This window comes from Bradyrhizobium sp. 613_E4_N2_2 (genome assembly GCF_052075995.1).
Lineage (GTDB): Bacteria > Pseudomonadota > Alphaproteobacteria > Rhizobiales > Xanthobacteraceae > Bradyrhizobium > Bradyrhizobium barranii.
Genome location: NZ_CP197234.1, coordinates 455,970 through 512,221, shown reverse-complemented (window position 1 = coordinate 512,221; position 56,252 = coordinate 455,970). Strand labels below are relative to the sequence as shown.

The window sequence follows — 56,252 nt, the reverse complement described above, 5'->3', positions numbered from 1 at the left end:
GATGGCTAATCATAGGTGGCGATAGTCGCCGGAAACCAGGAGGGTTTCCATGTTCACCTATGAGACTGCGGATCAGAAAGAGGTCCGTCGCTTCCGCATCGCACAGTTCAACGGCAGGACCGCGACGGTGAAGGATGGCGAGGCGACGGTGACTGGTTTCGTTCGCTCGGTGCTGGAGCAGGAATCGAGCATGCCGCCGCGCTGGACCATCACGATCATTCCGAGCGCGCCGAAGGAAGAGCCCAAGTCGCTGCGGCCGCCGTCGCGGGTGCGCCCTTTCGCCGAGGATTATCTCTGAGCCCATCGGGTCCCTAGGCCATCCTCAGGCTTGATCGCCCGCCCGGCGGCGCAGGACAGAACCTCAATCGATCGAATGCAGCAGCGCCGCACGGACGAGGTCCGCGGTGTTGCGCGCGCCGAGCTTGCGCATCGCCTCGGCGCGATGGCTCTCGAACGTGCGCGGGCTGATCTGCATCCGCAGCGCGCCCTGCTTGTTCGAGTAGCCCTCGCTGATCAGCCTCAACACCTCGCGTTCGCGCTTGGTCAGCCGCTTCTGGCCCGACAGGCCCAGCAACTCGGTGCTCGGCACGCGCTGCGCTTGCTGTGCGCGGGCGGCGTTCAACTCGGCGCCCTCGGTCCTGGACGGGATCGGCAGGGCATCCCTGTGAGGACCGGCAAGCTGCTTGACCACGCCGCAGACACGTTCGGTCTGCGCCAGCGCATTCTCCACCACGCGCTGCAAATAGGCTCGATCGGCCGTAACCGGCGCGAGCTGGTCGCTGTGGTGCTTGATCTCGCCCATGTAGAGCAGGAGCGCGGTCAGGGGGCCGTTGAGCTCGCGGGCGATGGCGCTGGCCATCTCGTCGGCGGCCTTGGCGCGGACCGCGTTCAGGCGGGCGAAATCGAGCTCTTCGGTCGGAGCAGAGCTGCTTTCGAACCATTCCGACGGCCGCGAATCGGTGGCCGTATCGTTCTGTGACCCCATGTGACTCGTTTAGCGGAACCGAGGCCGGTCTGTGGTTAACTTTTTGCTCCGTAAGACTACGGTAATTTTGGCAGTTTTGTGCTGAAATGCCGGCGCAGGCACAATTTATGCTTGAGTACCCACGCAATCGACCACGCGTAGGTTGAGGTTTTCGCCCAAAACTTGAGCAGGCGACGAAATGCCTCCTTAACCAACGCTCCCCAGCGGGCGCCCGCGCCTCCCGGTTTTTACGGATAAATTAACAATAACTTGCTTCTCTTAGTCACGATTGAGAGCGCGCAAATGCCTCCACGCATGAGGCCGGTAGGCCTGCGGGAAACGCTGCGGAAGATTGCGTGCCATGAACGAGATCGATCGGCTGTCCGAGTTCTTGCAGAGGCTGACGCCGCTCTCGCGCAGCTGTCTGCTCAGCGAGCTCGAGCGGCTCGAACTGTGCGGCATCGACATGCCGGGCTCGTCCGACATCCAGGCGAAGTTGCGCGCCGAGTTCCGCAAGGACGGATCGACCCAGGCACGCGCCACCAGTCCCTCGCGCTATTTCTTCGCGCCGCTCGAACTGCTCCTGATCGACGGCGCACCCGAGCATGCCAATGCGGGGCGGATTTCACCCAACACGCTCACGCCCATCTGGGAGTGGATCTGCCGCGACCTGCTGCCGACCATGGCGCGCGACTACATCAAGGCGATCAACGACCAGGTCACCGCCAACAACCCGAAGGAAGTGCTGAAAACCGCGTCGATCTTCCAGACCAAGGTCCTCAAGGTCCTCGAGAACACCCTCGCATCGGCGGAGAGCACCGAGTTCGCACGCGCCAAGCTCACGCAATACACAGCCTCGCGCACCGCCTTCGACGACGTGAGGAAAATGCAGCAGGTGCTGCGCGCCGGCGACGCGCTGCCGAAGTTCAACGAAAAGCTGCCTGAGAAGATTGCGAAATTCGACGACGGCCAGGTTGCCCAGATCACCGCGCAACTCGATGCCTTCAGGAAGTCCCACCCGGACGCGCTGCCCTTTGCGCTGGCGCTGGTGGCGAGGCGGCTGAAGACGTCCTGGGAGCTGGTGCGCCTTGCCACCAGGATCGCCGCGAGCAAGAGCGTGGCCGACGTCGCCGCCACGCCCTATGCCTGCGTCGTTCCCATGGTGCTCGACCGGCTCGACGACAAGCGGCTCGCCCTGCGGGTCGCGCTCAAGCACAACCGCGTGCTGGTCGCGCGCGACCTGCTCGCCGACATCTACGACACCGAATATGCGCTCAAGGTCCGCATCGACGGCATCGAGGGTTGCCAATGGGGCGCCCGGCTCCAGCAATTGATGGATGCGATCGCGGCGCTGGTGTCCGCCGAGGTGAGCCGCTTCCCCTCCAATGTCGGCCACATTCTCGGCTCGCGCCGGCTGCGCAGCCACGACACGCTCGGCGGCAAGCTGTCCTATCTGGCCTGGAAGGGACGCGACGCCGTGCAGGACGGCGCGGCGGCGTTTCGCAAATTGATCGGGCAAACCTGATATTGCGGCGCGGCTACTCCGCCCGCGGCAGGCACAGGAAGCGATCGGTAAATCGCCCTGACAGAACGAATCTGAACCACCAATACATCAATCGCCGCGTCGTCATTGCTGTAATCCTCGACAGCCCACCACCGGCTGCGCACAGCAATAGCGCAGGTGCAGCAAGACACATGTGATGTGCTTCACATTTGCGCCGCCGCGGCCGGCCACGTTGTCGCAGAACTGTCACGCGTAAACCATGGAACATGCGCGCATCGCGTGAAAATGAACTCTCCCATCGCTGCCATCGCGTCGATCCTGCGATGCACCGCAAGAGCGACGGGAAGGAGGTTGCGATGAGATCGAACCGGCGGACATCGACGATGGCGGCATTGCACGCGCGCGCCAGCGCCGCGCGAAACGCGAGCGGTTCGTAGCGCGTTGAACGAGCTGAATGCGCAGCTCGACAAGCACGGATTCTACAGGGCGTTTCCCGTCCTGAGTCGCGGTCGCGAGCTGGTACTGCATGACCCAGCGCGCCACGGCCACAGGCAATTAAGGCGTCCATTATTCAATTGGGCGAAGTGCGCGCGACCTCGTCCGATTACAGGACAGCGCGCGTGTCCGCAGCCAAGCCGCGTCTTGCAAAAATTGCGCGGGATTGCCGCACGCCCGCGCGCGACGCGCGGGCAGACGTAAAAACTTCTGGAAGAAGATCCAGACAATTTTAGACGTGATGCGGGCTTTAACGTTACCCAGATAATTCAACAATCGACTGAAGCTCTCCATATTTGAAACTGCTCCCATCGCTAACACCTGTCGCGGAACGGGAGTGGTTTGCGATGAACGATGAACTTGTTGAGCTCGCCGGACGGAGGCCCAAAACCTTCGGACGGCGAAAGGTAACGCCGCGCGCATGCGTCGCCGACGGCAAGCGCCATCTGCGCGCATTCCTCGCCGAGGTGCTGGAGGATCTTGGTTTCGTCACCAGCGAATGCGCCAGCGCGGACGAGCTGCAGACCGTGCTGACCCGCGAGTTGCCGGACCTGATCCTGCTCGGCATCGCCGCCGACGGCATCGAGCCCGGCACGTTTCTGGAGACGCTGGTGCGCGAGGCCTTCGACGGCAAGGTTCTCGCCGTCGGCGCCCGCGAGTCCATCATCGTCAGGGCCGTGCAGCAGGTCGGCGAGGAGTATGGCCTCGCGATGCTGCCGCCACTGACCACGCCGTTTGCCGCGGAGACGCTGCGCGAGCGCGTCGCGATGCTGCTGCCGGACGAGCCGGCGCCGAGCCCGGCCGTCTATGTCGGCGAGGCCCTTCACGCCGGCTGGCTCGAGCTCTGGTACCAGCCCAAGATCGACGCGCGCACCTTGGTCCGCAGCGGCGCCGAGGCGCTGGTGCGGATGCGGCATCCGACCTGGGGCGTAGTGCCGCCCGCCTACTTCATCCCCGAAGAGCACGATCCGCATTTGCGCGAACTCTCGGAGTTCGTGATCGAGCGCGCCTTGCAGGACTGGCACTATCTCCTGGAGCAGCAGAGCCCGGTCGATCTCTCGATCAACCTGCCGACGTCATATCTGAAGGAGCCGCAGGCGGTGCGCGATCTCTGCCGCCGCATGCCGACGCATCCGGCCTTCGGCGGGCTGACGATCGAGATCGACAGCGAGGAGGCGATCCGCGATCTCGAATTCCTCGTCGAGGTCGCCCGCGAGGTGCGCCTGCATAATATCGGCCTGTCGATCGACAATCTCGGCGCCAACTGGCCGTCACTGATGGATCTGGACAAGATTCCCTTCATCAAGCTGAAGGCCGACCGGCACTTCGTCACCGGCAGCGGCAGCGATCGGCTGAAGCGCACGGTGTGCCGTCACATCGTCGAGCTCGCCCACGGCTACGGCGCGCGCACTGTGGCCGAAGGCGTCGAGAGCCGCGCCGACCTCGTCGCCGCCAACGAGCTCGGCTTCGACCTCGTACAGGGTTTTCTGTTCGGCAAGCCGATGCCGCTGAAGAAGTTTGCCCGGAGCGCGCTGACGCGGACGGTGATGGGGCAGGCGTGAGGCACAGGCCTCACGCCAACCGCCGCGCGAAGAAGAAGACGCACACGACCACGAGCGCGGTCGCTGCGATCACCCCATGAAGGACAGAGCTTTCCTAGCGACAGACCCAGGCGCCATTGACCAGCACGCGGGCGCACGTTGGTGCCGCGACAGCGGCGCCTACGGCCGCTCCACCGACTACGGCGCGGCGCGTCGTTCGCCGCGCGACGCCGGCGACACTCACTGGGGTCGCTGGTCGCCCTACGCGGGCCTGTGCGCTCTGAACCGAGAATGAAAGACCATCCTCCTCCGACCACTGCACCGAGCCCATGGCTGCGCAGGCAATAACGGCGCCGGCTAGCCAAAATTTGGTTCCGTGTCGCATGACGTGCTCCTTCCCTTGCTTTCTGCGGATTTCTGTCAGTCGCGTGAGGATGCCGATCACCGTCCCATCAGCGAAACGAGCAGACCAGCCAGGCGGATGCTGTCACTGTGATCGCGAAACAGGGCACGCGATGCACCGGGGAGATAACTCTCCCATCCAGTGCGGCACTGCGTGCAAGAACAGACGTTGATCTAGATCAACGTTGGCAGTCGCATAACGACCGCGCCAAGGTGTGGTCGCGAGCCAATGACCAGATGGAAGCGCGTTCGATCAAGGTCATCAACTTCAGACCCTGGTCGGGAACTGCGATCACCGCCTCAGGCATATCGCCGCGCGAAGAAGACGCAGACGACCACGAGTGCGGTCGCGGCGATCATGCTCCATGCGACCGGCTCGTGCAGCAGGAAGCCGGCGAGCGCGAGACCGAAGAACGGCTGGAGCTGCTGCAACTGACCGACGCGGGCAATGCCGCCGACCGCAAGGCCCCGGTACCAGAAGATGAAGCCGACGAACATGCTGAAGACCGAGACGTAGGCGAGCCCGATCCAGGCGGGCACGCCGACGCCGCTCCACGTCGGCGGCCATGTCAGGATCGCGACCGGCACCATCAGCGGCAGCGCGAGCAGCAGCGCCCAGGAGATCACCTGCCAGCCGCCGAGGCGGCGCGACAGCGCGGCGCCTTCGGCATAGCCGAGCCCGCACAGCACGATGGCCGCGACCATCAGGAGATCGCCGGTGACTGATGCCGAGCCGTCGTTGGACAAAGCAAAGCCTGCCACCGTGGTGCTGCCGAGGACAGCGAACAGCCAGAACAGCGGCTGCGGTCGCTCGCCACCGCGCAGCACCGCGAAGATCGCCGTCGACAGCGGCAAGAGCCCGATGAAGACGATCGAATGCGCGGAGGTGATGTGCTGGAGCGCGAGCGCTGTCAGCAGGGGGAAGCCGACTACGACGCCGATGGAGACGATGGCGAGCGAGACGAGATCCTTCCGCTGCGGCCGCGCCTGGCGGAGCAGGAAGAGCACGGCCACACCGATCAGGGCCGCGATGACCGCGCGGGCGGACGTCAGGAACAGCGCGGAGAAACCACCGACCGCCACGCGCGTCGCCGGCAACGAGCCGCTGAAGATGATGACGCCGAGAAGCCCGTTGCCCCAGCCACTGCCTGCAGATTGCATGTCCGTCTCGCCTTTTGGGTCACGATCATCGACCGTCGCCGGTGGCGAGACCAGCGACAATCCAGTACAATCCGGCAAAACTGTATGGATATGGAAGGTAATACACCTTGGGCGGCGAGGCGCAAACGAAGGGACGGGGCGGGACGCGGACCAGCGACGTGATGGGCGCGATCCGCGCCAAGGTCGCGACCCGCGCACTCGGTACCGGCGACCGCCTGCCGTCGATTCGCAGCCTTGCCGCGACAATGGGTGTTTCGCCGTCCACCGTCGTCGAAGCGTATGATCGGCTGGCCGCCGACGGCCTGATCCGCGCCCGTCGCGGCTCGGGCTTCTATGTCTCATCGGCCGTCACCCCGCCGCTGGCGCTGACCGAAGTCGAGCCCCGCCGCGACCGGGCCGTGGACCCGTTCTGGGTGTCGCGGCAATCGCTCGACACGGACGATGCCGTGCCAAAACCCGGCTGCGGCTGGCTGCCGCCGGAGTGGATGCCGGAGGCGGCCTTGCGCCGCGCCACCCGTGCGCTTGCCCGCACCGACGCGAGCGTTTTGACCAATTACGGCAGCACGAGCGGCTCTCCTGCCCTGCGCCGGCTACTGCTCGCGCGCCTCGCCGAAGACGCGATCGAGGCATCGATCAACCAGTTGATGTTGACCGGTTCAGGCACGCAGGCGACCGACCTGATCTGCCGCTTCCTGCTCCGTCCCGGTGACACCGTGCTGGTCGACGATCCCTGCTACTTCAATTTTCGCGCGCTGCTGCGGGCGCATCAGGCGAAGATCGTCAGCGTGCCCTACACGCCGTCGGGCCCCGATGTCGCGCGCTTCGAGCAGATCCTCGCGACTGAGCGGCCGCGGCTCTACATCACCAATTCAGCGCTGCACAATCCGACCGGCGCGACGATCTCGCTCCAGACCGCGCACCGGCTTCTGACTGCGGCCGCGACGCACGACCTCACCATCGTCGAGGACGACATCTTCGGCGACTTCGAGCCGGAGCGCTCGCCGCGCCTTGCCGCGCTCGACGGATTGAACCGCGTGATCCGCATCGGCAGCTTCTCCAAGACGTTGTCGGCCTCGGTGCGCTGCGGCTACATCGCAGGGCGGGCCGACTGGATCGAGCACCTCGTCGACCTCCAGGTCGCGACCAGTTTTGGCGGCCCGAGCCCGGTGGCGACCGAGATCATCGCCAAGGTCCTGGCCGGCGGCAGCTATCGCAAGCACATGGACGAGCTCAGGCAAAAGCTCACGCGGACGCGCCGCGACGTCGCGCGAAAACTTCAGGCGCTGGGCATCGAGCCCTGGCTGATGCCGCGCGGCGGCTTCTTCCTCTGGTGCCGCCTCGCGGGTGGACAGGATGCCACCGCCGTTGCGCGCGCCGCGCTCGAGGAGGATGTGGTGCTCGCGCCGGGCAACGTCTTCAGCGTGTCGCAAACGGCATCGGACTTCCTGCGCTTCAACGTGGCGCATATGAGCGATCCGCGAATGTGGGACGTGCTGCGGCTGGCGCTGAAGGCCAAATGATCAGCGCCTAGTATAACGGCTCCTCATAGACCGGCTCGCCGTCGAGCAGCAGCCGCTTGATGGCGGCGCGGCCTGAGGGGAGTACGGCGGCGACGACCCGGAGTTTCTGCTGGTTGCGGGCCTGCTCGAGCTTCTTGCCCTCGCCTTCGGGCACGAAATAGCTTTCGAGACCGTATTTGATCGCCAGTTTCTCGCAGAAGACGCGCGGTCCCGAGCCGCAGGTTCCGCCGTAATAGGAGACGCGGCCGCGGATCAGCACTTCGGGAGCCGTGACCGTGACGGGCTCGGCATGCACCGAGACGGCCTCGTAGAGACCATTGGCATTCGGCGCGAGCTTGACGAACACGGCGGGCTTGCGCTCGGCCGCCGGCTGGCCGGCGAGCGTGCCCGCCGGCAGTTGCGAGATGTCGTAGCGGAGCACGACATAGTCGCCGCGCAGGAGATCGCGGGGATCGACCGGCTGCGTCTGCAACGTCACCTCACGGCCTTCGCGCAGGATCTGCATTCGATCGGCGACCATCAGCACCAGCAGCACGCATTGAAGCAGGACGGCGACACCGAACAGCACGGCTTTCGGGATGCGTTGCCAGAGTTTTGTCACGAACGCGGTCAACTCCATCATCGCTGGGCCCTCGGCAGCGCGCGATTGAGCGCGGTGGCAAATACCACGGCAATCACACCGGCCGCGGCAAGGAAGGCCGATCGGCGCAGCAGCGAGCCCTTCACCGCCCAGGTGATGCCCGCGATGACGCCGGCAATCCCGAGCCAGCCGGCAACGATCCGCGGACGCACATCATCGAGCACACCGGAGACAACAAGGCACAGCATGGCGCAGAGCAGCGCGGCATAGGCGAACCAGGGCTCGCCGGCCGTGGATGCCGGCCAGATCGGCGCCGCGAGCAGGACCAGCCCGATCGAACATGCCGCAAGGATTTCACCCGCACGCCTGGTGATCCCGGCGGACGCAAGCGCGAGGATCACGCCCGCGGCCCCGCACAGGATCGCCCAAAGCGGCTGGGCCGGCACCGTGCTGTTCCGGAAGCGGATGATGTCGTCGACCGTTGTCACCTCCAGGCAAGCGACGGCGGCCAGCGAAAACGCTCTGTAGATCGACAGGACCGTTCCGAGGCGCAGCGCCCTCGGCGTCGGCACAGCGGCGATTGCGAGTCCGGCGCCGAACAGCAGGGCGGCGCCGTTCGCGAGCACGAACGACGGCTGGGCACCGTCGAGTTCGAAGCGGAGCGATGTCGCGATCCACCACGGAAGCAGCGCGACCGCGACGAGATGGGCCGCCACGCGGGAATTCCATGCAAGCGCGAGCGCGGCGGCGATCAGCCAGACCGCCACGAACGGAAGATGCAGGACATCAGGCGCATCATAGTTGCGCATGCAGGTCCAGATGCAGGCCGCGACGAGGGCGACCGCAAGCGCGCCGCGCGATCCGGTCAGCAGGGCGGCGGCAAATGCTCCGATCGACCACAGCAGCATGCCGCCGGCGAAATCCTCGCCGAGATGATACATCTGGCCGACCAGCGCGATGCCCGCGCCGAAGATGATCGCACCGATGCTCGCACAGAGATCGGCGAGAACATTGCGGCCCGTCGCGGCAAACCACGCCCCGAGGCCGCCGGCGACGACCATGCCGGCGATCAGGATCGCGAACCGCAGCAGCCGCGCGATCTCCGTCCAGTGCGCCGCGACGAAGGCGAGGAAGGCGGCTGCGATCAAGAGACCGCCGACGATGGCAACGACGACGGCGATGTTGATGCCGGGCGAGAGCGGCGGCAGCGCGCTGCGGATGGAGGTGGCCGTCGCCGGCGCGATCACGCCGTCGGCTTCCCATTGCGCAAGATCAGCCTCGAGGCGCTGCCGGTAGGTTTTGTCGAACATCGTCGTGAAACACCTCGCTCCCTGCCGGCTGGCGGGATGCTGTTGGTCGGGCCGCGACGGTAGCAGGTTCAACCCGTCACCGCTCTGGTCGCGGGGGCGCCGGGCGCGCGCCCCCGCGCGACAGCGGCTTCGCGTTCACGGTCGAACCGAGTAAGTCACCGGCCGTCATGATGATGACCCGCCATGCAGAAACTGACGAACTCGAGGCAGGACGAGATCGACCGCACTCAGTTCGGCTTCATGGTTCAGGCCGTCCAGGATCACGAGCTGTACTTTGGTCGACTGCAATGCAGTCCCGATGGTCTGCGCGTTCCCGAGCGCGGGAACTTCCATTTCTCGGGCCACGCCCAGCGTCGCCGCCTCGATATCCAGCGTGCGTAGAATATGACATCCGGCGATTCATTGGTCAGATCATTCAAGCGTAACCGCGCGCGAATTTTGATTTCACGCAACAATTCATCGCACGTGCTTGGGAATTCGAGCATCGCAGCGCCCGACGAGAATACGGTGTTCATGACAACCCCAATGAGGCGTCCGACACTCCCGCTATTGCCGAACAAAGAGCTCGTCATCGTTAGCCTTCCCGGATGCCGATCGAAGGATCGTATCGCCGGAAGAAAACGGACAACCTCTCGAAGGGTGAGAGCCTCTTGTGCGGGAAGGCGCCCCTTCGGCACCTCCGCGAGGTTATAAGGTCGTCTTCAAAAGGACGCAAGCTGGTCGGGACGGCGGGCCGTGACGACTTTGAACCTTCCGTCCCCAAGTATCGACACTCTACCGCAAAAGGATTCGCATGACGCCAACTCACGCACTGACGTCCATCCTTCCCTGCAACGACCTCGACGCCTCGGAGAAATTCTACGCCCGGCTCGGTTTTACGCGCGCGGACAGCGACAAGCCGGAGGACGGTGAGGACAGCTATCGCATCCTCTCCGATGGAAAGGGCGGCCATCTCCATCTCACCGATGCCGTCGAAGGCTGGCTGATCAGAGGCCGCAACCCGTTCGGCCTCTATCTCTACACCGAGGCCGTCGACGAACTCGCGCGAGAGTTTTCGGGCGAGCTGGCCAACGGACAGGGGCCGGAGGACACGCTGTGGGGAATGTACGAGTTTGCGCTGTCGGACCCGGACGAGACCCTGGTCAGGATCGGTTGGCCGTCACGGCTCCGTCAGAAAAAGCAAGCTTGATCGGCGGAGAGGAAGGCCTAGGACGTGGACTCATTAGCGCCGAGCCATAGCCTGATTGAAGCGAGTTGGACGAAGGCGAGATAGTTGGCGGCAAGCTTGTCATAACGCGTCGCCACCCGACGGCATTACTTGATCCTGTTGAAGAAGCGCTCAGTGCTGATGCACGCGGACAATCGACGTGTCGCAGACGCTCTTCTTACGTGGAGTAGCAAGCACCCAGCGTGTCGATGATGCGGCCCCAGAGACCAGCCCGCCACCAACGGATGATTCTCCTCTTCTGCGCCCGGATTTATTCCGACTTCGTCGTTGCCCTCTTCATAGTGCTGTCGCGAAGCGATCGGTGGCGCGCACCAGTTGATCGAGGATACCTGGCTCCGACCAGGCATGACCTGCACCCTCGACCAGATGGAATGCGGCATCAGGCCACGCCCTATGCAGCGCGTACGCATATCGGGCTGGACAGGGCATGTCGTAGCGGCCGTGAACAATGGCTCCCGGGATACCGCGGAGGCGGTGAGCGTTGCGCAGAAGTTGCCCATCCTCCAGCCAGCAATCGTGAACGAAATAGTGGTTCTCCAATCGCGCAAACGCGAGCGCAAATTGGTCGTCGCCAAACGATGTCGAGAATGCTGGATTAGGCAGCAGCGTGATCGTTTCGCCCTCCCAAATAGCCCAAGCCTTGGCTGCCTCGAGCTGGGTGGCTCGATCGTCGCCCGTCAGCCGGCTGCGATACGCCGCAATCATGTCGCCTCGCTCGCTCAGGGGTATCGGTGCCTGGAACTTTTCCCACTTCTCCGGAAAGATCTCTGAGACGCCGAACTGATAGTACCATTGCAGCTCCGCCTTGGTGACGGTGTAGACGCCACGGAGAACAAGCTCGCTGACGCGGTCGGGATGCGTTTCTGCATAAGCTAACGCGAGAGTCGATCCCCACGAGCCACCGAACACGAGCCATTTGTCGACGCCTGCAAGTTCACGCAAGCGCTCGATGTCCGATACCAAATGCCAAGTCGTATTCGCTTCGAGCCCCGCATACGGAGTTGATTGCCCACATCCTCGCTGATCGAAGAGCATGACATCATATCGATTGGGATCAAACAGACGCCTATGTTCAGGAGACAAACCTCCGCCCGGTCCGCCGTGCAGGAAGACCGCCGGCTTCGCGCCCGGCGTCCCCACCCGTTCGTAATAAACCCGGTGACCTTCTCCAACGTCGAGGGTGCCAGCGCTATAGGGCTCGATGGGTGGGTGCATGGACCTCAACTGACTCATACGGCCTCCGTTTGGCACCACGAGGTTCGATTAGCACGCCGCGATCATGGTGGTTTCGGTTATAGGAGCAAAGCGGACGAAGCCACCAGTCACATGTCGCGCCGGGTTTATAGGTACACGGCCTAGTTCGCCTTGATGCCGGCCTCGCTGATGAGCTTGCCCCATTTCGTGCTCTCGCTCTGAATGAAGCGGCCGAACTGCTCCGGCGAGGTCGGCGCGGGCTCTGCGCCGAGGGTCCGGATCTTCTCGGCCACCACCGGGTCTTTCAGGGCTTTTGTGAAAGCCTCGTTCAGCCTGCTGATGACGTCCGCGGGTGTGCCTGAGGGAGCAACGAGCCCGAACCAGCCCACGGATTCGAAGCCCGCGATGCCACTCTCGGCAAGCGTCGGCACATCGGGCAAGGATGGAAGCCGGCGCGCCGACGAAACGCCGACGGCGTTGAGCTTGCCTTCGAGGATCAATTGCCTCGATGCGGGGATATCCAGCACCGCGAAGGGGACATGTCCCGCAAGGACATCAACCGCTGCCGGCGCCGTCCCGCGATACGGAACGAGCTCCATGCTGATCCCCGCCTTCTGCGTGAACAGCGCGGCCGTCAGATGCATCGCGGTCGAATTGCCGCCATGCCCGATCGACAGCGCGCCCGGCTTCGCCTTGGCGAGCGCGATCGTCTCTGCTGCATTGTGCGCGGGCACGTTCGCGGACGCGACCAGCACAAAGGGAATTTCCGCCAGCAGCGTGATCGGCGCGAGATCCTTTGGGTCGAACGGCATCGACGAATTGAGGTGCGGGTTCACCGTCAGCGCGCCCGCCGGCGCAACGCCGAGCGTGTAGCCGTCGGGCCTGGCCTGGGCCACCGCGGCCATGCCGATATTGCCCCCTGCCCCGGCGCGGTTCTCGATCACCAGGCTCTGCTTGAGCTCGGCGGTGACCAGCGGCTCGAGCGCACGGATGACGGTGTCGGCGCTGCCGCCGGGCGGGAAGGTCACGATGATCTTGATCAATTGCTCCGGATAGGCCGCGCGGCCGGCTTCCAGCGGCAGCACGGCAAAAGTCGCGGCCGTCAGGACGGCCAGAATGCGGCGCCTTGCAACGTGAAACAATTTCTCCTCCCCCATTACGTATTCTTGTTTGTAGGCTCGACCAGGCTGCCGTGCCGTTGGCAGGCAGCCTGCTATTCGATCACGCCGCGGCACCAGTGATGCGCGCCAGCAGGCCTTGCGGATTTTCGGGCGCGGCCTGCCCGCGCCAGGCGATGTGCTGGTCGGGTCGTGCCAACACGAGCTTCTCGGCATAGGCCCCGTTCGCCTCGTCCGGCGCGATGTCGACCAGCGCGAGCGGCATGCCGCGCTGTTCTGCGGCAGAGAGCAGCCGCGCCACATCGATCGCCGAGTCAAGCCGCAGCAACGTATAACCCGATCCGAAGGCATCGTAGAGCGATCGTCCGTCGCGCAGGAAGACATGCGGCGCCCGGGCGCCCGGCACGGTGGAGGGCGTAAAGCTCCCCATCGCGTAGGCCGGCGGGGTTTCGCCGTCATAGGCGATGATCGGCGAGGCATCGTAATAGTAGCCGAAGTTGAGGCCTGCGCAGCAATATTGCTGCACGTTGAGATCGTAGGCCGCTCTCGCAAGCGAAGCGCGCGCCGCGTGGCCGCGCGGCGTGTCATCCTCGATCTCCGCGGACACGCCGCCGCGCTGCGCCATCATCTTCATCGCGTGATCCATGGCAAAGCGCGACACCTGGTCGGTGATGGGCTGGCGCTCCGCCTCATAGGCATCGAGGATCGAAGCCGGTGCCCAGCCGTTCAGATGCGCCGCCAATTGCCAGCAGAGGTCGACGGCATCAGCAATGCCCGCATTCATTCCGTAGCCCGCATAGGGCATCCACAGATGCGCGGCGTCGCCGCAGATGAAGACCTTGCGGTCGCGGAAGCGATCGGCCACCAGCCGGCGCCCGACCCAATCCTCCTTGCTGAGGATTTTGTACTCGAACCGCTCGTCGACGCCGAGGATGGCGCGGATCGACCAGTCGCGATCGACCGAGTCGAACTCAGGCTCGTCGGGCCTCAGATGATTATGGATCAGCCAGCGGTCGTGGCCGTCGATCGCAACGGTGGTGCCGGAACGTCGCGGGTTGAGCGAGAGCACCATCCAGGCCGACCTGTGCGCGCCCATCAACTCCTTCAGTTGCGGCGCCTCGATGAAGGTCGATTGCACGCGCTGGATCACCGGCGTGCCGGACAGGCTGGCGCCGATCGATTTGCGGACGAGGGAGCGGCTGCCGTCGCACCCGATCACGAAGTCGGCTTCGATGCGGAGCGCGTTTCCACTGTCGAGGTCGCGACCCAGCGCGACCACACGATCGTCGTCCTGCTCGATATCGGTGATTTCCGTGCGCGCCAAAATGGTGATGCGCGGCTGAGCGGCAGCGTGGCCGAACAGGATCGGCTCGAGATAGACCTGGTTGATCCGGTGCGGCGGCTCCGGCGTCGGCCACCAGGTGTCGGGGCCGCCGGTGGCGCTGTAGCGGCGCGCGCGCGAGGGAATGTCGATACGGCAGAGCTCGATGCCGGTCGCCGTGGTCCGATAGGAGCAATCGTTCGGGAAGTCCGCGGGCAGGCCCGCGTCGCGCAGCTTTGCGGCGACGCCCAGCCGGCGGAAGATTTCCATCGATCGCGCCGAGACGTGATTGCATTTGACGCTGGGCGGATCGCCGGCATGGCGGATCTCCGCGACGACGACGTCGATCCCGCGCGAGGCCAGATCCATGGCCGCAGTCAATCCCACGGGCCCGGCGCCCACGACCAGCACCTGTGTCCTCATGCTCGTTTCCATCCCCTCGCATCATCGCGGATTCGTTGCCCGCGCAGCATGCATTTTATTGCAAGGCCTCTTATGCGATAAGTCGGAAAGAACTCATCAATTCATGAGCTTTTCCGATGAATGTCACCTTGCGACAATTGCGGGCCTTCACTGGCGTGTATCGCACGCGCAGCATCACGCGGGCCGCGCGCGAGCTGGGCATCACGCAATCGGCGGCGAGCCTCCTGATCCAGCAGCTCGAAGTGCAGCTCGGCGTGAAGCTGTTCGATCGCTCCACGCGTTCAGTGCAGCCGACGCTGGCCGCCGACGAGGCCTTTCACGCCGCCGAACGCATGCTGAGCGATGCGCTGGGCCTGTCACGGCGCATGCATGACCTCGCGCAGGCGCGCGCCGGCCGCGTCGCGTTCGTCGCGTCGGCGGGCGCCGCTTCGGCACTGCTGCCGCAGGTTCTCGCGAAATTCCGCGCAGGCCATCCCGAGATCGACATCGACATGCGTGACGTCGCCGCCGACGACCTCGTTCCGCGCCTGATCGCAACCGATGCCGAGTTCGCGATCGGCAGCGTCGAGGGTGAGTTCGCGGAGATGACGATCGAGACGCTGACCCGCGGCCGGCTGAGCGCGATCGGCCGTCGCACCGCCGACTTCGCCGCGCGGCGCGCGCTGACATGGGACGAACTGGCGCAGCTTCCGACCATCGCGATGCGGCGCGAGACGCGAATCCGCATGCAGATCGACCAGGCCCTCGGCGCGCAGGGCAAGCACCTTTCTCCAACCTATGAGGTCACGCTGATCAACACCGCGCTCGCCATGACAGCCCAAGGCCTCGGCCTCGCCATCCTCCCCGCGACGATGCTGCCGGCCGATCAATTCCCGACGCTGATCGCAAGACCGCTGATACGCCCGGCGATCACCCGCCCGGTGTCGCTGCTGCAGCGTCAGGGACGGACGCTGTCGCCGGCGGCGCAGGCGTTTGTGACGACGGCTCGGACGGTGTTGGCGGGGTCGTAATCCGCAGGCCGCTGCTCGGGCTACTCCGCGAGATTATGCTGCTGCCAGCGCAGCAGATAGGCCTGCAATCGCCAGATCAACGCGGACAGCGCGACGCCGACCAGCATCAGCACGACGACGGCGACCATCATTCCCGATGCCTCCGCGCGTGCCTCGGATTCGATGATCAGGCGCCCGATTCCCCGTTCCGCACCAATGAACTCGCCGACGATCACGCCGATCAGGGCGAAGGAGATCGCAGGCGTCAGCGAGGCGAAGACCCAGGCCATGGTCGAGGGGATGACCACCGTGCGGGTGATCTGCCACTCGCTGGCGCCGAGCAGCCGCGCCGCGTTGACAAAACCCTCGTCGATCGAGCGCGCCCCTTCGAACGTATTGAAGAACACGAGGAAGACGACCACGATCCACGACGTGACGATCTTCGAGGTATCGCCGATGCCGAAGGCCAGCACGATGATCGGCGCCAGCGCGATGCGGGGGATCGAGTTCACCGCCGTGATGAACGGCTGGAAGATCGCGCTGAGCCGGTCCGAACGGCCCAGCACGAGGCCCGCGGCAAAGCCGCTGCTGACACCGGTCACGAACCCGAAGAACGTGTTCTTCAGGGTGACGGCGGTCGCGATCCAGAGATTGTTCTCGGATCGCGCCATGCAGCGGGCGAATTCACCATTGAACCAGCCGTTGAACACGCCGAGCTTGGACTTGAGGCAGCTCAGGATCAGGAAGTGCTCGAAGATGTCGGACGGCTTGGACACGAAATAGGGGTCGAGCAGATCCGGCACCAGCCAGGGAAGGCGGCCGTGCAGATCGTACCCCCACTGCCAGATCGACAGGAAGCCGACGCAGATCAACATCTGCCAAGCCAACGTTCTGCCGGGGCGGCGCGCTCGCCTCATGGCTTGCGGCCCTTGATGAATTCCTCGCCGAGCGAGTGCCAGATCAGCTGAAACAGCTCGGCATAACGCGGCGTCTCCCGGATCTTCACCGCATTGCGCGGGCGGGCGAAATCCACCTCGAAACTCTCCTTGATCCGGCCCGGCCGCGCGGAAAACAGAATGATGCGGTCCGCCAGCGTCAGGGCCTCGCCGAGATCATGGGTCACGAACAGCACGGTCTGCTGCTCGCGTTCCCAGATGCGAAGCAGCACGTCGTGCATGTCGATCTTGGTGTGGGTGTCGAGCGCACCGAACGGCTCGTCCATCAGCAGAACCTGCGGCTCGACGACCAGCGTTCGCATCAAGGCGGCGCGCTGGCGCATGCCGCCCGACAGCGCCGAGGGATAGGCATTGTCGAAATCCTGCAGCCCGGCTTGCGCCAGGCAGGCACGGACACGATCCTTTCGCTCCGCCGCCGGGACACCCGCCAGTTCGAGGCCGTAACCGATGTTGTCGGCGACGGTGCGCCAGGGAAACAGGGTATCGCGCTGGAACACATAGCCGACATTGGGCGTCGCCTGTCCTGGGACGACGGGAGTACCATCAATCAGGATCTGCCCGCTGGTCGGCTTGACCAGGGTTGCGATCATGTTGAGGACGGTGCTCTTGCCCGAGCCGGATGGCCCCAGCAGGGCGACGAATTCGCCGCGCCGGACATTGAAGGAGACGTCGCGCACGGCCTCGATGGCCGTACCCGCCAGCTGGAAAGTCTTGCACAAACCGCGCACGTCGATGCGCCGCGTCTCAGGCGGCGCATCGACGTGCGGCGTGTGTATAGCCTGGATCGTCAAGCCGGATAGGCCTTGCGTGCCGCTTCGATGAAGCTGGTGTTGACAACGTCGGCCATCGCGAGCGGCTTGATGCCGGTCATTTCACGAAACCAGACCTTCTGACCGCGCGCGAAGCTGGCGGCATCGATGATGCCTTCGTAATCGGTGACCTTCTTCATGACGCCGCTGTCGAAAATATTCGCATCGCGCGACGTGCTTCCGACGTAAGGCTCGATCATATCGTAGATCTCTTCGGGAGAGTGCCCCTTGATCCACAGGGTGGCGCGCCACAGCGCCGTGACGAACGCCTGCATCTTCTGCGGGTCCTTGTCGATGGTCGCCTGCAGCGTGAAATGAGACGTCACCGGGACCTTGCCGCCGATGTACTTGGCCCAGACCGCCTCGTCCGTTCCATCGAACAACAACGCGCCCCAGCCCTGCTCGACCGAATCCTTCAGGATCGATGGCGAGTTGATGAGAACATCGACCTGTTTCGTCTTCAACGTGCCCATCATGGTGTCGACATTGCCGGTGCCGATCCAGGTCACCTTGTCGTCCAGTCCCATGGTTTCCATGTAATAGGACGCCCAGACGTGGTTGGTGCCGCCCAGCGACGACACCGAGACGATCGGCTTTCGTCCATCGGGCCGCTTCCACTTCGCCAGCGCCTCCAGGCTGGTGATGCCCTGATCGAACAGATCCTTGCGGATGATGAAGATCGCGGCGTTGCTGCGGGTATCGACCGGCATCAGGACCCGCGCGCTGCGGCCGTGATTGCTGAGCTGCATCGGGTGGGTGATGTCGCCGATACCGATATCGCCCTGGGACGACGCAATGATCTCGCGCGTCTTCACCCCGCTGCCGCCCTGGATCAGCTTGCAGTCGAGGCCGGCCTCCTTGAAGAATCCGGCCCGGTCGGCGACGAATTGAGACTGATAGACCGGAATGGCCACCGGATAGATCACGCGGCCCGACGGGGTATCCGCCCATGCCCGCCCTGCCGCCATGGACGCACCGGCGCCGGCGACGATCGTCAACGCGGCCCGTCTGGTGACCCGAGTCCTCATCACGCGTGCTCCCTCTCCTTGCCGACCACCTTGTCGAGCGCGTTCAGAACCGCATCGCCCATCTCCTGGGTCGAAAGTCTTTTTGCGCCAGGTTCGGCGATATCGGCCGTTCTCGCGCCGGCAGCCAGGGCCGTATCCACGGCCTTCTCCAGCAGCACGGCATCATCGGGCCGATTGAGGGTGATGCGCAACATCATCGCGACGCTGAGGATCGAGCCGAGCGGATTGGCGATGCCCTTGCCCGCAATGTCAGGCGCGCTGCCGTGGACCGGTTCGTAGAGCGCCTTGCGGCGGCCCAGCCGGTCCGGCGGCCCGAGCGAGACCGACGGCAGCATGCCCAGCGAGCCCGACGCCATGGCGGCGCAATCGGAGAGAATGTCGCCGAAGATATTGCAGGTCACCATAACGTCGAACTGCGACGGCGCCCGCACGATCTGCATGGCGGCGTTGTCGACATAGAGGTGGGTCAGCTCGACATCGGAGAATTCCGCCTCATGCAGTGCGGTGACTTCCTCGCGCCACAGCACGCTGGTTTCCAGCACGTTGGCCTTGTCGACGGAGCAGACCCGGCCTTTGCGGGTCCGCGCCAGTTCGAACGCGGTTCGCGCCACCCGGCGAATCTGGCTGGTGGTGTATTGCTGGGTGTTGAAACCGCGGCGCTGGCCATCGGGCAGCGTTTCGATGCCGCGCGGTTCGCCGAAATAGATACCGCTGGTGAGCTCGCGGATGATGATGAAGTCGACATCCTTTAACACCGAGGCCTTGAGCGGCGCGGAGTCCGCCAGCGCCGGATTGGCGACGATGGGCCGGAGATTGGCATAGAGGTCGTACTTGCTGCGCAGCGACAGCAGGCTTCCCGCCTTGCGTGCCGCCGGAGGGACCTCAGTGGTTTCAGGACCACCCGTCGCGCCCCAGAGTATAGCGTCGGCCTCCTCCATCGCCTCGATGGTGTCGTCCGGCAGCACCTTGCCCGTCGCCAGATACGGGATGAGACCGTATTGCGCTTCGCGCAGCGCCACGGGAATGCTGCGCCTCGCCGAAAACCATTTGAGAATACGGTGGGACTGGTCGGTCACCTCGGGACCGATGCCTTCACCGCCGACCACGGCGACCTTGATCATGTTCGAGAGCGTGTTCATGCCAATTGTCCTGCCTGATGTCCTGCAAAGTGAATCCACGGCCGCGCGTCGCGGTCGCAGGCCTGGAATGCGCGGATCTCGTGGTCGCGCCGCAACGTCAGCGAAATCTCATCTAAGCCTTCGAGCAGACCCGCACGCCGGCGCGGATCGATCTCGAAGACGTGCCGCACGCCCGATGGCGAGGTGACCGTCTGCTCCTGCAGGTCGACACTGACACGTCCCGCGCCCTGGCTCGCTTCGATCTCCGCGGCGAGGCCGTCGATGACGGCCTTGTCCAGCATGACAGGCAGGATGCCGTTCTGGAAGCAATTGGCGAAGAAGATGTCGCCGAAGCCGGATCCGATGATGGCGCGGATGCCCATTTCCTGCAGCGACCACACCGCCGCCTCCCGCGACGAGCCGCAGCCGAAATTCGGACCCGTGACCAGGATCTCCGCGGCGCGATAAGGCTCGCGATTGAGGATGAACTCCGGATTGTCCGAGCCATCAGGCAAATAGCGGAGCGAACCGAACGCCCACTTTCCGAGACTGCCGCGGACGGAATTTCCGATCATGCGGTTGATGCTGATGATGACGTCCGTATCGACATTGGTGCGCATGATCGGCGCTGCGGTCGCGGTGAGCTTGGTGAAGGCTTGGGGCATCTAGCGCTCCATGGTTCGGACGTCGGCGATGGCACCGGAAACCGCCGCCGCCACGGCCATGGCCGGACTCGCCAGATGGGTGCGGGCACGCGGCCCTTGGCGGCCGATGAAATTCCGGTTCGACGTCGACACCGAGCGCTGGCCGGGCGGCACGGTTTCACCGTTTGCGGCAAGGCACATCGAGCATCCGGGCTCGCGCCATTCAAAGCCCGCGTCGATGAAGATCTTGTCGAGCCCTTCGGCCATTGCATCGCGCCTGACGGTCTCGGAACCCGGCACGACCCAGGCCCGCACGCCCGGCGCAACCTTGCGGCCGCGCGCGATTTCGGCTGCGGCGCGCAGATCACTGAGACGGCTGTTGGTGCAGGAGCCGATGAAGACCCAATCCACCGGCGTGCCGGCGATCGGCGCGCCCGGCTTCAGGCCCATATAGTCGAGCGCGATCTCGATCGCGCCGCGGCGCGCGGGATCGGCGATATCAGCGGGATCCGGAATGCGGCCATCGACACCGAGGACGTGTTCGGGACTGGTGCCCCAGGTGATCTGGGGGATGATGGCCCCGACATCGATCGACACCTCGCAATCGAACATTGCGTCGCTGTCGCTCTGTAGCGTCCGCCAGGCCGCGACGGCGCGCTCCCACATCTCGCCTTGCGGCGCGTAGGGACGGCCGCGGATATATTCGAACGTCGTGTCGTCCGGGGCGATCAGCCCCATCTTGGCGCCGAGCTCGACCGACAGATTGCAGATGGTGAGCCGCCCTTCGATCGGCATGTCCCTGATGGCACTGCCGGCATATTCGACGGCATAGCCGGTGCCGCCGGCGGCGCCGACATGGCCGATCAAGGCGAGGATGAGATCCTTCGCCGTCACGCCGAACGGCAGCCGGCCGTCGAATGTCACGCGCATGGTTTTCGGCCGGCGCTGGATGATGGTCTGGGTCGCCAGCACATGCGTGAGCTCGCTGGAGCCGATGCCGAAGGCGAGCGCGCCGAGCCCACCATGGGTGCAGGTGTGGCTGTCGCCGCAAACGATCAGGCAGCCGGGCAGGCTGAGCCCGAGCTCCGGCCCGATGACATGGACGATGCCCTGCCCCGGCTGGTCGAGGTCGAACAGCCGGATGCCGCTGGCGGATGTCTCGGTCCGCAACGCCGCCAACAGCTCCCACCCGGTCTTGATCGTGCCGGCACGCCCGGACGCCGTCGAAATCGCATGATCCGGCGTGGCGAAGGTCAGTTCGGGATTGTGGACCGGAATGTTGCGGCTTTTGAGATTGATCAGGCCGCTGGAGCCGCCGAGGTCATGCAGCAGATGGCGATCCACGTGAAGCAGATCGGTGTCATCGCTGACATGGGCGATGACATGCTGGTCCCAGATTTTGGCCAGCAGCGTGCGGCCACGCGTGTCCACGATCCGTCCTCCCCTGTTCGGCATCTGATGTGCCGTGTTGCCGCCGATCATGCCGACCGGCAGCGAGCTTGAGAAGCAGGATAGAAGTCCGTCGCGGAAATGTGCAGTGACGGTTGAGCAGGGTGCCATCGCGGCCGGCGATGGCTGGCCTCTCGCACGAGCGATGCTAGCTTCTGCCGCGCACGACCGTCAGCCGGTCGGAGACACCGCCTGTGGTGAGACGCGCATCATCATGGGTCCGCAAATGCTCCACCAGCAGCTTCGTGACCGAGGGCAACGACTTGTAATCGCGCACGCCGATGACCAGGTCGCGTCGCGCCCAGGACTCATCGAGCGGGACGGTGACGAGACTGTCGACGCCGTAGCGGTCGCGAACGATCTCCAGCGGCACGACACCAACCCCCATCCTGGCATCGACGACGCGAAACAGCGCATCGAAGCTGCTGACGCGGATGCGCACCTTGAGGTGCTGCCCGAGAGCCGCGGCGGCCCGGACACACAGCGTCTCGATCGAACTGCCCTTCTCCAGGCTGACGAAATCGAAATCGACCAGCTCGCGGAAGCGAACGCTGTTGCGGCCCGCCAGCGGGTGGTCGCGCGTGACCAGCGCGACCAGGCTGTCGCTGCGATAGGACAGCAGCTCCAGATCCTGACCGTCGATGTTGCCGCCGAAAATGCCGATGTCGGCCCGGTTCTCCACCACCGCGCGCACGATCGCGGGGCTGAGATCCTCCTCGATGTCGATGTGGACCAACGGATGCCGCTCCAGGAACAGGCTGAGCTCATCCGCCAGGGCTTCGAGGATCGCGGACTTGTTGGCACAGATCCGGATCAGCCCGCGCTTGCCCTGCCGGTATCCCGTCAGCTCGCTCTCGAGCTTGCTCAAATTTCCCAGGATGATGCGGGCGTGCTCGAGCAGGGCGAAGCCAGCCGGTGTCGGCTCGATCCCCTTCGAATGACGATGCAGCAGCTCGACCTGGAACAAATCCTCGATATCCGAGACGCGGCGGCTGACCGCGGACGCAGCGATGTTCTTCTTCTCCGCCGCCTTCGCGATACTCTGCTCCTCGACGATCGCCACGAACAATTGCAGCGTGAGGAGATCGATTTTGGCGGTCATCCGTCAGATCCTCGACCGGGCCCTCGCTAGGGGGCCATTGTGGAGAAGCTTTGCGGCCGGTCGCAAGTGCGGTGTCAGATTATGGTCCCCCGGGGACGACACCAGAGGCTGCCGCGACGCAGAGAGGCTGTCTTTGACGGGGCTTTCTCAAAGCCGTTTTGATATGGCGGAGAGGGAGGGATTCGAACCCCCGATAGGCTTGCACCTATGCCGCATTTCGAGTGCGGTGCATTCAACCACTCTGCCACCTCTCCTGAAGGCGCCAAGTAAGGAGCAGGGCCCCTGTGGTTGGGGGCGTTAATAGGCGAGGATGGCGGGCCAGACAAGGCGCGAAAGGGGAAAATCCGCTGCCTCTTTCAGCCCCCACCCCGGAGCCGTCTCCGGTCCGATGAATCCGAACGGGGCTCCAGCTTCTTGTTTTGACGCGTTTTATTGACGCGAACCGGGTCTACTTCGCTCGAAAGCGCTCTCATCGCCGGGAGGAACTGCCGTGGAGCATCTGACGATCAACGCCAATGGCGCCGATTTCCACCTGGTCCGCGCTGGGCGAGGCAAACCGCTGCTTTTGCTGCATGGTTGGCCGGAATTCTGGCTGACCTGGGAGCCGGTGATATCAAGGCTTTCGGACCGGTTCATGCTGATCGCGCCCGATCTGCGCGGCTTCGGCGACAGCGACAAGCCGGACGGGCCTTTTGGGCCGGACGGCGGACATGCTGGCGCTGATGGACGGGCTCGGCATCGAGCGATTCGCCGTGGTCGGCCACGATGTCGGCGGCGCCGTGATGCAGCCTTTGGCCCGGCAGGCGCCCGAGCGGCTCGCGGGGCTGTTTTTCTTCGACTTCGTCTATCCCGGCATCGGGCCGCGCATGGCGGCGCCTGATCGACTCAACCACATCTGGTATCAGTCTTTCCATCAGATGGAGATAGCCGAGCGGCTCGTCGGCGCGAGCCGCGAGAGCTGCCGGCTCTATATCGGTCACTTCCTCAAGGGTTGGGCGCATCGGAAGAGCGCCTTCGACGATGTTCTCGACGCTTTCGCCGACAATTTCTTCAGAGAAGGCAACCTCGCCGGCGGCTTTGCGCATTATCGCGCCTCGCATGCCGGACGGGTTGCGATGATGAAGGGCGAAGCCCCGCAGCTGGCACCGATCAACGTGCCGACCCGCGTGCGCTGGGCCGAGCACGATCCGCTGTTTCCCTATGCCTGGACCGATCGTCTCGGCGAGACGTTTGGCGATCTCGATCTTGCGATGTTTCCGGGCGTCGGCCACTTCCCGCATCGGGAAGATCCGGATCGCGCGGCCGCGGAGATCGCGGCGTTTTTTCAGCGGATCGGCTGGAGCTGAAGACAGGGGTGGGACCGCCAGACGCGGTAAACACTGGCGGTCCCGTGCCGCTCATTGAAATACTGGCTGGGAAGGGCGGCTTCGCCGGCCAGGGTGAGGCGACGATTCGACCCTAGCGAGTGTCCTGTGCGCCGCAACGCAATCCGGTCCTTAACCTAACCAGTCAAGGTTACTCCTTGTCCGCCTTACTCTTTTTCTTGCCGTTCTCAGTAGAATCCCGGTCTTTTCCGTTGCCGTTCTCCTTGCGGCGGTTGGTGAAGCGCGCATTGCCGAGCCCGGTGCCGATGGTGAGCACGCCCCAGCGAGCGACATCCTGCATGAACGGCACCTCGGAGAGGCCCTGAACCACGCCGTCATTGTGCATCAGGATCGCGGTGTCGTGCTCGCCGATCTCGGGGATGCCCTCGATCAGGCTCGCCGGCAGGTTGAACTTGCTGCTCTCCCAATTGCCCGGCAGGTTTTGGGCGCCCTTCTCGATCGAGCCGTCCTCGTTGATCACGCCGGGACAGGCGATGCCGATGAAGGGCGCGAGCTTGAAGCCGTCTTTCTCAGCCTCGGTGATCAGCCCCTTCAGCATCTTGATGAGCCGCTTCACCGCACCCTCGCGGGTCGGCTCGTCATCGGCATGACGCCACAGCTCGGATTTCACGACCTTGGCCTTCGAGAGGTCCTTGGCCTTCTTCCAGCCGGTCTCCACCAGGCCGCAGCGGATGTTGGTGCCGCCGATGTCGACGGCGAGGATGCTGTCATGGGCCTCGAAGATCCAGGACGGCGCCAGATGCAACGCGCCGATCAATCCGGCTTCATCGGGATGGGCGCGGATCGGCACCATGTCGATCTTGAAATCCTCGGCCTTGAGGATGATCCCGGTGCGCGCGATCGCAAGCTCCCCGAGCCGTGAATCGCGGAAGCCGCCGCCGACGACGATGCGCTCGGTCTTGGCCCAGGCCTTGCTCTTGAGGAAGCGACGGGTGACGTAAGCGAGCTCCTGGGCAAAGTCCTCGATGGCGCTATGCACCACGGCCCAGGCCTCGGTGTCATCGCCGATCAGGATGGCGTCCAGCGTCTTCTTGCTGATCTCATCCGATGGCTCCTTGCCGAACGGGTCCTCGCCGGACTTGCGCAGCGGCTTGCGCCAGCGCTCGAGGATGTCGCGAAACGCGCCCTTGCTGGCGCGGTCGCCGAGGAAACCGTCCTCGTCCTTCATCTCGATGTTGAAGCTGTCGATATCCACCGACGGCAGCCGCGCCGCGCCGTGGGCGGCGATGCCCGTCGTCGTCTTGACCAGTTCGTCCGTTGCCATGAAAGCCCTGCCCGATCGCGAAAATCCAGTGGGACAACAAACGGGAACCCGTTTGGTTGCGTTGCCCATGGCACAGTTCTGGCCACGTCCGGGGATACATGGTATATTGTTCACCCTCAGATTGCGGGGGAGGTGGATCGAATGGGAATCGCCTTCGACCTGGCCACCGTCAACTGGTTGGCCCATCTGCTTCAGCCTGGCGGACACATTCCCCGGCGTGCCGCGCCTGATGAGCACGAATCGCTGGAAATGTTCCTAAGCCAATTGCCGGAGCGTTTTGTCTCCTCTCGCGGCAACGAGGACAAGGTGCGCCGGGTCGCTGAGGCGGCACGTGAGCAATTGAGCCGGATTCCCTACGGGCAGGAGATTCCCCTTCAACTCCTCGAGTCGCTGCAGCAACTGCTTTCGCACTATCCCTGGATCAGCATGATCGTGCCATCGATGAAGAATGTGGAGCTGGATCGTTTTCTGGCCTCTCGAGAATTTCTTCACGATCTCGTCCATGAGGTGAAGTGGCAAGACGACGGCCTGATCATGCAGCCCCGGGATCTCGACGATCACCCGCAAGCGCTGCTGGACGTCTTCCCCCCATTTCAGACTGCGTTGAACGCAATGACGCGGTGGCCCGGGCTGCTGTTCTGGAGACCCAACAAGGATTCCGTGTTTCTGCCCTTTGCAGGCAAGACGCCGGCTGCTGTCCGCGAATGCGCGGGATGGGCGTTGTCCAACCTCAAGATTTCCAGGTTTCGCGGATTAAAGACATTCGAGGCCGAATATTTCAGGAGATTTCCAGAGGCCAGAGCTACTGCAGCATCAACCACGACGCTGCTGCATATCAGCGACCTTCACATCGGAAGCACCGAGGCAGCGACGAGCTTGCCCCGCCTGCAACAACTGTTGCGGAATCAAATCCACGAGATACCGAATGGGCAAAAGGTCGTTTTGGTCATCAGCGGCGATCTGATCGACGATCCCAAAGACGAGTACTACAATTCGGCGCGACAGTTCCTCGACACAGCGCAAAACCTCACGGAGGAACCACCGATCCTCGTTTTGGGCAACCACGACGTCCGAACAGATGGCTATCTGAGCGAAAACCTGAGAAACGCGATCAAGCTCCCGACAAATCGCGTGCGATGGTTCGATGATCAGCCTCTTGGTCTGGTCTGCTTCAATTCAGTGGCCGGCGGCCGTCTGGCCGCGGGCAAGATTGGGCCGGAGCAATTTGCCGACGTTGGCAACGAAATCGACCACAAGCGCGATTGGCGGGATCACACGCTGGTTGGCGTACTCCATCATCATCCGCTCCCGGTCGATAATCCCGCCTGGTATGCAAGGCCGTTCTACGAGCGGATACTGGGACGATTTTTCGAGAAGACCGACCAGCTTGAGGACGCCACCGATTTCGTGGACTTCGTCCGCCAGCGTCGATTTGCCGCCGTGCTTCACGGGCACAAGCATATCCCTCGCGTTGCGTCGATACCGGGACCACCTCCGATCGCGGTTTTGGGATGCGGAAGTTCCGTCGGAAAGGTCCCGACCAATGATGGGAGGATCTTCCTGTCCATCAACCGCATCGACGTCAATCACCAGACCGGGTCCTTGTCGTGCCGGCTGATGGCCGAGCGCACCCTGGGGGCGGGCATGAGCCAATGGGACCGATGGGAGAGCCACGAGATCCTCCATGCGCAGGCCCTGTAACCTCCTGGATTGCGGGTGAATTGCCCTAAACTCTTCGGTTTTCGGCGCTTTTCCTTGACTCTCCGCGTCCGGCGGCTATAAGTCCCGCAACCGGCGCGGGGCGTTTCTCGCGCTGTTTGTTTTTGCGTGGGTTTTCAAAGGGATAACTCCCGCCCGCACAAAACGCGCATAAACCCATAGCGACTGACAAAAAGCCGGCCCGGACGATTCTCGTCGCGAGGCCGGGATTTGAACACGGAGAAAAAACGATGTTCGCAGTCATCAAAACCGGCGGCAAGCAATACCGCGTCGTGCCGGATGATGTTCTCGAAGTAGGCAAGATCGAAGGCGAAGTCGGCTCGATCATACAGCTGAATGAAGTGCTGGTGCTCGGCGGTGACACGCCGGTCCTGGGCGTCCCGACGGTCGCAGGCGCGTCCGTTGCGGTCGAGGTGCTCGACCACAAGCGCGGGCCGAAGGTCATCGCGTTCAAGAAGCGCCGCCGCAAGAATTCGCGCCGCAAGCGCGGCTATCGCGACGAGATCACGGTCCTCCGTATCTCCGAGATCCTGACAGACGGCGCCAAGCCCACCAAGGGCCCGCGTCCGAAGCGGGAGAAGGTCGCCAAGGAAGCGACCACCGAAGAAGCCGCCGCATAATTTGATCACGCGCAATCACGAATTGATGCGTGAGAAATTGTGAAATGATTCCGTCAAGGAATTGATCTAGAAATACGCAGGATTTTGGAGACGAGCCATGGCTCACAAAAAAGCAGGCGGATCATCGCGCAACGGTCGCGATTCGAAGGGCAAGCGCCTCGGCATCAAGGCGTTCGGCGGCGAAGTCGTGATTCCCGGCAACATCATTGCGCGTCAGCGCGGCACCACCTGGCATCCCGGCCTTAATGTCGGCATGGGCACGGACCACACTCTGTTCGCCAAGATCGAGGGTCGCGTCACGTTCCAAGCCAAAGCCAACGGCCGCACATTCGTATCGGTACTCCCGATCGCCGAGGCGGCTGAATAGACGGTGGACCAAATTTGGAGTCCGCCGGGTCCTTGACCGAACCGGCGGAGTCCACAAGACGGCTCCAGGGGAGGCAGGGAAACCGGCCTCCCCTTTCGTTTGACTTGCTCACTTTTCACTTAGTGACTTTGACGGAGCCGGACATGTTGCAGGATTTCTCGAGCGTGACCTTGCGGGAGGCGAGACCGAGCGTCGTCGCCACCGAGCGGCTGACGTTGCGGCGCCCGACTCTCGCCGACGTCAGGACCATCGCCCACCTCGCCAACGACCGCCGTGTCGCGGAAAACACCCGTCGCCTTCCACACCCCTATTCGCAGGACGACGCCGTCGAATTCGTCCGCGCCACCGCCGCGCTCGGCAGCGAGACCGTGTTCCTGATCGAGCACGACACCGGGCCGGTCGGCATGGTCGGCATCGACCGCTCCACGCCCGACAATGCCGAGCTCGGCTACTGGCTCGGCGTCGAGCATTGGGGCCAGGGCTTTGCCACCGAGGCCGCGCGCGGCGCGATCGATTTCTTCTTCGAGGAGTTCGAGGACGATCATCTCTATGCGGGTGCGCGCGTCACCAATCCGGCCTCGCGCAACGTGCTGGAGAAGTGCGGCTTCCAGTGGAGCGGCGTCCAGCTGCATCGCTTCCTCGCGCTGGGCTCGTCCACGCCGGTCGATTGCTTCCGCCTGTCACGCGGCGTGTGGTCGTCGCTGAAGAACTGGAGCAGTGCGCGACGGATGCGGTAGGGCGCGCGGCCACATACACTGCTGTCGTCCCGCGGCGCGACAAAGTCGCGAGCCCGGGACCCATAACCCCAGGGAGAAGTGTGGGACAAAGCTCCCACTCCCAGTTATCGCAAAACGACGTCCTGTGGGTATGGGTCCCGGGCTCGCGCTTCGCGCGCCCCGGGACGACGGTGTGGCTGCAGCTACGCTGGCGGATTCACCTCGTTGCTCGGGCGGCCGAGATCGCGTTCGCGCAAGTAGATGTAGAACCCAGCGCCGATGATGATGGCGGCGCCGATGATGGTGGCAATCGACGGCACGTCGCCGAACACGACGAAGCCGAAGATCACGGCCCAGACGATCATCGAATATTGATATGGCACCACGACGCTCGCCGGTGCCAGCTTGAGCGAGCGGTTGACGCAGAACAGCGCCGTCACCGAGACGCACCCCGCCAGCGCGAAGATCGCGAGGCTGCCCGGTGTCGGCGGCACCCAGTGGAATGCCGACAGCACGGCACCCAGCGAGAACGTGCCGATGAATTGCGACGACGCCATCACGATATCGGGCGTCTTGCGCAGGCTGCGCGTGATCAGCATCAGGGTCGCAAACGACAGACTGCCGCCGAGCGCGATCAGCGCCGGCAGGCTGACCGTCTGGGCCGACGGCCGCAACGCGATCAGCACGCCGCAGAAGCCGATCAGGATCGCCGTCCAGCGCCGCCAGCCGACCTTCTCGCCCAGAAAGATCGCCGACATCGCGGTGACGAAGATGGGGCCCGCGAGATAATAGGTGATGACGTCGGCGAGCGGCAGATAGACCGTCGCGAGGAAGAAAGCGGCCACTTCCAGCGTCGACAGCACGACGCGAAACAGCTGCAGGCGCGGCCGCTCCAGATGCAGGAACTGGTGGCGCTGCCGCCAGACCAGCGGCGACAGCAGCAGCAGCGCGGCGCAGGCGCGCAGGAACAAGAGCTGCCCCACTGAATAGGTCCCGACGAGGAACTTGCCCATGGCGTCGCCGAACGAGAACATGAAGATCGACAGCACCATCAGCGCAATGCCGGCAAGGCGTGCGGAGCGGTCGTCATAGGCGGAGAGATTCTTGAAGAAGGGCATTGGCGCCGTTTTAATCACGTGGGCGCGCCGGACAAGCCCGCATCTGCTGATTGAACGGATTGTCGCACTATTCGCGGCGCGATAGCGATAGACGCCTCCCGAACCAGAGAGCATGGACATGACCGAATTCGACCCGACGCGGCATCGCATGATCCCCGCGCAACGCTGGTTTGAGGATTTCGTGGTCGGCGAGCGCTTCGTGCTGCCGAGCCGCACCCAGACCTCGGCGGTGTTCGCCGCCTTCCAGACCGCGAGCGGCGACACCCATCCCGTGCATTACGACGTGGAATATTGCCGCAGCCGCGGCATGCCGCATCTGCTCGCCCACGGCTTCCAGACCTTGATCCACACGGCGCCCGGCGCGGGCCTGTTTCCGTTCATGGTCGAGGACTCCCTGGTCGGCTTCCTCGAGCAATCGAGCCGGTTCCTCAAACCGGTGTTCGCCGACGACACCATCTATCCCGCGCTCGAGGTCACGGAGCTGGTGCCAGGTCGCACGACCGGCGCGGTGACGCTCAAAAGCACCGTATTCAACCAGCGCAAGGAGCTGGTGCTGGAGGGGATGCAGAAATTCCTGATCCGGAGACGGCCTGCGGGTTAAGCACGGGGCCAAATTCGCAGGATTTCGGCCGATTCAGGGATAAGTCCGGGTTGCCGCGCGGGACCGCCTGCCCTACCTATGGCCCATGAAATTCCTCGACGAAGCAAAGGTCTATATCCGCTCCGGTGACGGCGGGAACGGCTGCGTGGCGTTCCGCCGCGAGAAGTTCATCGAATTCGGCGGTCCTTCCGGCGGCAATGGCGGCCGCGGCGGCAACGTGGTCCTCGAGGTCGCCGACGGCCTCAACACGCTGATCGACTACCGCTACCAGCAGCATTTCAAGGCCCAGAAGGGCGAGAACGGCTCGGGCTCGGACCGTCATGGCGCAAACGGCAAGGCGATCGTGCTGAAGGTCCCCGTGGGCACGCAGATCTTCGACGAGGACCGCGAGACCCTGATCCACGACTTCACTGATGTCGGCGAGAAGTTCGTGCTGGCCGAGGGCGGCAATGGCGGCTTCGGCAACGCGCATTTCAAGTCCTCGACCAACCGCGCACCACGCAACGCCAATCCCGGCCAGCCCGGCGAGGAGCGCTGGATCTGGCTGCGACTGAAACTGATCGCGGATGCCGGACTGGTCGGCCTGCCCAATGCCGGCAAATCGACCTTCCTTTCCAAGGTCAGCGCGGCGAAGCCGAAGATCGCCGACTATCCCTTCACCACGCTGCATCCGCAACTCGGCGTCGTGAATTCCGACGGCCGCGAATTCGTGCTGGCGGACATTCCCGGTCTGATCGAAGGCGCGCATGAAGGCGCCGGCCTCGGCGACCGCTTCCTCGGCCATGTCGAGCGCTGCCGCGTGCTGCTGCATCTCGTCGATGCGACCTGCGAGCATGCCGGCAAGGCCTACAAGACGGTTCGCAACGAGCTCAATGCCTATGGCGGCCTGCTCACCGACAAGATCGAGATCGTCGCGCTGAACAAGATCGACGCGGTCGAGCCGGACGAGTTGAAGAAGCAGAAGGACCGGCTGAAACGCGCCGCCAAGAAGACACCGCTGCTGCTCTCCGGCATCACCGGCGACGGCGTGAAGGAAGCGTTGCGCGCGCTTGTCGAAGTGATCGGCGAGGCCCCGGTATCGGCCAAGGCGAAGAGCGCGGCCGAAGCGGAGCCGTGGTCGGCGTAATCCGACGCGCTCAAGCGGCCCGCTTGTCTTCGCTGGCGCGATAGCGCAGCATTAAAAGATCAAGAAACGGCAGGGGCGAAGCATGGCGCGCGCGAAGAACGTTCTCTGGATCATGTGCGACCAGCTTCGCTACGACTATCTCGGCTGCACCGGCCATCCCACGCTGAAAACGCCCAACATCGACGCCATGGCCAAGCGTGGCGTGCTCTTCAGCAAGGCGTATGTGCAGTCGCCGATCTGCGGCCCGTCGCGGATGTCGTTCTACACCGGGCGCTACATGCGCTCGCACGGCTCGCACTGGAACGGCTGGCCGCTGCGCGTCGGCGAGCCCACGCTCGGCGACCACCTCAAAAAGATCGGCGTGCGCAACGTGCTGGTCGGCAAGACCCACATGGCGCCCGATCTCGAGGGCATGAAGGCGCTTGGCATTCCGCCGGAATCGATGATCGGCGTGCACGTCGCCGAATGCGGGTTCGAGCCTTATGAGCGTGACGACGGCCTGCATCCGACGGGACGGCCGCGCCCGAAATACGATGAGTACCTGCGCAGCCAGGGATTCGAGGCGCCCAATCCCTGGGAGCATTGGGCGAATTCAGGCGCAGCGGACGACGGCTCCCTGCAGAACGGCTGGCTGCTGGTGCATGCCGACAAGGCCGCGCGCGTGCCGGACGAGCATTCCGAAACGCCCTACATGACGCGGCGCGCGATGGACTTCATCAGCGAGGCCGAGACCGACGGCAGGCCGTGGTGCCTGCACCTGTCCTACATCAAGCCGCACTGGCCCTATATCGCGCCCGAGCCCTATGCGAGCATGTATTCGACCGATGACATGATCCCGGCGATCCGCTCCGAGCGCGAACGCCAGAATCCGCATCCGGTGTTCGGCGCCTACATGGACATGCGCTACTCCCGCAACATGGCGCGCGACGAGGCTCGCGAGAAGGTGATCCCGACCTATATGGGCCTGATCACCCAGATCGACGACCAGATGGGCGTGCTGATGAAGTTTTTGGAGGCGCGCGGCCTGCTGGACACCACCATGATCGTGTTCACGTCCGATCATGGCGACTATCTCGGCGATCACTGGATGGGCGAGAAGGATCTGTTCCACGAACAGTCGGCGAAGATTCCGTTGATCATCATCGATCCGTCGAAGGAAGCCGACGCCATGCGTGGCACCCGCAGCGACGCGCTCGTGGAAGGCATCGATCTCGCGCCGACCTTCGTCGATTATTTCGGCGGCAAGGTGCCGGGCCACATCCTCGAAGGGCGCTCGCTGCTGCCGCTGCTGCGCGGCGAGAGGCCGTCCGACTGGCGCACGGTCGCGTTCTCCGAATACGACTACGCCATGCAGGATGTGCGGCTGAAGCTGAACCAGCCGATCGAGCGCTGCCGCCTGTTCATGGTGTTCGACGGCCGCTGGAAATACATCCACGCCTCCGGCTTCCGTCCGATGCTGTACGATCTCGAAGCCGATCCGGACGAGTTTCTGGATCGCGGCGACGATCCGGAGTGTGCCGGCATCATCGCTCGCCTTCAGGCCGAGCTGTTCGACTGGGCGCTGCATCCCAACGACCACATCACCACGCCGCGCGAGAAGATCGCGAACTATGCCGACAACCAGCTCCAGGTGAAGGGCGGGATCCTGATCGGTGTCTGGGACGAAGCCGAGCTCGCGTCGATCAAGGACGGGATCGCGCAACGCGCGAAGCTCTAAAACCCCTCATGGTGAGGAGGCGCGACAGCGCCGTCTCGAACCATGCAGGCCCCGCTGCTACAGCCGGGCCTTTCATCCTTCGAGATGCCGCTCCGCGGCTCCTCAGGATGAGGGGATAGAGTAGCGCGCGGCGTTCAATTCTCGATCTTGTACCCCGTCGCCTTCACGATCGGCTGCCAGAACGCCGTGTTCGCGGCGAGCTCCTTGGTCAGCCCATCCGCATTGCTGCCGACCGGGATCAGCCCGATCGCGGTGAGCTTCTCATTCACCTCGGGCCTGGCGAGCGCAGCGCTTGCGGCTGCGCCGAGCTTGCTGGCGAAGTCCGGCGGGCTGCCGGCGGGGAGCCACATGCCGTACCAGGCGTCCGCGACGAGATCGATGCCGCTCTCCTTCAGTGTCGGCACCTCGGGTGCGAAGGGCGAACGCTCCGCGCTCGCGACCGCGATGATCTTCACGCCCTTGGCGCGGTGCTGCGGCAGCGCATCGGCCAATGTCACGATGCCGAACGACAGATGGCCGCCGATGAGATCGTTGAGGATAGGCGCGCTCCCGCGATAGGGCACGCGGGTCAAGGGAATGCCGAGATCCTTCTCGAGCTTGGAGCCCATGAAATGCGGAATGGTGCCGTTGCTCGGCACCCCGAACGACGTCTTGTCCGGATGCGCCTTCAGCCACGCCACGAATGACTTGAAATCGGCAGCGTCAATCGCCGGGCCGATCACGACTGCGAATTCGAACCGCGCCAACAGCGACACCGGCATGAAATCCTTCGCCGTGTCGAAGCTCGGCGTCGTCTCCACCATCGGCAGCAGGTACATGGTCGGCCCGGTCGTCACCAGCACCATGCTGCCGTCGGCACTCGCGCCCTTCACCGCCTTGATACCGATCTGGCCGTCGCCGCCGGTACGGTTCTCGACGACGATGGTCCGTTGCAGCGCCGGCGCCATCTCCTGCGCGATCAGCCGGCACAGCGTGTCGCCGCCCGCTCCCGCCGCGAACGGGAAGATCATCTTTGTCAGCCCGGCCTGCGCTTGCGATCCGCCCGCCTGCGCCAACAGCGGCAACCCGAGACATCCGGCGATGAAGTTGCGGCGATCCATCGGTTTCCTCTTTGAGCCCATTATGGTTGGCGACAATTAGAGCCAGGCGAGCGTCCCGGACAAGCGCCGTTTACCATTTCGGCCGCCTTGCGCCGGCCATCGTCCTGCTGCAAAAGCAGGCCTTAACCGGCGCCGCCTGTCGCTCCGCCGTTTCCGATGCAGAGCAGTCCGTCACACGCGCCAACACATACACACATGCCCAGCCCCGAACTCAGTCAATTCCGCCGCATCGTCGTCAAGGTCGGCTCCGCCCTGCTGGTCGATTCCGACAAGGGCGAGGTGCGCGCCTCCTGGCTCGCCGCGCTCGCCGACGACATGGCCAAGCTGCATCGCGAGGGCCGCGACGTGCTCGTCGTCTCCTCCGGGTCGATCGCGCTCGGCCGCAGCCGGCTGAAATTGCCGCGTGGCCCGCTGAAGTTGGAGGAGAGCCAGGCGGCCGCCGCCGTCGGCCAGATCGCGCTAGCGCGGATCTGGTCAGAGGTGCTCGGCGCCCACGGCATCGGCGCGGGGCAGATCCTGGTCACGCTCCAGGACACCGAGGAGCGCCGCCGCTATCTCAATGCGCGCTCCACCATCGGCAAGCTGCTGGAATGGCGCGCGATCCCCGTCATCAACGAGAATGACACGGTCGCCACCAACGAGATCCGCTACGGCGACAATGATCGCCTCGCCGCGCGCGTCGCCACCATGGCGAGCGCCGATTTGCTGGTGCTGCTGTCCGACATCGACGGGCTCTACGATGCCCCGCCGAAGAACAATCCGAACGCAAAACTCATTCCCGTGGTCGACAGCATCTCCTCGGAGATCGAGGCCGTGGCAGGCGACGCCGAGTCCGAGCTGTCGCGCGGCGGCATGCGCACCAAGGTCGAGGCAGCCAAGATCGCGACCACAGGCGGCACGCATATGCTGATCGCCTCGGGCAAGATCGAGCATCCCCTGCAGGCGATCGCCGACGGCGGCCGCTGCACCTGGTTCCTGACGCCGGCCAACCCCATCACCTCGCGCAAGCGGTGGATTGCGGGCACGCTGGAGCCGAAAGGCACGCTGACCATCGATGCCGGCGCCGTGACGGCGCTGCGTGCCGGCGCCAGCCTGCTGCCGGCCGGCGTGATCAAGGTGGAAGGCCAGTTCGCCCGCGGCGATGCGGTGATCGTGCGCGGTCCTGATACCAGCGAGGTCGGCCGCGGCCTGATCGCCTACGATGCCGAGGTCGCCGAACGGATCAAGGGCCGCTCCTCCCCGGACGTGATGGCCATCCTCGGCATCAGCGGGAGGTCCGAGATGATCCACCGCGACGATCTGGTGGTGGGTGGGTAAGGACGAGCAAGTCCGCCAACTATTGCATGTCGTCAGAGCCGATATCCTGGCGGCCGTGCATCACGCGGACGATCTCGACTCCATCGGGCAGCGGGACATAGAAGATCACGTAATTGCCAACGGGGAAGCTGCGCAGGCTGTCGCGCAATTCTCGCCGTTCGCGGCCAGCCAAGGGATTTTCCACGAGCATCTCGAAAATCTCGCCGATGCGCGCGATCTGCTTGTCGGCCGCCCGAACGCTGTCCGACGCGATGAAATCCCAGATCGAATCTAGATCTTGGTCGGCTTGTGGGGCCTTGCGGAATCTATTCGCCACGTTTGCGCGCGGCCAGTCGCTGCCGTCCCCGCGCCTTGATGTCGTTCATCCATTCCTGGACATCGACCTCTTCCATTGGTCCGCTGTCAAACCCCTTCTGGATTTCCTCCCGCAGCGCCTCCAGCTTGACCCTGCGCCGCTCTTCACGCTCCTCGACTAGGCGAAGGCCTTCGCGCATGACCTCGCTCGCGGTGGCATAGCGGCCGCTCTCGACCAGATCGTCGATCAGGTCCTCGAAATGCTTTCCAATGCTGTAGCTGCTCGCCATGGAACGGCTCCGTTATCAAGTAATGATATTTATTGATATTTGAGCGCCTCGCAAGGATCCGTCCGGCCTCGGGGGCAACCAGGCCATTGGCCGACCGGGCGGCGCGAACCGGGCCCCAGCCATACCCTCCCGACCCTTCGCAGACGCGGGATTTCCGTGCTAGGACACTGCCTTAGCAGAAGGTTGAACTCTCCATGGCCGCCCCCCTCAAAGCCGTCGACGGCAATGCCGATCTCCAGGCGCTGATGTCCGATCTCGCCGCCCGTGCCCGCGCTGCCGCGCGCGTGCTGGCGCTGGCGCCGCCGGAGCAGAAGAACCGGGCGCTCGAGGCCATGGAGCGGGCGATCCGCGCGAACTCTGCCGCGATCCTTGCCGCCAATGCCGAGGACGTCGCGGATGCCCGGGCCTCGGGCACCATGATCGCCTCCTTCATCGACCGCCTGACACTGACACCTGCGCGCGTCGAGTCGATGGCCGAGGGCATCGGTATCGTGCGCGGCATCGCCGATCCGATCGGCATCGTCACCGAGAGCTGGCAGCGGCCGAACGGCATGACCATCGAGCGCGTGCGCGTTCCGCTCGGCGTCGTCGGCGTGATCTTCGAGAGCCGGCCGAACGTTGCGGCGGATGCCGGCGTGCTGTGCCTGAAATCCGGCAATGCCGTGATCCTGCGCGGCGGCTCCGACAGTTTTCGTTCGTGCCGCGCGATCCATGAATGTCTCGTCCAGGGCCTGCGTGACGCCGGGCTCCCCGAAGCGGCGATCACGCTGGTGCCGACGCGCGACCGCGCGGCGGTCGGCATGATGCTGTCAGGGCTGGACGGCGCCATCGACGTGATCGTTCCGCGCGGAGGCAAGAGCCTCGTCGCGCGCGTCGAGCAGGAGGCCCGCGTGCCCGTGTTCGCGCATCTCGAAGGCGTCAACCACGTCTATATCGATGCCAGCGCCGACCTCGCCATGGCGAAGTCGATCGTGCTCAACGCCAAGATGCGCCGCACCGGCGTCTGCGGCGCGGCCGAGACGCTGCTGGTCGATCGCGCCGCCGCCGCCAAAAACCTGAAGCCGCTGGTCGAGATGCTGATCGAGGCCGGCTGCGAAGTGCGCGGCGACGACGCCGTGCAGAAGACCGATGCGCGCGTCAAGGCTGCCAGCGAAGACGATTGGGACACTGAATATCTTGACGCGATCATCGCGGCGAAGGTGGTGGACGGTGTCGACGGCGCGATCGCGCATATCCAGAACCACGGCTCGCATCACACCGACGCGATCGTGAGCGCGGATGAGGCTGCTGCGAGGAAATTCCTGAGCGAGGTCGATTCCGCGATCGTGCTGCACAATGCCTCAACGCAGTTCGCCGATGGCGGCGAGTTCGGTTTCGGCGCCGAGATCGGCATCGCCACCGGCCGATTCCACGCCCGTGGTCCGGTTGGCGCCGAGCAGCTCACGAGCTTCAAATATCGCGTCCACGGCACAGGTCAGACGCGGCCGTAAGTCATGTCGCGAGGCGTGGGGCATTGAGTAACAATTTCGTCGCGCCACGTTTCTTCGCGCAGGCCATTCCGCCCTACACCGAAGGCATGCGCGTCGGCCTGCTCGGCGGCTCGTTCAATCCGCCGCACGAGGCCCATCGCGCCATCAGCCAGTTCACGCTGAAACGCCTCCGACTCGACCGCGTGTGGTGGCTGGTGACGCCGGGCAATCCACTGAAGGAGAACGGCACGCTGCATGAGCTCGGCGCGCGCATGCAGGCCGCGCGCGACGTCGCCGACGATCCCAGGATCGAGGTGAGCTGTCTCGAATCCGTCATTCGTACCCGCTATACTATCGACACGATCAACACCTTGCGCCGCCGCCTCAGCGGCCTGCGCTTTGTCTGGATCATGGGCGCCGACAATCTCGCTCAATTCCATCGTTGGCAGCACTGGCGGCGCATCGCCGACCAGGTGCCGATTGCGGTCATCGATCGCCCGCCGCAGAGTTTTCGCGCCCTCGCCTCGCCCGCTGCCCAGGCCCTTGCACGCTACCGCGTGCCCGAGACGGACGCGGCATTGCTTCCGGATCGGCCGGCGCCGGCCTGGGTCTTTCTGACGGGGTTGAAACTGAACCTGTCCTCGACCGGCTTGCGGAACCCGGACGGGAGCTGGAAAGGTCCGAAGTGAGACGGAGTGTGTGGACGTTGTGGGGATTTCGGACTCTCTGGCATATTGAAACCCTTAACCCCACATGATGTAGTGTAACCAGTGAGCGTCGGATTCGGCGTTCGCGATACAGTGAAAGGAATGGTCCCTGACCACATCTGTATTGTCCAAGTCTGTTTTACCCAAGGTAGCGAAACCGGCGCGTAAAACATCGACCAAAGCTGCGGCCTTGAAGGCGCAACCCGACGCCGACAAGACGCTGAGCCTGATCCTCTCCCGCCTCGACGACATGAAGGCGGAAGAGACGGTCACCATCGACCTTCGCGGCAAATCGGCGTACTCCGACTACATGATCGTTACCACCGGCCGGGTGAACCGGCATGTCGGCGCGATCGCGGACAACGTCGCCAAAGGCCTCAAGGAAAACGGCATCAGGAACATCCACGTCGAGGGCTTGCCCAATTGCGACTGGGTGCTGATCGATTCCGGCGATGTGATCGTGCACGTGTTCAGACCCGAGGTCCGCGAGTTCTACAATCTCGAGAGATTGTACACCCAGGGCCCTGGGGCGGCGAAGGCGATCTAGGCTCATCGAGCCGATTTCGAATCGGCTGACGCGCATGCTAGCGTCGTGCGCGCGCATATTGCGCGCGGTCTTGAAACACGACCTGAAGATATCATGCGCGTTGCTGTCATTGCGGTGGGCCGGCTGAAGCAGGGCCCCGAACGGGAGCTTGCCGACCGCTATTTCGAGCGGTTCGACGAAGCCGGCCGCAAGCTCGGATTCCGCGAGCTCAGCATCCACGAAATCCCCGAAAGCCGCGCGCGCGACACCGCGACTCGGATGGCCGAAGAGGCCGCGGCGATCGGTGCTCATATCCCGGAAAAATCGATCCTGGTGGCGATGGACGAGCGCGGCCAGAATCTCGACTCCACCGTATTCGCACGGCACCTCGGGCGCTGGCGCGACGAGGGTGCCGGACATACTATCTTCGTGATCGGAGGGGCGGACGGACTTTCGCCCGAATTGCGCCGTAAGGCCAAGCTCGCGATCGCGTTCGGCTCTGCGACCTGGCCGCACCAAATGGTCCGCGTCATGCTTCTGGAACAGCTTTATCGGGCCGCCACCATTCTGGCCGGCCACCCCTATCACCGCGCGTGATGCGCGCACAACGAGCACCTTTGCGTAAAGCGATGCGAGCGCCGATCCTCAACCTGCTGCTGATCGCCGGCGTCACGGGCGCAAGCCTCGCGCAAGCTCAGACGCAAGGTCAGACAATTGCGCCCGCGCCACAGACGGCGGCTGTCTCGCCCGATGCAATCAAGCAGCGCGAGCAGGAGCTCGAGGCCGCCCGCGCGAGGCAGAAGAGCGCCGAGGAAGCGCAGGCCAAGCTCAAGGCCGAGATCACCTCGCTCGGCCAGGACCGCACCCAGCTCAATCAGCAGCTGATCGATACCGCAGCCAATGTGCGGACCGTCGAGACCAAGATCGACGAAGCCGAAGCGCGGCTGCGCTCGCTCAACGGCCGCGAGCAGCAGATGCGCACCTCGCTGGAGTCGCGCCGCGCCGACATCGTCGAGGTGCTGGCGGCCCTGCAGCGCGCCGGCCGGCGCACGCCGCCGGCGCTGTTGGTGCGGCCAGAAGATGCGCTGCAATCACTGCGCACCGCCATGCTGCTCGGCGCCGTGGTGCCGGAATTGCGCGGCCGCGCCGAGAAGCTCGCGGGCGACCTCGGCGAGCTCGTGGCCTTGCGCAAGAACATCGCCGCCGAACGCGACCAGCTTGCCATCGACCGCGACAAGGTCCGCAACGACCAGACCCGGCTTACCGCCCTGGTCGACGAGCGGCAGCGCCAGCAGGCGTCGCGTGAAAAGGATCTCGACGCCGAGAACTCGCGCGCCATCGCGCTCTCCAGGCAGGTCGGCGATCTCCAGGGGCTGATCACCAAGATGGAGCAGGATCTGCAGAGCGCCGCCAAGGCCGCCGAGAAGGCGGCCGAGGCCGCCAAGCAGGCCGAGGCCAAGGCGGCCGCCAGTGCCAAGCCCGGTCCGGGCACTTTCAAGGACCGGTCCCGGACCACCCCGGCGATCGCCTTCGCCGCGGCCAAGGGGCTCCTGCCACTGCCGGTTAACGGTAACAAGATCAGGGATTTTGGCGGTTCCGATGGGGTCGGCGGTGTCCAGAAGGGCATTTCGCTGGCAACCAGGCCCGGCTCCCAGGTCACGACGCCGTGTGATGGCTGGGTTGTCTATTCCGGCCCGTTCCGCAGCTATGGACAACTCTTGATCCTCAACGCCGGGGGCGGGTATCATGTCCTGATCGCCGGGATGGAGCGCATTTCGGTTAACATCGGTCAGTTTGTGCTCACGGGGGAACCGGTCGCGACCATGGGGTCGACCTCTCAAGTCGCCTCCATTCTCGCCACGAACGCGAGTCAACCTGTGCTGTATGTCGAGTTCCGTAAGGACGGCACTCCAATCGATCCAGGCCCATGGTGGGCCGCAAATGAAGGCGAGAAGGTTCGCGGATGATGCGCAAGACTTCAGTTATCCTCCTCAGCGCGGCCACCGGTGCTGCGCTGACGCTGTTCGTGACCCAGCCGCGCGCGGTCTTCATGGGCTCCAGCGCGCGAGCCGCAACTGCAGACACCTATCGCCAGCTCAATCTGTTCGGCGATGTGTTCGAGCGCGTGCGCTCGGACTATGTCGAGAAGCCCGATGACACGAAGCTGATCGAATCCGCCATCAGCGGCATGCTCACCGGCCTCGATCCGCATTCGAGCTACATGGACGCCAAGAGCTTCCGCGACATGCAGGTGCAGACCCGCGGTGAGTTCGGCGGCCTCGGCATCGAAGTCACGATGGAGGACGGCCTGATCAAGGTGGTCTCGCCGATCGACGACACCCCCGCTTCGCGCGCCGGCGTCATGGCCAACGACATCATCACCAATCTCGACGACGAAGCCGTGCAGGGCCTGACCCTGAACCAGGCGGTCGAGAAGATGCGCGGTCCGGTCAACACCAAGATCAAGCTCAAGATCATCCGCAAGGGCCAGGACAATCCGATCGACGTCACCCTGGTGCGCGACAACATTCGCGTCCGCTCGGTGCGCGCGCGCATCGAGGCCGACGACATCGCCTATATCCGCATCACCACCTTCAACGAGCAGACCACCGAAGGCCTGAAGCGCGAGGTCGCCAACCTCTCGAATCAGATCGGCGACAAGCTCAAGGGCTACATCATCGACCTCCGCAACAACCCGGGCGGCCTGCTCGAGGAAGCGGTCACCGTCTCCGACTCGTTCCTGGAGAAGGGCGAGATCGTCTCGACCCGTGGCCGCAATGCCGAGGAGACCCAGCGCCGCACCGCGCATGCGGGCGACCTCACCAAGGGCAAGCCTGTCATCGTGCTGGTCAATGGCGGTTCCGCTTCGGCATCGGAAATCGTCGCCGGCGCGCTGCAGGACCACAAGCGCGCGACCATCGTCGGCACGCGCTCGTTCGGCAAGGGCTCGGTGCAGACGATCATTCCGCTCGGCTCTGGCAACGGCGCGCTGCGCCTGACCACGGCGCGCTACTACACGCCGTCGGGCAAGTCGATCCAGGCCAAGGGCATCGTGCCCGACATCGAAGTGCTCCAGGACGTGCCGGACGAGCTGAAGTCGCGCACCGACACCAAGGGCGAGGCTTCGCTGCGCGGCCATCTCAAGAACGACGGCGACGAGAAGACCGGCTCGCAGTCCTACGTCCCGCCGGACGCCAAGGACGACAAGGCGCTCAAGCTCGCGGACGATCTGCTCCACGGCATCAAGAACAGCGCCTCCGCGGCGCCGACGCCGGGCGACAACAAGGCCACGACCGACAAGCCCAAAGCGGCGAACTAAGTCGGCGCGTCATCTCATCTCTCGAAAAGGGCGGCTCCGGGAGCCGCCCTTTTTGCTTGGGGCTCCTGCTACCCCCGGCCTATCCCGGCCTGCCGCCGCTTGACCTCGGCGTGGTATCGTCGGCGGGAGTGATTCGGGATCTCGCATGACTGAAACGGCCGATGATCTGAGCGCCCCGCTCGGACAGGACAAGCCGCGCCGGAAACGGCGGCTGCGGCTGCCGTTCACAGCCATGCAGGCCCTCGCGGTCATGCTCGGCCTGTTCCTGGTCGCCTTCGCCGGCTTCGCCGTCTTCAACAAGGATCCGCTCGGCGGCGAGCCGATGACGCGAATTGCGATCCGCGAGCCCAGGGCCACCGACGAGAAGCCGGCCGCCGCGAGCCCTGGCCAGGAGAGCAAGCCGGAGAGCAAGCACGAGGCCAAGGAGGCGCCGAAGCAGGCGGGCGAGCAGAAGACCGTCACCATGATCGACGGTTCCACCGGCACGCGCCACGACGTGGTGATCGGTGGCGGCGATGCCGCCGACAAAGGCGACGCGGCGGCCGCCTCCGCCCCACCGCCCGTCATGACCGGGATCGACCCAAAACTGCTGGAAAAATCGCGCTACGGCATGATCCCCGTGACGGCCGAGGGCGCGAAGCCGTTCAACGTCTACGCGGCGGATGCCGACCGCGCCAAGGCGGCGAAGATGCCCGTGGTCGCGATCCTGATCGGCGGCCTCGGCGTCGGCGCGGCCAAGACCACCGACGCGATCATGCGGCTGCCGCCGGCGGTGACGCTGGCCTTCACGCCCTATGGTGCCGACCCCGGCAAGCTCGCCGAGCGGGCCCGCGCCCAGCGCCACGAGATCTTCCTCCAGATCCCGATGGAGCCCTACGACTTCCCGGACAACGACCCGGGCCCGCAGACGCTGCTGACCTCGCTCACCACCGACCAGAACATGGACCGCCTGTACTGGCACCTGAGCCGGATGCAGGGCTATGCCGGCCTCACCAATTTCATGGGCGCCCGCTTCGTGGCGACCGACGCCGCGATGCAGCCGATCATCCGCGAGGCGGCCAAGCGCGGCCTCGGCTTCTTCGACGACGGCTCCTCGCCGCGCAGCATCGCGCCCCAGGCCGCGGGCAGCCAGGCGATGCCGTTCGGCAAGGGCGATATCGCGATCGACGTGGTGCCGACCCCGGCAGAGATCGACCGCGCCCTGAACAAGCTCGAATCAATGGCGCGCGAGCGCGGCGTCGCAATCGGCACCGCCTCCGCCCTGCCGGTCTCGATCGAGCGCATCAGCAGCTGGACCAAGACATTGAGCGACCGTGGTATCCTTTTGGTGCCGTTGACAACCGCGATGCTGAAATCAAAATCTAGCTAAATCAACGGATTGGTACGTTACGGGCCCTCGGGACCGGCATACCCACCAAAAGCACGCGAGAGGTCTGGCGGAATGGCACGTTACGAGGATCTGCCCTACCGTACCTGCGTCGGTGTGATGCTGATCAACATGAAGGGTCTGGTGTTCATCGGCCGCCGCGCCGGTGGCATCGAGCATGTCGACGACGCCCATGTCTGGCAGATGCCGCAGGGCGGCGTCGATCCCGGTGAGGACACCTGGGATGCCGCCAAGCGTGAGCTCTATGAGGAGACCAGCGTGCGCTCGGTCGAGCGGCTCGGGGAGGTCCCGGACTGGCTCGTCTACGACATCCCGCGCACGGTTGCCGGGCGCGCCTGGAAGGGCCGCTATCGCGGCCAGCGCCAGAAATGGTTCGCGGTCCGGTTCACCGGCAAGGACAGCGAGATCAATGTCGAGAAACCCGGCGGCGGCCACAAGGCCGAGTTCGTGAGCTGGCGCTGGGAGCCGATGAAGAACCTGACCGGTTTGATCATCCCGTTCAAGCGCCCGGTCTATGAGCGCGTGGTGAAGGAATTTTCCGCGCTGGCGGATGAATAAATCAAATCGTCATCCCGGGTTCGGTGCTAATGCATCGCCGGAATGACGATGAAAGACGCGCGCGTGACCAATCAAAAACCCTACCGTCCCAACGTGGGGATCGCCCTCTTCAATGCCGATGGCCGCGTGCTGATCGGCCACCGCTTCAAGGGCGACGGCCCCGAGATCATCCTGCCGGGCCTCGACTGGCAGATGCCGCAAGGTGGTGTCGATGAGGGCGAGAACCTGCGCGATGCGGCGCTGCGCGAACTTTGGGAAGAGACCAGCGTCAAGAGTGCGGACTATCTCGGCGAGACAGACTGGCTGACTTACGAGTTCCCGCCCTATGACGGGCCGCAGACGCACCGGCTGGCGAAGTTCCGCGGGCAGCGCCAGAAATGGTTCGCGCTGCGCTTCACCGGTCGCGATGACGAGATCGATCCGCTGACGCCGCGCAACGAACAGCCCGCGGAGTTCGACGCCTGGCGCTGGGAGCGGCTCGACCGCGTCACCGAGTTCGTGGTGCCGTTCCGTCGCGACGTCTACCGCGCGGTCGCGCAGCAGTTTGCGCCCTTCGCAAACTAAAACCGCGAAAACAACCCCATGCACAGTAGCCGGCGATTGCAGGCGCGGTGGGCGGTGGTCGTTGCGAAGTTTTTGAAGCGTCGGAGAGAATCGGCCGCACGGCGCAATCGTCGTGCCGGCCTATGTCCAGCAAGCTCTAATTGGTCGGTCCGACCGTGAACGGGCCGATCGCGATGACGTGGCAATCGCTGTCGCGCTTGGCGCAGTCGGCGAGCGCGGAATTGACGGCGGTCTGCTCGTCCGCGGCCTTCAGGCCGAGGCCCGGCCGGCCCGCGGTCCCGACCGCGACTGCGTTCCAGCCCATGCCATCGGCGAGCTTGCGCACGACCTCGGCGCGCGCGTCGGCGGCGATCGAGGCGTTGGAAGCGGCATGGAAGAAGCCGGTGATCCTAAGCAGGGTCGGGATCGGCACGACGAAATTGTCGTCGACCGCGACGATCAGACAGGCCATGCCGGCGATGGCGCCGCACGATTCCAGCGAACGCCGCGCCGAATCGTCGACGGATGACGCGCCCAGCACCATGAAATATTGACCGCCCGGCCCGAGCGCGATCGCGCGGGATTTCGCCGCCGGCACGAACATGTTCTCGAGCCGGACTTTTGCCGGATCGCGCACCATAGGAAAATCTTTCGGCACGAAGGCCCGCTCGGTCATGGCGTCGTGGCGCACCCAGGGCTGCGGCGGCATCGGCGGCTTGCCGTGCGTGTAGACGACGTCGTTGCCGACCGCATAGAGCTCGCAGCGCCGCGGCGATTGCGCGGCATCGGCGCGCTTCTGGCATTGCTCGAGCGCCATGTTGCGCGCGGCTTCCTCGGTCGGCTGGTTCAACGCCGCGCCTGTGAAGCCGCCGATATTGAGCGCGAAGGCCTTGTAGTCGCCGGAGGCGGAATAGTCGCCGGCCAGATAGTTGCGGATGCGCTCGTTGATGAAGGGCACGCTGTCGACGGCAAGCTTGCCTGACAGCGGCGCGGCGGATGGCGAGGGCGCAGGCATCGGCGCCATCGCAGCGCCGGCTGGGCTCATCGGAGCCATCGGCGCCTTTGCCATCTGGGTCGGCATCGGGCTCGGCGCCACGGCATCTGCCGGCGCTGCGCTCGGCGTCGCGGCCGGCGCGGCCGCGGCGGTGACCGCCTGCTTGAGCTTGGTGTTGTAGAGGAAGCCGGTGACAAGGATGGCGACGACCGAGACGACGGCGACCACCAGCGGCCACATCCACACCGGTGCCGCGGCCAGCTTGGAGGCGGGCTTCTTCACTTTCGGCGTGGCGTAAGTGCCGTCCTCGCGCCGCATCGCCACCATGTAGGCGTGCACCGGCGTCGGGATGTTCTTGACCTCCTGCGCGCCGATGTCGGCGAACTGCACCGACAGCTTGTTGGCGACCTGCTCGTGCACGGCGCGGGAGACGCAGATGCCGCCGACCTCGGCGAGGCCTTCGAGCCGGGCGGCGATATTGACGCCGTCACCGAGCAGATCGCCGTTGCGCTCGACCACGTCACCGATGGTGATGCCGATGCGGAACGACATCTGCCGGCTCGGCGGATAGGCCATGTTGCGGGTTCGCAGGGATTCCTGGATGTCGATCGCGCAGCGCACCGCATCGACCGCGCTCGGAAATTCCGCGAGCACGGCGTCGCCCGCCGTGTTGAAGATGCGTCCGTTGGCTTTCGCGATGAAGTCGTCGATGACCTCGCGATAGGAGGCGAGACGCCGCAGCGTCTCCTCTTCGTCTTCCGCGACCAGTCTTGAGTAACCGGCAATATCGGCTGCGAAAATCGCTGCGATCTTGCGTTTCATCTGCTGCCAGCCCCGAAACAAATTCGCGGGCGCAGAATGCCGCTATCGGCGGCGCGGTGCAACAAAGTTTCAGCGCCCGCCACTTCCGTGACGAGCGCTGAACCTGTTCAGGAATTTGTAGCTTGAGCCCCGGAGCAGTGCACCGGGGCTTAGTGCATAGCCGTGCTGTTGAGCTGCTGCTGGATGCTCTTGAAGTGGTCGAGCCGCTCGATGGCCTGATCGAGCTCGCCGCCTTCGTGCTCCTTCAGGCCGTCTTCCATCTCGGAGATGGTCGCGGCGAACTGGGCACGGTCGAGTTCGTCGAGCGACGTCGCGACGTCGGCGAGCACGGTGAGACCCTTCTCGGAGACTTCGGCGATACCGCCGAGCACGATGATCTTCACGTGCCTGCCGCCCGTGGTCACGGTGAGGATGCCGGGCCGGATCGCAGCCACGACCGGCGCATGTCCCGCCAGCACGCCGAAGTCACCCTCGACGCCGGGGATATCGACCTGATCGACCTGACCCGAGAATGCGAGCTTTTCCGGCGAGACGAGATCGAAGTGGATGGTGGCCATTGGAAACCTGCGAATGGTGAGTAGCGAACGCGCGAGTGGCGAGCAGCGAATGGCGAATAGATTCTACTCGCCATTCGCTATTCGCCAGCTTAGGCGGCTTCCGCCGCCAGCTTCTTGCCCTTCTCGACTGCCTCTTCGATGGTGCCGACCATGTAGAAGGCTGCTTCCGGCAGGTGGTCATACTTGCCTTCGCAGAGGCCGCGGAAGCCCTTGATGGTGTCCGCGAGGTCGACGAACTTGCCGGGCGAGCCGGTGAAGATTTCGGCGACGTGGAACGGCTGCGACAGGAAGCGCTCGATCTTGCGGGCGCGGGCCACCGTCAGCTTGTCCTCTTCCGAAAGCTCGTCCATGCCGAGAATGGCGATGATGTCTTGGAGCGACTTGTAGCGCTGCAGCACCTGCTGGACCTGACGCGCGGTGTCGTAGTGCTCTTGGCCGACGACGAGCGGCGAGAGCATGCGCGAGGTCGAGTCGAGCGGGTCCACCGCGGGGTAGATGCCCTTTTCCGAGATCGCGCGGTTCAACACCGTGGTCGCGTCCAGATGCGCGAACGAGGTCGCGGGCGCCGGGTCGGTCAAGTCGTCGGCCGGAACGTAGATGGCCTGCACCGAGGTGATCGAGCCCTTCTGCGTGGTGGTGATGCGCTCCTGGAGCGCGCCCATGTCGGTGGCGAGCGTCGGCTGATAACCCACCGCCGAAGGAATACGGCCGAGCAGCGCCGACACTTCCGAGCCGGCCTGGGTGAAGCGGAAGATGTTGTCGACGAAGAACAGCACGTCCTGACCCTGGTCGCGGAAGTGCTCGGCGACGGTGAGACCGGTGAGGCCGACGCGGGCGCGGGCGCCCGGCGGCTCGTTCATCTGGCCGAACACCAGCGCGCACTTGGATTTCACGCTCGGATCCGGATTGTGCGGATCGGCGTTGACCTTGGACTCGATGAACTCGTGATAGAGGTCGTTGCCTTCGCGGGTACGCTCGCCGACGCCGGCGAACACGGAGTAACCACCGTGCGCCTTCGCGACGTTGTTGATCAGCTCCTGAATCAGCACGGTCTTGCCGACGCCGGCGCCGCCGAACAGGCCGATCTTGCCGCCCTTCGCATACGGAGCAAGAAGATCGACGACCTTGATGCCGGTGACGAGAATTTCAGCTTCGGTCGACTGGTCGGTGTAGCTCGGCGCTTCCTGGTGGATGGCGCGGAGACCTTCGGACTTGATCGGGCCGGCTTCGTCGATCGGCTCGCCGATCACGTTCATGATGCGGCCGAGCGTACCGTCACCCACCGGAACCGCGATCGGCTGGCCGGTGTCGGTCACTTCCTGGCCGCGCACCAGACCTTCGGTCACGTCCATCGCGATCGTACGGACGGTGGACTCACCGAGATGCTGCGCAACTTCCAGCACGAGGCGGATGTTGCCGTTCCGGGTTTCCAGCGAATTGAGAATGGCGGGCAGGTGGCCCTCGAACTGCACGTCGACGACGGCGCCCATGACCTGGGTGACGCGACCGACCTGGTTAGCTGCTGTAGCCATGAATAGCTCTCCTTCGAAATTCTGGACTTGAACGACCGTCGTTTGGTTCGTGCGTCAGACCGCCTCGGCGCCGGAGATGATCTCGATCAGCTCCTTGGTGATCTGGGCTTGACGGGTTCGGTTGTAGATCTGGGTTTGCTTGCGGATCATTTCGCCGGCATTGCGGGTGGCGTTGTCCATCGAGCTCATCTGCGCGCCATAGAACGAAGCGTTGTTTTCCAGCAGCGCGCGGAAGATCTGCACCGCGATGTTGCGCGGCAACAGGCCGGACAGCAGTTCGTCCTCCTCCGGCTCGTAATCGTAGGACGTCGTCGGCGCGTTCGCCGCCTTTTCCTCGACGACCAGCGGGATGATCTGCTGCGCGGTCGGGATCTGGGCGATCACCGACTTGAACTGCGCGTAGAACAGCGTGCAGACGTCGAACTCACCGTTGTCGAAACGGGCCAGCACCTTCTTGGCGATGTCCTCGGCGTTGACGAAGCCGAGCTGACGAACGCTACGCAGGTCGAGGTGCTCGACGATCTGCTTGTCGAACAGGCGGCGGAGCTGCTCATAGCCCTTGCGGCCGACACAGAAGAATTTCACTTCCTTGCCCTGCGCGATCAGCGCCTGGGCGCGCTCGCGGGCGAGGCGCACGATCGAGGAGTTGAAGGCGCCGGACAGACCGCGCTCGCCGGTGCAGACCAGCAGCAGGTGGACCTGGTCCCTGCCGGTGCCGGCCAGCAGCGCCGGCGCGCCGGGCGAACCCGCAGCGGCGCTGGCGATGTTGGAGATCACCGCGCTCATCTTGTCGGCATAGGGCCGCGCCGCCTCGGCCGCTTGCTGGGCACGGCGCAACCTCGACGCCGCGACCATCTGCATCGCCTTGGTGATCTTCTGCGTCGCCTTGGTGGAGGCGATGCGGACGCGCATGTCTTTAAGTGACGCCATTCTTCGTCCCCGACGATCCGACCCTTTGGCCTGATCGCAAACCTATCCAGTCGTCATGCCCGGGCTCGCCCCGGGCATCCACGCGGTGCCTCACACGCCGTTAGACGTGGATGGCCGGGACAAGCCCGGCCATGACGGCATTTACGCGAAGCTCTTCGCGAAGCCTTCGACCACCGACTTCAGCTTGGCGGCGGTGTCGTCGGAGAGATCGCGGCTGTCGCGGATCGCGTTGAGGATCTCGGCGTTCTTGCCGCGCAGCAGCGACAGCAGACCGTCCTCGAACGCGCGCACCTTGTTGAGCGGGAGCGGATCGAGATAGCCGTTGGTGCCGGCCCAGATCACGCAGACCTGCTCTTCCATCTTCAGCGGCGCGAACTGCGGCTGCTTGAGCAGCTCGGTCAGGCGCGAACCGCGGTTGAGCAGGCGCTGGGTCGAGGCGTCGAGATCGGAGCCGAACTGCGCGAACGCCGCCATTTCGCGGTACTGCGCGAGCTCGCCCTTGATCTTGCCGGCGACCTTCTTGGTGGCCTTGGTCTGCGCGGACGAACCGACGCGCGACACCGACAGACCGACGTTCACCGCGGGACGGATGCCCTGGAAGAACAGGTCGGTTTCCAGGAAGATCTGGCCGTCGGTGATCGAGATGACGTTGGTCGGAATGTAGGCCGACACGTCGTTGGCCTGGGTTTCGATGACCGGCAGCGCCGTCAGCGAGCCCGAGCCCTGGTCCTTGTTCAGCTTCGCCGCGCGCTCGAGCAGGCGGGAGTGCAGATAGAACACGTCGCCCGGATAGGCTTCGCGGCCCGGCGGGCGGCGCAGCAGCAGCGACATCTGACGGTAGGCGACGGCCTGCTTGGACAGATCGTCATAGATGATGACGGCGTGCATGCCGTTATCGCGGAAGTACTCGCCCATGGTGCAGCCGGTGAACGGCGCGATGTACTGCATCGGAGCCGGATCCGAAGCGGTGGCGGCGACGATGATCGAGTACTCGAGCGCGCCCTGCTCTTCCAGCACCTTCACGAACTGGGCGACGGTCGAACGCTTCTGGCCGATCGCGACGTAGACGCAATACAGCTTGATGTTCTCGTCCGGCTGCGCGTTGAGCGGCTTCTGGTTCAGGATGGTGTCGAGCGCGATCGCGGTCTTGCCGGTCTGACGGTCGCCGATGATCAGCTCGCGCTGGCCACGGCCGATCGGGATCAGGGCGTCGATCGCCTTGAGGCCGGTCGCCATCGGCTCGCTCACCGACTTGCGCGGAATGATGCCGGGCGCCTTGACGTCGACGCGCATGCGCTTGTCGGCCTGGATCGGGCCCTTGCCGTCGATCGGGTTGCCGAGCGCGTCGACGACGCGGCCGAGCAGGCCCTTGCCGACCGGCGCGTCCACGATGGCGCGGGTGCGCTTGACGGTCTGGCCTTCCTTGATCTCGCGGTCGGCGCCGAAAATAACGATACCGACGTTGTCGGTTTCGAGGTTCAGCGCCATGCCGCGGGTGCCGTTCTCGAATTCGACCATTTCGCCGGCCTGGACGTTGTCCAGACCATAGACGCGGGCAATACCGTCGCCGACGGACAGCACCTGTCCGACTTCGGAGACTTCAGCTTCCTGGCCGAAATTCTTGATCTGGTCCTTCAGGATCGCGGAAATTTCCGCGGCGCGGATGTCCATCAGCCTGCCTCTTTCATCGCGTGCTTGATCGAATTGAGTTTGGTGCGAAGCGAACTATCGATCATGCGGCTGCCAAGCTTGACCACGAGGCCACCGATGATCGAGGGATCGACCTTCACGTTGAGCGCGACGTCCTTGCCGGTCACCGACTTCAGGGCAACCTTGAGGGCGTCGAGATTCTTGTCCGAAAGCGCCTCCGCCACGGTGACGTCGGCCGTCGTCTCGCCCTTGAACCTGGCGACGAGGGCGCGATAGGCGCGAATGACGTCAGCCACCGCGAACAGGCGGCGGTTGGCGGTCAGGACTTTCAGGAAATTGGCGGAGATGCCGGCGATACCCGCCTTGTCCAGCACGGCCGAGAGGGCCCTGGACTGGGTATCGGCCGCAAACACCGGGCTGCGGACGAGGCGCGTCAGATCGGCGCTTTCGCTCAGCAAGCCCTCGAATTTATCGAGATCGGCTTTGACCTCGTCGACCACATTCTGGTCGCGGGCCAGTTCAAACAAGGCCGTTGCATAACGGCCGGACACACCGGAAACGGACGTATCTTCTGCAGCCACAGACGCGCTCTTTTTGCTGTCAAACTCGCAAGGGAAAAACCGTCGCCACAAAGCGGCGCCAAGCGATCCAAGCCCTTGGAATTCAAGCGGGACTTCGATTTTCGGCCGACACGGGAGGTGCCGGGTCCGTTAAAATCGCGGCTTTGCTAACATAGCAGGCGCGCACGTGCAACATGACGCCAAATTAAAGGCACGACCTTCTGTCTCCAGTTCGTCGCAGCCGACGGCACCGCGGTAGCGGCCTGCCACGTCGCGGAATGACGCGCCCCCTCGGCGGCATCGCGGCCATTCGTTCCTGCCCTCAGCGCATAGCGGCCATGAACACGGATCGCTGAGGCGTGAGTCGGACGTGACGAGCGGCCTCCCCTGAATACTTTCCTAATTCTAAACATGAAGTATAATGACCTTGTTTTACAGTATTAGTGAGTAATAAAATAGTTAAAGAATTGTTAAAGCGAAAGATTCCAGAACATTGGCTGCAACATTGATGCCAATCACAGAATATTTCATGACGACACAGAATGGATTTACTGCCCAATTCACGCCTCATTAGGAATCGAAACGCGATCCCGCTCACAGACTTACGGGGGCTCCACTTGCCACATATGTGGCAATACTAGATTAGGGACCACTAAATGCTGTCTTTGAAGACGCTGGGCTCCGTGCCCCGGCCGCGCACGGCGATCGCTTTCGTTGCCGCCACTCTCCTCGTCGGTGGAACCGCCACCGAAGCTTCTGCCAAATCCCGGCATCACCACCGGTACTCTCACCATCATCACCGCCACCACGCCCAGAGCGATGCCAACACGACCTCCGATTGGCGCAACGCCAACGCGTCGATGACGCCGTCGTCGGGCACGGGCCGCAGCTTCTCCGGCATGGCCTCCTATTATGGCAACGAGTCCGGCAGCCGGACTGCGTCGGGCCAGCGCTTCAACCAGAATGCCATGACCGCGGCTCACCGTTCGCTGCCGTTCGGCACCAAGCTGCGCGTCACCCATGGCGGCTCGAGCGTCATCGTCACCATCAATGACCGTGGCCCGTTCATTCGCGGCCGTGTCCTCGACCTCTCCACGGGCGCTGCCCGCGCCATCGGCCTCACCGGCGCCGGCGTCGGCCGCGTCACCGCGGAAGTCGTCTCCTAAGGCGCCACCAGCGCCTCACCGACAAAGCGCAAATCTCGCCATCGTCCGCGGACGTGTGAGCGGCGAGACCAGTTCGGGCGAAACAAGCCCGCCGTCTTGGGGGACGGCGGGCTTTTTGTTTGCCCCGTCATTCCGGGGCGATGCGTAGCATCGAGCCCGGAATCCATCAGGCCGTAGAGTTGGTGGATGAATGGATTCCGGGTTCACGCTTCGCGTGCCCCGGAATAACGGGGGAACTACAAAAAGCTCTGCGGGTCGACGTCGACTTCGAGCTTTTGATTGCCCTTCGGCTTCGGGCAGACGGCCAGCCAGTTGCGCAAATAGTCCGACAGATCGAAACCGCGCGCCGATTTCACCAGGATGCGGAAACGGTAGCGGCCCTTGATCACGGCGAGCGGGGCCTCCGCCGGTCCCAGCACCACGACGCGCTCGTCGCGCGGTGCGAGCGCAACGAGGCGGCGGCCCAAACCTTCGGCGCTCGGACGGTCGCCTGCCGAAATGATCAGGCTCGCGAGCCGGCCGAACGGCGGATAGAGCGTGCGCTCGCGCAGATCGATCTCGCTGTCGTAGAAGGCCTCGCGGTCGCAGGCGATCAGCGCCTTCATCACGGGATGATCGGGCTGGTGGGTCTGGAGATAGCCGACGCCGCGGCCCTGCTCGCGCCCGGCACGGCCGATCACCTGGTTGAGCAGCTGCCAGGTGCGTTCCGACGCGCGCGGATCGCCGTTGGACAGGCCCAGATCCGCATCGACCACGCCGACGAGATTGAGCCGCGGAAAGTTGTGGCCCTTGGCGACGAGCTGCGTGCCGATGATGATGTCGACGCGACCCTCCGCGATCTCGGTAAGCTCGGAGCGCATCGTCTCGATCGAGGTGATGAGATCGCTCGACAGCACCATGGTGCGCGCCTCGGGGAACAGCGCGGCCGCCTCCTCCTGCAAGCGCTCGACGCCCGGCCCGACCGCGACCAGCGATTCCTCGGCCGCGCAATGCGGGCAGGTCTGCGGGCGCGGCATCGAGAAGCCGCAATGGTGACAGACCAGCCGCTGGCGGAAGCGGTGATCGACCAGCCAGGCATCGCAGATGGTGCAGGCGAAGCGATGGCCGCAGGCACGGCACAGGGTCAGCGGCGCATAGCCGCGGCGATTGAGGAACAGCAGCGCCTGCTCGCGCTTTTCAATCGCTTTTCTGATCTCGGAAGCGAGCCGCGGCGAGATGAAGCGGCCGCGCGCCGGCGGCTCGCGGCGCATGTCGATGGCCTCGATATGCGGCATGTGCTGGCCGCCGAAGCGCGAGGGCAGCGCGATGCGCTGATAGCGGCTCTTGCGCGCATTGACCTCGGATTCGACCGACGGCGTGGCGGAGGCCAGCACGATCGGGATCTTTGCGATATGCGCGCGGACCACCGCCATGTCGCGGGCGTGATAATGCACGCCCTCGTCCTGCTTGTAGGCCTGGTCGTGCTCTTCATCGACCACGATGAGGCCGAGATTGGCGTAAGGCAGAAACAGCGCCGAGCGCGCGCCGACCACGACCGGCGCACTGCCGTCGGAGATCGCGGCCCAATTGCGCGCGCGGGTGCGCGGCGTCAGCTCGGAGTGCCATTCGATCGGCCGCACGCCAAAGCGCTGCGCGAAGCGGTCGAGGAACTGGCCGGTCAGCGCGATCTCCGGCATCAGGATCAGCGATTGCTTGCCGCGGCGGATGGTCTCTGCAATCGCCTCGAAATAGACCTCGGTTTTGCCCGAGCCGGTGACGCCGTCGAGCAGCGCAACGTGAAAGGTGCCGTTGGCGGCGAGCGCGCGCATCGCATCCACCCCGGCGCGCTGGAGCGGTGAAAAATCCGGCTGGCCAAAATCCGGATCGGGTGCCGGCGGCGGCGGAGGCGGCGGCATCGGCTCGACCGTGAGCGTGCCTTCGTCGACGAGGCCGTCGATCACGCCGGCCGAGACGCCGGCTTCCTTGGCCGCTTCGGACTTGCCGTGCAGCAGGCGATCCGACAGCAGCTCGATCACGCGCTGCCGCGCCGGCGTCAGCCGTCGCGGCGGATCGCCGACCAGGCGCACACCGGCGCGCACCCGCTCCGGGCCGAGATTCTCGCCCATGCGCAGGCACATCCGCAGCACCATGCCGCGCGGGCTCAGCGTGTAATTGGCGACCCAGTCGACGACCGAGCGCAGCTCAGGCTTCAGCGGAGGAAGATCGAGCTTTTCGCTGACCTCCTTGAGCCGGTTGTGCAGGCGCGGGTCGGGATTGGCGTTCTCCGCCCAGACCACGGCCAGCACCTCGCGCGGGCCGAGCGGCACGCCGACGAGATCGCCCGCCTTCAGCTCCATCCCCCGCGGCACCTTGTAGGAATAGGTCTGGTCGAGCGCGACCGGCACCAGCACGTCGACCATGCGGGTCGCGTTGGCGGGGGTGATCGTGCTGCGCGACGAATGATCCATCAAAGGTCTTTGGAGGGAGAATCGGAACCTTGGGGCCTTGAAGCTAACGCCCCCGGGCGGCCTTAGCTAAGAGTAAACGGGTGTGATGCGATATACTGAGTGGAATCATTACGTCCAGAGCGCATGAGCAAAGCCGCGGCCCCATTAATCGAGCTCGCCAGCGCCGATCCCTCGATCGCGCAGGAGATGACGCGCTGGCTGTCGCATCTCGGCGCCGAGCGGCGGCTGTCGCCGAAGACGCTGGAGGCCTATGGCCGCGACCTGCGGCAATGCCTGGACTTCCTTTGCGCCCATTGGGGCGAGCGCGTGACGCTGGCGCGCTTTGCCGCGCTGGAAGCCACCGACATCCGCGCCTTCATGGCGATGCGCCGCGCCGACGACATTGCCGGCCGCTCGCTGATGCGCGCGCTGGCGGGCCTGCGCTCGTTCGGCCGTTTCCTCGAACGCGAAGGCAAGGGCAAGGTCGGCGCACTCTCGGCTATCCGCGCGCCCAAGGTGGCCAAGACTTTGCCGAAGCCGCTGCCGATGGCATCCGCAAAACGTCTCGCCGACGCCGACGAGCGCGCCGGCGAGGAACGCGAGACGTGGGTTCTGG

52 protein-coding genes, 1 tRNA gene and 2 pseudogenes (1 of these 55 only partly in view) are annotated in these 56,252 nt (G+C 64.6%); 27 read left to right on the top strand and 28 right to left on the bottom strand.

The window, feature by feature from the left end:
- The first annotated feature begins 49 nt into the window (after positions 1-49).
- Positions 50-298: a hypothetical protein gene (locus tag AB7290_RS02405; RefSeq protein ID WP_085399682.1), complete on the top strand. Its 249-nt coding sequence runs from the start codon at positions 50-52 to the stop codon at positions 296-298.
- A 63-nt stretch (positions 299-361) separates the two neighbouring features.
- On the opposite strand, the gene AB7290_RS02400 is transcribed toward AB7290_RS02405, so the two are convergent.
- Positions 362-985 carry a helix-turn-helix domain-containing protein gene (locus AB7290_RS02400; protein WP_071908605.1) on the bottom strand — a complete coding sequence of 208 codons (624 nt, stop codon included), beginning with the start codon at positions 983-985 and terminating at the stop codon, positions 362-364.
- 340 nt (positions 986-1,325) lie between these two features.
- On the opposite strand from AB7290_RS02400, the gene AB7290_RS02395 reads away from it, so the two are divergent.
- Together AB7290_RS02395 and AB7290_RS02390 are read left to right on the top strand one after the other, a co-directional pair.
- Positions 1,326-2,489 carry a hypothetical protein gene (locus tag AB7290_RS02395; protein WP_085399683.1) on the top strand — a complete coding sequence of 388 codons (1,164 nt, stop codon included), beginning with the start codon at positions 1,326-1,328 and terminating at the stop codon, positions 2,487-2,489.
- Positions 2,490-3,310: 821 nt separating this feature from the next.
- Complete coding sequence (locus AB7290_RS02390; RefSeq protein WP_085399684.1) at positions 3,311-4,525, top strand: EAL domain-containing response regulator; 1,215 nt, start codon at positions 3,311-3,313, stop codon at positions 4,523-4,525.
- A 681-nt stretch (positions 4,526-5,206) separates the two neighbouring features.
- Here AB7290_RS02390 and AB7290_RS02385 read toward each other — a convergent pair.
- Positions 5,207-6,067, bottom strand: coding sequence for a DMT family transporter (locus AB7290_RS02385; RefSeq protein ID WP_085399713.1), 861 nt, complete (start codon positions 6,065-6,067; stop codon positions 5,207-5,209).
- A 161-nt stretch (positions 6,068-6,228) separates the two neighbouring features.
- On the opposite strand from AB7290_RS02385, the gene AB7290_RS02380 reads away from it, so the two are divergent.
- Positions 6,229-7,587, top strand: coding sequence for an aminotransferase-like domain-containing protein (locus tag AB7290_RS02380; RefSeq protein WP_244623496.1), 1,359 nt, complete (start codon positions 6,229-6,231; stop codon positions 7,585-7,587).
- Positions 7,588-7,594: 7 nt separating this feature from the next.
- Here the strand turns inward: AB7290_RS02380 and AB7290_RS02375 are convergent, their stop codons facing one another.
- A complete protein-coding gene (locus AB7290_RS02375) occupies positions 7,595-8,209 on the bottom strand; it encodes a GDYXXLXY domain-containing protein (protein ID WP_085399686.1) in 615 nt (204 codons plus the stop codon).
- Positions 8,206-9,477 carry a DUF2157 domain-containing protein gene (locus tag AB7290_RS02370; protein ID WP_085399687.1) on the bottom strand — a complete coding sequence of 424 codons (1,272 nt, stop codon included), beginning with the start codon at positions 9,475-9,477 and terminating at the stop codon, positions 8,206-8,208. The genes AB7290_RS02375 and AB7290_RS02370 overlap by 4 nt, the downstream gene beginning before the upstream one ends.
- Positions 9,478-9,660: 183 nt before the next feature.
- Between AB7290_RS02370 and AB7290_RS02365 the strand changes: the two genes are divergently transcribed.
- On the top strand, positions 9,661-9,858 hold the full coding sequence (locus tag AB7290_RS02365; RefSeq protein ID WP_085399688.1) for a hypothetical protein: 198 nt from the start codon (positions 9,661-9,663) through the stop codon (positions 9,856-9,858).
- Positions 9,859-10,270: 412 nt separating this feature from the next.
- Positions 10,271-10,666 carry a VOC family protein gene (locus AB7290_RS02360; RefSeq protein ID WP_135217107.1) on the top strand — a complete coding sequence of 132 codons (396 nt, stop codon included), beginning with the start codon at positions 10,271-10,273 and terminating at the stop codon, positions 10,664-10,666.
- Positions 10,667-10,683: 17 nt separating this feature from the next.
- Here the strand turns inward: AB7290_RS02360 and AB7290_RS02355 are convergent.
- The 4 genes and pseudogenes from AB7290_RS02355 to AB7290_RS02340 form a co-directional block, all read right to left on the bottom strand.
- A pseudogene (locus AB7290_RS02355) lies at positions 10,684-10,818 on the bottom strand (IS5/IS1182 family transposase); the annotation flags it as partial.
- Positions 10,819-10,981: 163 nt separating this feature from the next.
- On the bottom strand, positions 10,982-11,938 hold the full coding sequence (gene pip, locus AB7290_RS02350) for a prolyl aminopeptidase (protein WP_085399690.1): 957 nt from the start codon (positions 11,936-11,938) through the stop codon (positions 10,982-10,984).
- A gap of 122 nt (positions 11,939-12,060) precedes the next feature.
- Entirely contained in the window at positions 12,061-13,041 is a 981-nt protein-coding gene (locus tag AB7290_RS02345) for a Bug family tripartite tricarboxylate transporter substrate binding protein (protein ID WP_167768302.1), read from the bottom strand.
- Positions 13,042-13,120: 79 nt separating this feature from the next.
- On the bottom strand, positions 13,121-14,761 hold the full coding sequence (locus tag AB7290_RS02340) for an FAD-dependent oxidoreductase (protein ID WP_085399715.1): 1,641 nt from the start codon (positions 14,759-14,761) through the stop codon (positions 13,121-13,123).
- A 116-nt stretch (positions 14,762-14,877) separates the two neighbouring features.
- Here AB7290_RS02340 and AB7290_RS02335 point away from each other — a divergent pair, with 116 nt between their 5' ends.
- Complete coding sequence (locus AB7290_RS02335) at positions 14,878-15,771, top strand: LysR family transcriptional regulator (protein ID WP_085399691.1); 894 nt, start codon at positions 14,878-14,880, stop codon at positions 15,769-15,771.
- 20 nt (positions 15,772-15,791) lie between these two features.
- Here the strand turns inward: AB7290_RS02335 and AB7290_RS02330 are convergent, their stop codons facing one another.
- The 8 genes from AB7290_RS02330 to AB7290_RS02295 all read right to left on the bottom strand — a co-directional run bounded on the left by AB7290_RS02330 (position 15,792) and on the right by AB7290_RS02295 (position 23,110).
- Positions 15,792-16,667, bottom strand: coding sequence for an ABC transporter permease (locus AB7290_RS02330; RefSeq protein ID WP_028158517.1), 876 nt, complete (start codon positions 16,665-16,667; stop codon positions 15,792-15,794).
- Positions 16,664-17,497 carry an ABC transporter ATP-binding protein gene (locus AB7290_RS02325; protein WP_085399692.1) on the bottom strand — a complete coding sequence of 278 codons (834 nt, stop codon included), beginning with the start codon at positions 17,495-17,497 and terminating at the stop codon, positions 16,664-16,666. The genes AB7290_RS02330 and AB7290_RS02325 overlap by 4 nt, the downstream gene beginning before the upstream one ends.
- Complete coding sequence (locus tag AB7290_RS02320; protein ID WP_085399693.1) at positions 17,494-18,543, bottom strand: ABC transporter substrate-binding protein; 1,050 nt, start codon at positions 18,541-18,543, stop codon at positions 17,494-17,496. Before AB7290_RS02320 ends, AB7290_RS02325 begins: the two co-directional genes overlap by 4 nt.
- On the bottom strand, positions 18,543-19,682 hold the full coding sequence (gene leuB / locus AB7290_RS02315) for a 3-isopropylmalate dehydrogenase (RefSeq protein WP_085399694.1): 1,140 nt from the start codon (positions 19,680-19,682) through the stop codon (positions 18,543-18,545). The genes AB7290_RS02320 and leuB overlap by 1 nt, the downstream gene beginning before the upstream one ends.
- Positions 19,679-20,326 (bottom strand): 3-isopropylmalate dehydratase small subunit, encoded by a 648-nt coding sequence (gene leuD, locus AB7290_RS02310; protein WP_085399695.1) that lies wholly within the window; start codon positions 20,324-20,326, stop codon positions 19,679-19,681. The genes leuB and leuD overlap by 4 nt, the downstream gene beginning before the upstream one ends.
- Entirely contained in the window at positions 20,327-21,760 is a 1,434-nt protein-coding gene (gene leuC, locus AB7290_RS02305; RefSeq protein ID WP_434057388.1) for a 3-isopropylmalate dehydratase large subunit, read from the bottom strand.
- Positions 21,761-21,902: 142 nt separating this feature from the next.
- Positions 21,903-22,856 (bottom strand): LysR family transcriptional regulator, encoded by a 954-nt coding sequence (locus AB7290_RS02300; protein WP_085399696.1) that lies wholly within the window; start codon positions 22,854-22,856, stop codon positions 21,903-21,905.
- Between the two features lie 164 nt (positions 22,857-23,020).
- A tRNA-Ser gene (locus tag AB7290_RS02295) sits at positions 23,021-23,110 on the bottom strand.
- Between the two features lie 236 nt (positions 23,111-23,346).
- On the opposite strand from AB7290_RS02295, the pseudogene AB7290_RS02290 reads away from it, so the two are divergent.
- A pseudogene (locus tag AB7290_RS02290) lies at positions 23,347-24,202 on the top strand (alpha/beta fold hydrolase).
- 169 nt (positions 24,203-24,371) lie between these two features.
- Here the strand turns inward: AB7290_RS02290 and AB7290_RS02285 are convergent.
- A complete protein-coding gene (locus AB7290_RS02285) occupies positions 24,372-25,505 on the bottom strand; it encodes an ROK family protein (protein WP_441253350.1) in 1,134 nt (377 codons plus the stop codon).
- Positions 25,506-25,646: 141 nt separating this feature from the next.
- Between AB7290_RS02285 and AB7290_RS02280 the strand changes: the two genes are divergently transcribed.
- From AB7290_RS02280 to AB7290_RS02265, 4 genes are all read left to right on the top strand, one after another.
- Positions 25,647-27,206, top strand: a complete 1,560-nt coding sequence (locus AB7290_RS02280) for a metallophosphoesterase family protein (RefSeq protein WP_441253349.1) — start codon at positions 25,647-25,649, stop codon at positions 27,204-27,206.
- 248 nt (positions 27,207-27,454) lie between these two features.
- Entirely contained in the window at positions 27,455-27,844 is a 390-nt protein-coding gene (gene rplU, locus AB7290_RS02275; RefSeq protein ID WP_063980440.1) for a 50S ribosomal protein L21, read from the top strand.
- Between the two features lie 97 nt (positions 27,845-27,941).
- Positions 27,942-28,211: a 50S ribosomal protein L27 gene (rpmA, locus tag AB7290_RS02270; RefSeq protein ID WP_011083253.1), complete on the top strand. Its 270-nt coding sequence runs from the start codon at positions 27,942-27,944 to the stop codon at positions 28,209-28,211.
- A 143-nt stretch (positions 28,212-28,354) separates the two neighbouring features.
- Positions 28,355-28,948 carry a GNAT family N-acetyltransferase gene (locus AB7290_RS02265; protein WP_028149983.1) on the top strand — a complete coding sequence of 198 codons (594 nt, stop codon included), beginning with the start codon at positions 28,355-28,357 and terminating at the stop codon, positions 28,946-28,948.
- Positions 28,949-29,130: 182 nt separating this feature from the next.
- On the opposite strand, the gene AB7290_RS02260 is transcribed toward AB7290_RS02265, so the two are convergent.
- Complete coding sequence (locus AB7290_RS02260) at positions 29,131-30,045, bottom strand: DMT family transporter (protein ID WP_041960617.1); 915 nt, start codon at positions 30,043-30,045, stop codon at positions 29,131-29,133.
- Positions 30,046-30,163: 118 nt separating this feature from the next.
- Here AB7290_RS02260 and AB7290_RS02255 point away from each other — a divergent pair, with 118 nt between their 5' ends.
- The 3 genes from AB7290_RS02255 (at position 30,164) to AB7290_RS02245 (ending at position 33,489) form a co-directional block, all read left to right on the top strand.
- Positions 30,164-30,646 carry a MaoC family dehydratase gene (locus AB7290_RS02255; protein WP_085399717.1) on the top strand — a complete coding sequence of 161 codons (483 nt, stop codon included), beginning with the start codon at positions 30,164-30,166 and terminating at the stop codon, positions 30,644-30,646.
- Positions 30,647-30,731: 85 nt separating this feature from the next.
- Positions 30,732-31,772 (top strand): GTPase ObgE, encoded by a 1,041-nt coding sequence (obgE, locus tag AB7290_RS02250; protein ID WP_085399699.1) that lies wholly within the window; start codon positions 30,732-30,734, stop codon positions 31,770-31,772.
- Positions 31,773-31,854: 82 nt separating this feature from the next.
- On the top strand, positions 31,855-33,489 hold the full coding sequence (locus tag AB7290_RS02245; protein ID WP_354079804.1) for an alkaline phosphatase family protein: 1,635 nt from the start codon (positions 31,855-31,857) through the stop codon (positions 33,487-33,489).
- Positions 33,490-33,623: 134 nt separating this feature from the next.
- Here AB7290_RS02245 and AB7290_RS02240 read toward each other — a convergent pair whose 3' ends face one another.
- Positions 33,624-34,589, bottom strand: a complete 966-nt coding sequence (locus AB7290_RS02240; RefSeq protein WP_085399700.1) for a Bug family tripartite tricarboxylate transporter substrate binding protein — start codon at positions 34,587-34,589, stop codon at positions 33,624-33,626.
- A 195-nt stretch (positions 34,590-34,784) separates the two neighbouring features.
- Between AB7290_RS02240 and proB the strand changes: the two genes are divergently transcribed.
- Positions 34,785-35,906 carry a glutamate 5-kinase gene (proB, locus tag AB7290_RS02235; RefSeq protein ID WP_085399701.1) on the top strand — a complete coding sequence of 374 codons (1,122 nt, stop codon included), beginning with the start codon at positions 34,785-34,787 and terminating at the stop codon, positions 35,904-35,906.
- Between the two features lie 19 nt (positions 35,907-35,925).
- On the opposite strand, the gene AB7290_RS02230 is transcribed toward proB, so the two are convergent.
- Positions 35,926-36,222 carry a type II toxin-antitoxin system RelE/ParE family toxin gene (locus AB7290_RS02230; RefSeq protein ID WP_063980434.1) on the bottom strand — a complete coding sequence of 99 codons (297 nt, stop codon included), beginning with the start codon at positions 36,220-36,222 and terminating at the stop codon, positions 35,926-35,928.
- On the bottom strand, positions 36,212-36,490 hold the full coding sequence (locus AB7290_RS02225) for a type II toxin-antitoxin system ParD family antitoxin (protein WP_063980433.1): 279 nt from the start codon (positions 36,488-36,490) through the stop codon (positions 36,212-36,214). The genes AB7290_RS02230 and AB7290_RS02225 overlap by 11 nt, the downstream gene beginning before the upstream one ends.
- 194 nt (positions 36,491-36,684) lie before the next feature.
- On the opposite strand from AB7290_RS02225, the gene AB7290_RS02220 reads away from it, so the two are divergent.
- The 9 genes from AB7290_RS02220 to AB7290_RS02180 all read left to right on the top strand — a co-directional run bounded on the left by AB7290_RS02220 (position 36,685) and on the right by AB7290_RS02180 (position 45,020).
- Complete coding sequence (locus AB7290_RS02220; RefSeq protein ID WP_085399702.1) at positions 36,685-37,980, top strand: glutamate-5-semialdehyde dehydrogenase; 1,296 nt, start codon at positions 36,685-36,687, stop codon at positions 37,978-37,980.
- 23 nt (positions 37,981-38,003) lie between these two features.
- Positions 38,004-38,648 (top strand): nicotinate-nucleotide adenylyltransferase, encoded by a 645-nt coding sequence (locus tag AB7290_RS02215; RefSeq protein ID WP_085399703.1) that lies wholly within the window; start codon positions 38,004-38,006, stop codon positions 38,646-38,648.
- A gap of 208 nt (positions 38,649-38,856) precedes the next feature.
- Positions 38,857-39,213, top strand: coding sequence for a ribosome silencing factor (gene rsfS, locus AB7290_RS02210; RefSeq protein WP_014490594.1), 357 nt, complete (start codon positions 38,857-38,859; stop codon positions 39,211-39,213).
- Between the two features lie 93 nt (positions 39,214-39,306).
- Positions 39,307-39,789 carry a 23S rRNA (pseudouridine(1915)-N(3))-methyltransferase RlmH gene (gene rlmH, locus AB7290_RS02205; RefSeq protein ID WP_135215820.1) on the top strand — a complete coding sequence of 161 codons (483 nt, stop codon included), beginning with the start codon at positions 39,307-39,309 and terminating at the stop codon, positions 39,787-39,789.
- 32 nt (positions 39,790-39,821) lie between these two features.
- Positions 39,822-41,159 (top strand): murein hydrolase activator EnvC family protein, encoded by a 1,338-nt coding sequence (locus AB7290_RS02200; RefSeq protein WP_085399705.1) that lies wholly within the window; start codon positions 39,822-39,824, stop codon positions 41,157-41,159.
- Positions 41,156-42,511, top strand: a complete 1,356-nt coding sequence (locus tag AB7290_RS02195; protein ID WP_014490597.1) for a S41 family peptidase — start codon at positions 41,156-41,158, stop codon at positions 42,509-42,511. Before AB7290_RS02200 ends, AB7290_RS02195 begins: the two co-directional genes overlap by 4 nt.
- Positions 42,512-42,656: 145 nt before the next feature.
- Positions 42,657-43,880, top strand: coding sequence for a divergent polysaccharide deacetylase family protein (locus AB7290_RS02190; RefSeq protein WP_085399706.1), 1,224 nt, complete (start codon positions 42,657-42,659; stop codon positions 43,878-43,880).
- Positions 43,881-43,952: 72 nt separating this feature from the next.
- Positions 43,953-44,456 carry an RNA pyrophosphohydrolase gene (locus AB7290_RS02185; protein WP_063980427.1) on the top strand — a complete coding sequence of 168 codons (504 nt, stop codon included), beginning with the start codon at positions 43,953-43,955 and terminating at the stop codon, positions 44,454-44,456.
- Positions 44,457-44,519: 63 nt separating this feature from the next.
- The gene (locus AB7290_RS02180; protein ID WP_063985996.1) at positions 44,520-45,020 is read left to right on the top strand and encodes an RNA pyrophosphohydrolase; all 501 of its coding nucleotides are present in this window, start codon (positions 44,520-44,522) and stop codon (positions 45,018-45,020) included.
- A 136-nt stretch (positions 45,021-45,156) separates the two neighbouring features.
- Here AB7290_RS02180 and AB7290_RS02175 read toward each other — a convergent pair whose 3' ends face one another.
- The 6 genes from AB7290_RS02175 to AB7290_RS02150 all read right to left on the bottom strand — a co-directional run bounded on the left by AB7290_RS02175 (position 45,157) and on the right by AB7290_RS02150 (position 52,065).
- A complete protein-coding gene (locus AB7290_RS02175) occupies positions 45,157-46,815 on the bottom strand; it encodes an adenylate/guanylate cyclase domain-containing protein (protein WP_085399707.1) in 1,659 nt (552 codons plus the stop codon).
- 149 nt (positions 46,816-46,964) lie between these two features.
- Entirely contained in the window at positions 46,965-47,372 is a 408-nt protein-coding gene (locus AB7290_RS02170) for a F0F1 ATP synthase subunit epsilon (protein WP_071908637.1), read from the bottom strand.
- Between the two features lie 89 nt (positions 47,373-47,461).
- Positions 47,462-48,904: a F0F1 ATP synthase subunit beta gene (gene atpD / locus AB7290_RS02165; RefSeq protein ID WP_063980424.1), complete on the bottom strand. Its 1,443-nt coding sequence runs from the start codon at positions 48,902-48,904 to the stop codon at positions 47,462-47,464.
- Between the two features lie 54 nt (positions 48,905-48,958).
- The gene (locus tag AB7290_RS02160) at positions 48,959-49,834 is read right to left on the bottom strand and encodes a F0F1 ATP synthase subunit gamma (RefSeq protein ID WP_063980423.1); all 876 of its coding nucleotides are present in this window, start codon (positions 49,832-49,834) and stop codon (positions 48,959-48,961) included.
- A gap of 141 nt (positions 49,835-49,975) precedes the next feature.
- Positions 49,976-51,505, bottom strand: a complete 1,530-nt coding sequence (atpA, locus tag AB7290_RS02155) for a F0F1 ATP synthase subunit alpha (RefSeq protein ID WP_063980422.1) — start codon at positions 51,503-51,505, stop codon at positions 49,976-49,978.
- Complete coding sequence (locus AB7290_RS02150; RefSeq protein WP_063980421.1) at positions 51,505-52,065, bottom strand: F0F1 ATP synthase subunit delta; 561 nt, start codon at positions 52,063-52,065, stop codon at positions 51,505-51,507. The genes atpA and AB7290_RS02150 overlap by 1 nt, the downstream gene beginning before the upstream one ends.
- 635 nt (positions 52,066-52,700) lie before the next feature.
- On the opposite strand from AB7290_RS02150, the gene AB7290_RS02145 reads away from it, so the two are divergent.
- A complete protein-coding gene (locus tag AB7290_RS02145) occupies positions 52,701-53,210 on the top strand; it encodes a septal ring lytic transglycosylase RlpA family protein (protein WP_028150468.1) in 510 nt (169 codons plus the stop codon).
- 236 nt (positions 53,211-53,446) lie between these two features.
- On the opposite strand, the gene AB7290_RS02140 is transcribed toward AB7290_RS02145, so the two are convergent.
- Entirely contained in the window at positions 53,447-55,657 is a 2,211-nt protein-coding gene (locus AB7290_RS02140; protein WP_085399708.1) for a primosomal protein N', read from the bottom strand.
- A 123-nt stretch (positions 55,658-55,780) separates the two neighbouring features.
- Here AB7290_RS02140 and AB7290_RS02135 point away from each other — a divergent pair, with 123 nt between their 5' ends.
- Positions 55,781-56,252: the beginning of a tyrosine recombinase XerC gene (locus tag AB7290_RS02135; RefSeq protein ID WP_085399709.1), read on the top strand. 494 nt of this gene lie beyond the right edge of the window; only the first 472 of its 966 coding nucleotides appear in the window; the start codon lies at positions 55,781-55,783; its stop codon lies off the right edge, out of view.

What these genes read in the sequence shown, in the direction of transcription:
- AB7290_RS02280 (WP_441253349.1), top strand. Translation starts at nt 25,647, where the DNA reads ATGGGAATCGCCTTCGACCTGGCCACCGTCAACTGGTTGGCCCATCTG.
- AB7290_RS02335 (WP_085399691.1), top strand. Translation starts at nt 14,878, where the DNA reads ATGAATGTCACCTTGCGACAATTGCGGGCCTTCACTGGCGTGTATCGC.
- AB7290_RS02380 (WP_244623496.1), top strand. Translation starts at nt 6,229, where the DNA reads ATGGGCGCGATCCGCGCCAAGGTCGCGACCCGCGCACTCGGTACCGGC.
- AB7290_RS02240 (WP_085399700.1), bottom strand. Translation starts at nt 34,589, where the DNA reads ATGGATCGCCGCAACTTCATCGCCGGATGTCTCGGGTTGCCGCTGTTG.
- proB (WP_085399701.1), top strand. Translation starts at nt 34,785, where the DNA reads ATGCCCAGCCCCGAACTCAGTCAATTCCGCCGCATCGTCGTCAAGGTC.
- AB7290_RS02370 (WP_085399687.1), bottom strand. Translation starts at nt 9,477, where the DNA reads ATGTTCGACAAAACCTACCGGCAGCGCCTCGAGGCTGATCTTGCGCAA.
- AB7290_RS02245 (WP_354079804.1), top strand. Translation starts at nt 31,855, where the DNA reads ATGGCGCGCGCGAAGAACGTTCTCTGGATCATGTGCGACCAGCTTCGC.
- AB7290_RS02175 (WP_085399707.1), bottom strand. Translation starts at nt 46,815, where the DNA reads ATGAAACGCAAGATCGCAGCGATTTTCGCAGCCGATATTGCCGGTTAC.
- rlmH (WP_135215820.1), top strand. Translation starts at nt 39,307, where the DNA reads ATGCGCGTTGCTGTCATTGCGGTGGGCCGGCTGAAGCAGGGCCCCGAA.
- pip (WP_085399690.1), bottom strand. Translation starts at nt 11,938, where the DNA reads ATGAGTCAGTTGAGGTCCATGCACCCACCCATCGAGCCCTATAGCGCT.
- AB7290_RS02285 (WP_441253350.1), bottom strand. Translation starts at nt 25,505, where the DNA reads ATGGCAACGGACGAACTGGTCAAGACGACGACGGGCATCGCCGCCCAC.
- AB7290_RS02220 (WP_085399702.1), top strand. Translation starts at nt 36,685, where the DNA reads ATGGCCGCCCCCCTCAAAGCCGTCGACGGCAATGCCGATCTCCAGGCG.
- AB7290_RS02260 (WP_041960617.1), bottom strand. Translation starts at nt 30,045, where the DNA reads ATGCCCTTCTTCAAGAATCTCTCCGCCTATGACGACCGCTCCGCACGC.
- obgE (WP_085399699.1), top strand. Translation starts at nt 30,732, where the DNA reads ATGAAATTCCTCGACGAAGCAAAGGTCTATATCCGCTCCGGTGACGGC.
- rplU (WP_063980440.1), top strand. Translation starts at nt 27,455, where the DNA reads ATGTTCGCAGTCATCAAAACCGGCGGCAAGCAATACCGCGTCGTGCCG.
- AB7290_RS02365 (WP_085399688.1), top strand. Translation starts at nt 9,661, where the DNA reads ATGCAGAAACTGACGAACTCGAGGCAGGACGAGATCGACCGCACTCAG.
- AB7290_RS02160 (WP_063980423.1), bottom strand. Translation starts at nt 49,834, where the DNA reads ATGGCGTCACTTAAAGACATGCGCGTCCGCATCGCCTCCACCAAGGCG.
- AB7290_RS02320 (WP_085399693.1), bottom strand. Translation starts at nt 18,543, where the DNA reads ATGAGGACTCGGGTCACCAGACGGGCCGCGTTGACGATCGTCGCCGGC.
- atpD (WP_063980424.1), bottom strand. Translation starts at nt 48,904, where the DNA reads ATGGCTACAGCAGCTAACCAGGTCGGTCGCGTCACCCAGGTCATGGGC.
- AB7290_RS02300 (WP_085399696.1), bottom strand. Translation starts at nt 22,856, where the DNA reads ATGACCGCCAAAATCGATCTCCTCACGCTGCAATTGTTCGTGGCGATC.
- AB7290_RS02185 (WP_063980427.1), top strand. Translation starts at nt 43,953, where the DNA reads ATGGCACGTTACGAGGATCTGCCCTACCGTACCTGCGTCGGTGTGATG.
- leuD (WP_085399695.1), bottom strand. Translation starts at nt 20,326, where the DNA reads ATGCCCCAAGCCTTCACCAAGCTCACCGCGACCGCAGCGCCGATCATG.
- AB7290_RS02190 (WP_085399706.1), top strand. Translation starts at nt 42,657, where the DNA reads ATGACTGAAACGGCCGATGATCTGAGCGCCCCGCTCGGACAGGACAAG.
- leuC (WP_434057388.1), bottom strand. Translation starts at nt 21,760, where the DNA reads ATGCCGAACAGGGGAGGACGGATCGTGGACACGCGTGGCCGCACGCTG.
- AB7290_RS02200 (WP_085399705.1), top strand. Translation starts at nt 39,822, where the DNA reads ATGCGAGCGCCGATCCTCAACCTGCTGCTGATCGCCGGCGTCACGGGC.
- AB7290_RS02265 (WP_028149983.1), top strand. Translation starts at nt 28,355, where the DNA reads ATGTTGCAGGATTTCTCGAGCGTGACCTTGCGGGAGGCGAGACCGAGC.
- AB7290_RS02170 (WP_071908637.1), bottom strand. Translation starts at nt 47,372, where the DNA reads ATGGCCACCATCCACTTCGATCTCGTCTCGCCGGAAAAGCTCGCATTC.
- AB7290_RS02225 (WP_063980433.1), bottom strand. Translation starts at nt 36,490, where the DNA reads ATGGCGAGCAGCTACAGCATTGGAAAGCATTTCGAGGACCTGATCGAC.
- AB7290_RS02390 (WP_085399684.1), top strand. Translation starts at nt 3,311, where the DNA reads ATGAACGATGAACTTGTTGAGCTCGCCGGACGGAGGCCCAAAACCTTC.
- AB7290_RS02330 (WP_028158517.1), bottom strand. Translation starts at nt 16,667, where the DNA reads ATGAGGCGAGCGCGCCGCCCCGGCAGAACGTTGGCTTGGCAGATGTTG.
- rpmA (WP_011083253.1), top strand. Translation starts at nt 27,942, where the DNA reads ATGGCTCACAAAAAAGCAGGCGGATCATCGCGCAACGGTCGCGATTCG.
- AB7290_RS02360 (WP_135217107.1), top strand. Translation starts at nt 10,271, where the DNA reads ATGACGCCAACTCACGCACTGACGTCCATCCTTCCCTGCAACGACCTC.
- AB7290_RS02405 (WP_085399682.1), top strand. Translation starts at nt 50, where the DNA reads ATGTTCACCTATGAGACTGCGGATCAGAAAGAGGTCCGTCGCTTCCGC.
- AB7290_RS02340 (WP_085399715.1), bottom strand. Translation starts at nt 14,761, where the DNA reads ATGAGGACACAGGTGCTGGTCGTGGGCGCCGGGCCCGTGGGATTGACT.
- AB7290_RS02255 (WP_085399717.1), top strand. Translation starts at nt 30,164, where the DNA reads ATGACCGAATTCGACCCGACGCGGCATCGCATGATCCCCGCGCAACGC.
- AB7290_RS02145 (WP_028150468.1), top strand. Translation starts at nt 52,701, where the DNA reads ATGCTGTCTTTGAAGACGCTGGGCTCCGTGCCCCGGCCGCGCACGGCG.
- AB7290_RS02400 (WP_071908605.1), bottom strand. Translation starts at nt 985, where the DNA reads ATGGGGTCACAGAACGATACGGCCACCGATTCGCGGCCGTCGGAATGG.
- AB7290_RS02140 (WP_085399708.1), bottom strand. Translation starts at nt 55,657, where the DNA reads ATGGATCATTCGTCGCGCAGCACGATCACCCCCGCCAACGCGACCCGC.
- AB7290_RS02195 (WP_014490597.1), top strand. Translation starts at nt 41,156, where the DNA reads ATGATGCGCAAGACTTCAGTTATCCTCCTCAGCGCGGCCACCGGTGCT.
- AB7290_RS02395 (WP_085399683.1), top strand. Translation starts at nt 1,326, where the DNA reads ATGAACGAGATCGATCGGCTGTCCGAGTTCTTGCAGAGGCTGACGCCG.
- leuB (WP_085399694.1), bottom strand. Translation starts at nt 19,682, where the DNA reads ATGAACACGCTCTCGAACATGATCAAGGTCGCCGTGGTCGGCGGTGAA.
- AB7290_RS02375 (WP_085399686.1), bottom strand. Translation starts at nt 8,209, where the DNA reads ATGATGGAGTTGACCGCGTTCGTGACAAAACTCTGGCAACGCATCCCG.
- atpA (WP_063980422.1), bottom strand. Translation starts at nt 51,505, where the DNA reads ATGGACATCCGCGCCGCGGAAATTTCCGCGATCCTGAAGGACCAGATC.
- AB7290_RS02385 (WP_085399713.1), bottom strand. Translation starts at nt 6,067, where the DNA reads ATGCAATCTGCAGGCAGTGGCTGGGGCAACGGGCTTCTCGGCGTCATC.